The sequence below is a fragment of the Silvimonas sp. JCM 19000 genome, from assembly GCF_054652575.1.
The window spans coordinates 1-47301 of record NZ_BAAIHC010000030.1 but is presented as its reverse complement, the minus strand read 5'-3'; the positions used below and the strand labels follow the sequence as shown (position 1 = coordinate 47301).

The 47301-nt window shown below is 60.5% G+C and carries 40 protein-coding genes and 1 pseudogene; 19 read left to right on the top strand and 22 right to left on the bottom strand.

Features of this window, described 5'->3' with window-relative positions; genetic code table 11:
* From ACYQ1A_RS19355 to ACYQ1A_RS19345, 3 genes are all read left to right on the top strand, one after another.
* The coding region (locus tag ACYQ1A_RS19355; protein WP_499364777.1) for a hypothetical protein at positions 1-239 on the top strand (239 nt) is incomplete at its 5' end.
* Positions 236-499, top strand: coding sequence for a hypothetical protein (locus ACYQ1A_RS19350; protein WP_062224749.1), 264 nt, complete (start codon positions 236-238; stop codon positions 497-499). The genes ACYQ1A_RS19355 and ACYQ1A_RS19350, both read left to right, overlap by 4 nt.
* Positions 483-905: a type II toxin-antitoxin system VapC family toxin gene (locus tag ACYQ1A_RS19345; protein WP_499364775.1), complete on the top strand. Its 423-nt coding sequence runs from the start codon at positions 483-485 to the stop codon at positions 903-905. Before ACYQ1A_RS19350 ends, ACYQ1A_RS19345 begins: the two co-directional genes overlap by 17 nt.
* A 92-nt stretch (positions 906-997) precedes the next feature.
* On the opposite strand, the pseudogene ACYQ1A_RS19340 reads toward ACYQ1A_RS19345, so the two are convergent.
* From ACYQ1A_RS19340 to ACYQ1A_RS19290, 11 genes and pseudogenes are all read right to left on the bottom strand, one after another.
* Positions 998-2433 (bottom strand): annotated as a pseudogene (locus ACYQ1A_RS19340) (L-lactate MFS transporter).
* A 584-nt stretch (positions 2434-3017) separates the two neighbouring features.
* On the bottom strand, positions 3018-4178 hold the full coding sequence (gene galK, locus ACYQ1A_RS19335; protein ID WP_499364773.1) for a galactokinase: 1161 nt from the start codon (positions 4176-4178) through the stop codon (positions 3018-3020).
* Positions 4179-4194: 16 nt separating this feature from the next.
* Positions 4195-5253, bottom strand: coding sequence for a UDP-glucose--hexose-1-phosphate uridylyltransferase (locus ACYQ1A_RS19330; protein WP_499364772.1), 1059 nt, complete (start codon positions 5251-5253; stop codon positions 4195-4197).
* A 191-nt stretch (positions 5254-5444) separates the two neighbouring features.
* Positions 5445-5930, bottom strand: a complete 486-nt coding sequence (locus tag ACYQ1A_RS19325; RefSeq protein WP_499364770.1) for a Fur family transcriptional regulator — start codon at positions 5928-5930, stop codon at positions 5445-5447.
* 64 nt (positions 5931-5994) lie between these two features.
* A complete protein-coding gene (gene xylB / locus ACYQ1A_RS19320) occupies positions 5995-7464 on the bottom strand; it encodes a xylulokinase (protein WP_499364766.1) in 1470 nt (489 codons plus the stop codon).
* Positions 7465-7485: 21 nt separating this feature from the next.
* Positions 7486-8865 (bottom strand): D-arabinitol 4-dehydrogenase, encoded by a 1380-nt coding sequence (gene dalD, locus ACYQ1A_RS19315; RefSeq protein ID WP_499364762.1) that lies wholly within the window; start codon positions 8863-8865, stop codon positions 7486-7488.
* 153 nt (positions 8866-9018) lie between these two features.
* Positions 9019-10122, bottom strand: coding sequence for an ABC transporter ATP-binding protein (locus ACYQ1A_RS19310; RefSeq protein WP_499364758.1), 1104 nt, complete (start codon positions 10120-10122; stop codon positions 9019-9021).
* A gap of 199 nt (positions 10123-10321) precedes the next feature.
* A complete protein-coding gene (locus ACYQ1A_RS19305) occupies positions 10322-10993 on the bottom strand; it encodes an HAD family hydrolase (RefSeq protein ID WP_499364755.1) in 672 nt (223 codons plus the stop codon).
* Complete coding sequence (locus ACYQ1A_RS19300; RefSeq protein ID WP_499364752.1) at positions 10990-11799, bottom strand: carbohydrate ABC transporter permease; 810 nt, start codon at positions 11797-11799, stop codon at positions 10990-10992. The genes ACYQ1A_RS19305 and ACYQ1A_RS19300 overlap by 4 nt, the downstream gene beginning before the upstream one ends.
* Complete coding sequence (locus ACYQ1A_RS19295) at positions 11796-12746, bottom strand: carbohydrate ABC transporter permease (protein WP_499364748.1); 951 nt, start codon at positions 12744-12746, stop codon at positions 11796-11798. The genes ACYQ1A_RS19300 and ACYQ1A_RS19295 overlap by 4 nt, the downstream gene beginning before the upstream one ends.
* 83 nt (positions 12747-12829) lie before the next feature.
* Complete coding sequence (locus ACYQ1A_RS19290) at positions 12830-14137, bottom strand: ABC transporter substrate-binding protein (protein ID WP_499364745.1); 1308 nt, start codon at positions 14135-14137, stop codon at positions 12830-12832.
* A 410-nt stretch (positions 14138-14547) separates the two neighbouring features.
* On the opposite strand from ACYQ1A_RS19290, the gene ACYQ1A_RS19285 reads away from it, so the two are divergent.
* Complete coding sequence (locus tag ACYQ1A_RS19285) at positions 14548-15498, top strand: sugar-binding transcriptional regulator (RefSeq protein WP_499364743.1); 951 nt, start codon at positions 14548-14550, stop codon at positions 15496-15498.
* A 174-nt stretch (positions 15499-15672) separates the two neighbouring features.
* On the opposite strand, the gene ACYQ1A_RS19280 is transcribed toward ACYQ1A_RS19285, so the two are convergent.
* From ACYQ1A_RS19280 to argS, 3 genes are all read right to left on the bottom strand, one after another.
* Positions 15673-17079, bottom strand: a complete 1407-nt coding sequence (locus ACYQ1A_RS19280; RefSeq protein ID WP_499364739.1) for an exonuclease domain-containing protein — start codon at positions 17077-17079, stop codon at positions 15673-15675.
* 60 nt (positions 17080-17139) lie between these two features.
* Entirely contained in the window at positions 17140-18855 is a 1716-nt protein-coding gene (locus tag ACYQ1A_RS19275; protein WP_499364735.1) for a proline--tRNA ligase, read from the bottom strand.
* Positions 18856-18967: 112 nt separating this feature from the next.
* Positions 18968-20689: an arginine--tRNA ligase gene (argS, locus tag ACYQ1A_RS19270; protein ID WP_499364734.1), complete on the bottom strand. Its 1722-nt coding sequence runs from the start codon at positions 20687-20689 to the stop codon at positions 18968-18970.
* A 238-nt stretch (positions 20690-20927) separates the two neighbouring features.
* On the opposite strand from argS, the gene ACYQ1A_RS19265 reads away from it, so the two are divergent.
* Positions 20928-21218: a hypothetical protein gene (locus tag ACYQ1A_RS19265; RefSeq protein ID WP_499364732.1), complete on the top strand. Its 291-nt coding sequence runs from the start codon at positions 20928-20930 to the stop codon at positions 21216-21218.
* Between the two features lie 215 nt (positions 21219-21433).
* Here the strand turns inward: ACYQ1A_RS19265 and ACYQ1A_RS19260 are convergent, their stop codons facing one another.
* Both ACYQ1A_RS19260 and ACYQ1A_RS19255 read right to left on the bottom strand, forming a co-directional pair.
* A complete protein-coding gene (locus ACYQ1A_RS19260) occupies positions 21434-23839 on the bottom strand; it encodes a sensor histidine kinase (protein ID WP_499364730.1) in 2406 nt (801 codons plus the stop codon).
* Positions 23840-24012: 173 nt separating this feature from the next.
* Complete coding sequence (locus ACYQ1A_RS19255; protein ID WP_499364726.1) at positions 24013-25449, bottom strand: cryptochrome/photolyase family protein; 1437 nt, start codon at positions 25447-25449, stop codon at positions 24013-24015.
* Positions 25450-25544: 95 nt separating this feature from the next.
* Between ACYQ1A_RS19255 and ACYQ1A_RS19250 the strand changes: the two genes are divergently transcribed.
* The 6 genes from ACYQ1A_RS19250 to ACYQ1A_RS19225 all read left to right on the top strand — a co-directional run bounded on the left by ACYQ1A_RS19250 (position 25545) and on the right by ACYQ1A_RS19225 (position 32754).
* A complete protein-coding gene (locus ACYQ1A_RS19250; protein ID WP_499364722.1) occupies positions 25545-26102 on the top strand; it encodes a YqgE/AlgH family protein in 558 nt (185 codons plus the stop codon).
* Positions 26103-26192: 90 nt separating this feature from the next.
* Positions 26193-26624: a Holliday junction resolvase RuvX gene (ruvX, locus tag ACYQ1A_RS19245; RefSeq protein ID WP_062224302.1), complete on the top strand. Its 432-nt coding sequence runs from the start codon at positions 26193-26195 to the stop codon at positions 26622-26624.
* Positions 26625-26678: 54 nt separating this feature from the next.
* Positions 26679-27665 (top strand): aspartate carbamoyltransferase catalytic subunit, encoded by a 987-nt coding sequence (locus tag ACYQ1A_RS19240; protein ID WP_499364718.1) that lies wholly within the window; start codon positions 26679-26681, stop codon positions 27663-27665.
* Positions 27662-28936 carry a dihydroorotase gene (locus ACYQ1A_RS19235; RefSeq protein ID WP_499364715.1) on the top strand — a complete coding sequence of 425 codons (1275 nt, stop codon included), beginning with the start codon at positions 27662-27664 and terminating at the stop codon, positions 28934-28936. Before ACYQ1A_RS19240 ends, ACYQ1A_RS19235 begins: the two co-directional genes overlap by 4 nt.
* A gap of 198 nt (positions 28937-29134) precedes the next feature.
* Entirely contained in the window at positions 29135-30088 is a 954-nt protein-coding gene (locus ACYQ1A_RS19230; RefSeq protein ID WP_499364712.1) for a glycerophosphodiester phosphodiesterase family protein, read from the top strand.
* Positions 30089-30402: 314 nt separating this feature from the next.
* On the top strand, positions 30403-32754 hold the full coding sequence (locus ACYQ1A_RS19225) for a di-heme oxidoredictase family protein (RefSeq protein WP_499364708.1): 2352 nt from the start codon (positions 30403-30405) through the stop codon (positions 32752-32754).
* A 130-nt stretch (positions 32755-32884) separates the two neighbouring features.
* Here the strand turns inward: ACYQ1A_RS19225 and gatB are convergent, their stop codons facing one another.
* The 5 genes from gatB to gatC are packed head-to-tail and all read right to left on the bottom strand — an operon-like array spanning position 32885 to position 37439.
* The gene (gatB, locus tag ACYQ1A_RS19220) at positions 32885-34312 is read right to left on the bottom strand and encodes an Asp-tRNA(Asn)/Glu-tRNA(Gln) amidotransferase subunit GatB (RefSeq protein WP_499364705.1); all 1428 of its coding nucleotides are present in this window, start codon (positions 34310-34312) and stop codon (positions 32885-32887) included.
* 35 nt (positions 34313-34347) lie between these two features.
* Positions 34348-35100, bottom strand: coding sequence for a GNAT family N-acetyltransferase (locus ACYQ1A_RS19215; protein ID WP_499364703.1), 753 nt, complete (start codon positions 35098-35100; stop codon positions 34348-34350).
* Positions 35101-35104: 4 nt separating this feature from the next.
* Positions 35105-36556, bottom strand: coding sequence for an Asp-tRNA(Asn)/Glu-tRNA(Gln) amidotransferase subunit GatA (gatA, locus tag ACYQ1A_RS19210; protein WP_499364700.1), 1452 nt, complete (start codon positions 36554-36556; stop codon positions 35105-35107).
* A gap of 5 nt (positions 36557-36561) precedes the next feature.
* A complete protein-coding gene (gene lpcA / locus ACYQ1A_RS19205) occupies positions 36562-37155 on the bottom strand; it encodes a D-sedoheptulose 7-phosphate isomerase (protein WP_062223540.1) in 594 nt (197 codons plus the stop codon).
* A complete protein-coding gene (gatC, locus tag ACYQ1A_RS19200; protein ID WP_053937694.1) occupies positions 37152-37439 on the bottom strand; it encodes an Asp-tRNA(Asn)/Glu-tRNA(Gln) amidotransferase subunit GatC in 288 nt (95 codons plus the stop codon). The genes lpcA and gatC overlap by 4 nt, the downstream gene beginning before the upstream one ends.
* A gap of 253 nt (positions 37440-37692) precedes the next feature.
* Between gatC and ACYQ1A_RS19195 the strand changes: the two genes are divergently transcribed.
* The 7 genes from ACYQ1A_RS19195 to ACYQ1A_RS19165 all read left to right on the top strand — a co-directional run bounded on the left by ACYQ1A_RS19195 (position 37693) and on the right by ACYQ1A_RS19165 (position 45408).
* Positions 37693-38739 (top strand): rod shape-determining protein, encoded by a 1047-nt coding sequence (locus ACYQ1A_RS19195; RefSeq protein WP_053937630.1) that lies wholly within the window; start codon positions 37693-37695, stop codon positions 38737-38739.
* A gap of 151 nt (positions 38740-38890) precedes the next feature.
* Positions 38891-39784, top strand: a complete 894-nt coding sequence (gene mreC, locus ACYQ1A_RS19190) for a rod shape-determining protein MreC (RefSeq protein ID WP_499364691.1) — start codon at positions 38891-38893, stop codon at positions 39782-39784.
* A complete protein-coding gene (mreD, locus tag ACYQ1A_RS19185; RefSeq protein ID WP_499364689.1) occupies positions 39784-40290 on the top strand; it encodes a rod shape-determining protein MreD in 507 nt (168 codons plus the stop codon). The genes mreC and mreD overlap by 1 nt, the downstream gene beginning before the upstream one ends.
* Entirely contained in the window at positions 40287-42179 is a 1893-nt protein-coding gene (mrdA, locus tag ACYQ1A_RS19180) for a penicillin-binding protein 2 (RefSeq protein ID WP_499364687.1), read from the top strand. Before mreD ends, mrdA begins: the two co-directional genes overlap by 4 nt.
* On the top strand, positions 42172-43281 hold the full coding sequence (gene rodA, locus ACYQ1A_RS19175) for a rod shape-determining protein RodA (protein ID WP_499364684.1): 1110 nt from the start codon (positions 42172-42174) through the stop codon (positions 43279-43281). Before mrdA ends, rodA begins: the two co-directional genes overlap by 8 nt.
* 18 nt (positions 43282-43299) lie before the next feature.
* A complete protein-coding gene (locus ACYQ1A_RS19170; protein ID WP_499364681.1) occupies positions 43300-44385 on the top strand; it encodes a septal ring lytic transglycosylase RlpA family protein in 1086 nt (361 codons plus the stop codon).
* A gap of 114 nt (positions 44386-44499) precedes the next feature.
* Positions 44500-45408 carry a carbohydrate kinase family protein gene (locus ACYQ1A_RS19165; protein ID WP_499364679.1) on the top strand — a complete coding sequence of 303 codons (909 nt, stop codon included), beginning with the start codon at positions 44500-44502 and terminating at the stop codon, positions 45406-45408.
* On the opposite strand, the gene ACYQ1A_RS19160 is transcribed toward ACYQ1A_RS19165, so the two are convergent.
* Positions 45405-46139: an alpha/beta hydrolase gene (locus tag ACYQ1A_RS19160; protein WP_499364677.1), complete on the bottom strand. Its 735-nt coding sequence runs from the start codon at positions 46137-46139 to the stop codon at positions 45405-45407. The two genes, ACYQ1A_RS19165 and ACYQ1A_RS19160, sit on opposite strands and share 4 nt — an antisense overlap.
* Before the next feature lie 142 nt (positions 46140-46281).
* Between ACYQ1A_RS19160 and prmB the strand changes: the two genes are divergently transcribed.
* A complete protein-coding gene (gene prmB, locus ACYQ1A_RS19155; protein ID WP_499364675.1) occupies positions 46282-47190 on the top strand; it encodes a 50S ribosomal protein L3 N(5)-glutamine methyltransferase in 909 nt (302 codons plus the stop codon).
* Positions 47191-47301: the final 111 nt, after the last annotated feature.

Below are 47301 nucleotides of genomic sequence, written 5' to 3'. Positions count from 1 at the left end.
TTTGCTCGGGGCTGTTTTCTTTTCAGGCTTTCGTTGGGCGAGGCGCTACGCTGTCGCCTTCGCGGCTGTTGGGCGAGGCGCTGCGCGGGCGCCTTCTGCCTTCATCGGCGGCATTGTTCCAGGACATTTTATTTAGCGAGTTTTCTTATCCTCTGTTTTTCGAGCATTCCTTATGCTGGACTGTTGCTGAGAGGCACGCATCGGCGAATTTGCCTGGGTTTGCAAAGGAGTGTGTATGACTGAGTTGATCGACCAGAGCGCACAGAAAGCGCGTGATGTGCGCAAGCGTATGGAGAGTGCGCGGCGGGCGTTTTCGTATCGAGACCCGGATGCGGGACCATTTGATTTTGAGGCTTACAAGCAAGCGTGTGCACACCGTCACGGACCGCCCCGGCCCTTTATCGACGTTCTGTTTGCCATGCCCAATGTGGGTCTGGACGAGGATTTCGCGCGTGATAATGGCGGCGGCAGAGATATGCGCGATGGCCTGTTTGATTGATACCAACGTATTGAGCGAGCAGCATAAGGGCTCCTCCGCAGATCCAGGCGTTCAGCGCTTCGCGCTCCGCTGCGAGGAGGAAGGCGATCAACCGCAGATCTCGGCAATCAGTCTGGGTGAAATCAGATACGGCATCGAAAAATTGCGGCATCGCGGCGATCAGCCGCAAGCGGACGGATTGGAAAACTGGTTTGCCGAAGTACTGCTTGAATATCAAAACCGCGTTTTGCCGGTCGATGCCGAAGTGGCGCAGTTATGGGGTCATTTGAGAGTGCCACATCAGCAAGATCCGGTGGATAAACTGATTGCTGCGACAGCAATCGTGCATGGCTTGACCATGGTTACGCGCAACGTCCGGCACTTTCAGCAAACCAGCCTTGATACTGTGAATCCGTTTTCAAATTGATCCGCCAGGCTGACGCGCAGCGCTCAAAAGCTACCCAAAACAAAAACGCCCGACACAAAGTGCCGGGCGTCTTGGGCAAGCGGGTTCAGCGTTTAGCTGAACAGCGCCAGGGTCTTCTTGACGGTCTGGAACACGCCCCACACCAGCGGTGCGAGCACGGCGATCCAGAGGATGATGCCTTTGACTTTGTCGTCCATGTTGCTTAAGCCTCTTTGGTCAGGAAGCGGGCATGTACCGGCTTCACGAGAGAGTTGCAGATAAAGCCAACGATCAGCAGGCCAGCCATCACGTACATGGTGGTGCTATAGGCTTCGGCCTTGGCCACGCCGTGGGCGATCTGGTTTTCACGCATGTAGTTCACGATTACCGGGCCAGCAACACCAGCCACCGACCATGCGGTGAGCAGACGGCCGTGGATGGCGCCAACATAGCGTGTGCCAAACTTGTCCGACAGATAGGCCGGGATGGTGGCAAAGCCGCCGCCGTACATCGACAGGATGACTGCGTACAGGGCCACGAACAGCGCAACGCTACCGGCGCCTACGGTCGGCACCAGTGCATACAGCACCGCGCCCAGCAGCAGGAACACCAGGTAAGTGCCTTTACGACCCAGCACGTCCGACACGCTGGACCAGAAGAAGCGGCCGCCCATGTTAAACAGACTCAGCAAGCCCACGAAGCCCGCAGCCGCAGCCGGGGTGACGGAGCCTTTAAATACTTCCTGGATCATCAGCGAAGCCTGGCCCAGAACACCGATACCCGCGGTCACGTTCAGGCACAGCACGGCCCAGAGCAACCAGAATTGCGGTGTCTTGTGGGCGACATCAACGTGCACGTATTCGGTCGACGCCAGCTTGTCGGTGGAGACTTTTTCGACAAAGCCTTCCGGTTTCCAGCCCGCAGCCGGCAAACGCACGGTAAACGCACCTACCAGCATGTACAGTGTGTAGATCACGCCCATCACGACGAAGGTTTCGGCGATACCCGGGGTATCAGTGCCCTTGAAATGGTCCATCAGCGACACAGCCAGCGGCGCGCCGATCATGGCGCCACCGCCAAAGCCCATGATGGCCATGCCGGTTGCCATACCGCGGCGATCCGGGAACCACTTGATCAGCGTCGACACCGGCGACACATAACCCAGGCCCAGGCCGATACCACCCAGCACGCCGTAGCCGGCATACAGCAGCCACAGCTGCTGCAGCTTGATGCCCAGCGCTGAAATCAGAAAGCCGCCGCCAAAGCACAGTGCGGAGGTAAACATCGTGGCGCGCGGGCCCACGCGTTCCAGCCATTTGCCGCCGAAAGCAGCCGACAGGCCCAGGAACACGATGGCCAGCGAAAAGATCCAGCCCAGTGCCGGAATGCTCCAGCCGAAGGCTTTATTCAGCGGGGCATTGAACACGGAAAATGCGTAGGCCTGACCTATGCACAAGTGGATTGCGAGCGCGGCCGGCGGAATCAACCAGCGGTTGAAACCCGGTTTGGCAACGCTGTGTTGCTTATCGAGTAGCGATAACAGACTCATGAGAGCTTCCCTGTTTATAGTGCGGCCGGTTAACGGCTCGGCGTTTGAGTACGGGCGCCCTCTGCGGGGACCGCGTATCACCATACAAAAAACTGCGCTCTGATCCCCATCAAGGTTTCAGGCTGGGTGCATGATAATCCGCTTATATTCGTTTTGGGATAGTGCTGAGGCGCTTAAGCACAAACGGTGCGACTGGCCCGCTCTGCGGAGCGGCTAGTGAGAATCGGCCTACGTAATCAAGAAAAATCGTAAGCCTTTGATCTGACTACAAGAAAAGCGGCAGAAAGCGACGTTGTCAGACTGCAGGCGCGGCACGTGTCGCAGAGCACATTTCAGTGGGGTTACAGCAAAGCTGTTGCGTGATTGCAAAGTTTGCAATAAATGCCGAAGCAATTCGCTAAAAAAACAAAAGCCGTGCCTCTGATCAGAGACACGGCTTAAGAATGCGTACTCATAGGGTGGGACTCGGCGTCCCCGTCTAGACCCACCACCCAAAGTAGCGAAAGAGAAACGCACGTCGGCGCCTTTATCGCTGGCTTTGGAGGGTGGGTCTAGACGGGGGCGCCGAGTCCTACCCCATGCATTTAGAGGGCCTGCATTACGCCAGCGCCGGCGCTGGGATGGCACACATACGTGATCGCCTTTTCGCCAGCAGCATTCCGGTAATGCGCTTCGACCGCGGCAACGGCGGTATCGACCAGCGCGTGCGGCAGCAACGCCACCACGCAGCCGCCAAAGCCGCCACCGGTCATGCGCACGCCGCCCTGCTCGCCCACGGCGGCTTTGACGATCTCGACCAGTTCATCAATCAGCGGCACCGTAATCTCGAAATCGTCGCGCATGGAGTTATGCGACTGTTCCATCAGCACCGCCATGTGCTCGATATCGCCCTTGGTCAGCGCCTGGGTGGCCTCGAGCACACGCGCGTTCTCGGTGATGATGTGGCGGGCGCGGCGGAATACCACCGGGTCCAGCTTGCTTTCTTCGGCCAGCAACTGGCTCAGCGTCACATCGCGCAGTTTGCCGACGTGGAAATGCGCCGCAGCGGCTTCGCATTGTTCGCGGCGCGTGTTGTATTCGCTGCCGACCAGGCCACGCTGGATACGCGAATTGATGATCAGCACCGACAGCGTTTCCGGCATGGCCACGGCCAGCGTTTCCAGCGAACGGCAATCAATCAGCAGTGCATGGCCGACGCGACCGCACGCCGAAATCAGTTGGTCCATGATGCCGCAGCGCGTGCCAACAAATTCGTTTTCAGCATGTTGCGCGTTCAGCGCGTTGGCTTGCGCCGTCAGCACCAGACCGCAGGTGGTCTTGACCGCCTGGCCTACCGCCACCAGCAAAGACGCCGATGAACTCAGGCCAGTGCCTTGCGGGATATCGCCGCTGATCACCATATCAAGGCCGTCAAAGGTATGACCGGCGCCGAGCAGATCCTTGATCGCGCCACGTACATAGGTCGACCACAGTTGCGTCGGGTGATGCACGATGGACTCGTCCAGACTGAAGCTGTCTTCTTCTCCAGCGTAATCGGCGGCAATAACGCGTACGGTGCGATCCGCGCGCGGGCTGCAGGCAATGGCCGTGTGGAAATCGATGGCGCACGGCAGCACAAAACCATCGTTGTAATCAGTATGTTCACCGATCAGATTGACGCGGCCGGGTGCCTGGATAACGTGGCGCGGCGCTTGGCCAAAGGCCTGGGTGAACTGGGCAATGACACGGGCTTGAGGTTCAGACATCGTTATTGCTCCGCCATTAGCTGGCTGCGGGTTCGTTCGCCGAAGCGAGATAGTGTTGAGTGGCGCTGACCTGGCGCAGTTGCGCGGCAGCCTGCTCCGGGGTGATATCGCGTTGTGTCTCGGCCATCATTTCATAGCCGACCATAAATTTCTTGACCGAGGCCGAACGCAACAGCGGCGGATAAAAATGCGCGTGCAATTGCCAGTGTGGCTGAGCTTCGTCGGTGTGGGTGGCGCGGCCATGCCAGCCCATCGAATACGGAAACGAGCACTGGAACAGATTGTCGTAGCGCGTGGTCAGTTGCTTGATTGCAATGGCCAGATCGGCACGTTGCGCCGCACTCAACTGGTCCAGATGCGACACCTGCGCTTTGGGCAGCAGCAGGGTTTCAAACGGCCATGCCGCCCAGTACGGCACCACGGCAATCCAGTGTTCGGTATCCACCACCACGCGTTCGGTACCGGCTTCGCGCTGGGCATAATCCACCAGCAGCGCACGGCCGTGCTGCGCGTAGTAAGCGCGCTGATGTTCGTCTTCGGCTTCGACTTCGGTCGGCAGAAAATTGCTGGCCCAGAGCTGGCCGTGCGGGTGCGGATTGGAACACCCCATCACCGCGCCTTTGTTTTCAAAGACCTGGACCCAGCGGTATTTCTGCCCCAGCTCGGCCACCTGTTCTACCCAGACATCCACCACGCGCTCCAGCGCATCCAGCGGCAGCTCGGGCAGGGTTTTGGCGTGGTCGGGCGAAAAGCAGATCACGCGCGCTTCACCCTGGGCTTGCGAGGCCTGGAATAGCGGATCGTCATTAGCGGGCGGCGCCGGAGTGTCTTCCAACAGCGCGGCAAAGTCATTGGCAAACACAAAGGTATGCGTATAAGCCGGGTTGACCGCGCCATTGGCACGCGTATTACCGGCGCATAAGTAGCAGGTGGCATCGTGAGATGGACGGATCGCGCGTTCCGGCGCGTCTTGCTGGCCTTGCCATGGACGACGGGCACGATGCGGTGAAACCAGTACCCAACGTCCAACCAGCGGGTTGTAACGGCGGTGTGGGTGATCGGCGGGGTTGAACATCCGGGATTCCTTTGCGGCGTTGATGCTACGTATTAGCTGCTGCGAGCGGGTGAGCCGTATTATTACTAATAATTAGCGATAACTCCAGCGGGCTTTGTATCCGGGCGCCCACCATCCCACAGCGTGTTGCTGCCGCATATGGACAAAACGCGTGGGAATATGAATTCGCCACGCGTTTTGTCGGGATCAGCTCAGGAATGGGTGTGATGCATATGGCTGTGTCGGGCGGCGCAACTGCCGCCCTGTTGCTGGCAGGCACCGCAGAGCGCCTTGACCTCAAGATACGGCGGCGCTTCGCCAAAATCGTTATCCGCCAATAGCTTGCGAAAGAAAAAACCACTGTCGTCCGACTTGGCCTCGGCCACTTTGCCGCAGCATGGGCATATCAGAAACAGGGTTTGCGCATCGTGATCGTGCTGCTGGCAGGCCACGTAGCCGTTAACCACATCAAGCCGATGCACCAGGCCTTCGGTTTCCAGAAATTCGAGCGCGCGATAAATGGTGGGCGCGGTCAGCGAGGCAATCTCGGGCCGCAATTGCTCCAGCAGGTCATACGCTTTGCAATATCCGGGCTGGTCCGCCACGCGCTGCAGAACCTGGCGCCGGATGGGCGTCAGCCGCGTACCGTGCTCGCGACAGCGTTGGGCGGCGTAATCAAGAAATTGCTCGGTATTCATGGTGGCTTCCAGCGGGCGGTGGCGACGATTCTACAAGCCACCGCCACCCCCGCATAGACGCCGGCTAGCCCTGCACCAGATGGGCGAGCGGGCGCTGCTTATAGATCGTCCGATAGAAATCAAGCCGGTGCGCCAACACATCGGCGCGTGCGGTTTGCGGCAGATACTCAGCGCGCACCGGCGGCTTGCGGCAAATCTCGGCTTCATCTCCGCCGCTGCACAACCAGCCCAGCCGCGCCGCGCCCAGCGCCCCGCCCGACTCGCCGCCTTGATGCGTGACGATGCGGGTATTCAGCACATCGGCAATCAATTGCGCCCAATACGGACTGCGCGCGCCGCCGCCCATTAACGACAGGGTATCGACGCGGGTACCGGCGGCACTGAGCGCATCCAGTCCATCCTTGAGCGCGAAGGCCACCCCTTCCAACACGGCATAGCCGAGCATGGCGCGGTCAGTGGCCAAGGTCATGCCGTGGAAAACGCCCTGCGCATACGGATCGTTATGCGGTGTGCGTTCGCCCGACAGATAAGGCAGGAATACCGGCGACTGGTCCAGCATGGTGGCCGACAGCGCCGCCACTTCGGGCAGCAAGGTTGCTTCATCGGTGCTGGTCAGCTTGCACAGCCAGCGCAAGCAACTGGCGGCGGACAGCACCACGCTCATCTGGTGCCAGCGTCCGGGCAAGGCGTGGCAAAAGGCGTGGACGGCGCTGGCCGGATTGGGGCGGAATTGATCGTTCACCACAAACATCACGCCCGATGTACCCAGCGAAATAAAGCCATCACCGGGCACCGTCGCGCCGATGCCAACCGCGCTGGCGGCGTTATCGCCGCCCCCACCAGCCACGACCACATTGGCCGACAAGCCCCACTGCTGCGCCAGGGCGGGCAACAAGGTGCCCGAGACCGCATCGCCTTCCACCAGCCGCGGCATATGGCTGCGGTTGAGGCCGGTGGCGGCCAGCAGCTCATCCGACCAGTCGCGTTTGGCCACATCCAGCCACAAGGTGCCGGCGGCGTCGGACGGTTCACTGGCTTTTTCACCCGTCAGTTGCAGGCGCAACCAGTCCTTGGGCAGCAGCACGGTGCGGATGGCTTTAAAGACATTGGGTTCATGTTTTTGCAGCCACAGCAGCTTGGGCGCAGTAAAGCCGGGCATGGCCAGATTGCCGGCGATGCTATGCAGATCGGGTGCACGTTCGGTCAGCTCGGCGCATTCGTCGGCGCTACGCATGTCGTTCCACAGGATGGCCGGGCGTAATACGCGATCCGCCGCATCCAGCACTACCGCGCCATGCATCTGGCCGCTTAAACCAATCGCGCGCACCTCGGCAAATTGCGCCGGATGCCCCGCACGCAATTGTTCGATCGCTTGTTGCGTGGCGCTCCACCACATCGCCGGATCTTGCTCGGACCAGCGCGGATGCGGGCGGCTGACGGTGAGCGCGGTGCCTGCCGTGGCCACCAGATGATTGCGGTTGTCGAGCAGCACAACCTTGACTTCAGACGTGCCCAGATCGATGCCCAGATACATTGCGAGATGTCCTTGTGGTGTTTATGCCGCGGCCAGCCAGGCGTCGACTTTGCCCAGCGCTTCACGCAGCACGTTTTCCAGTTCTGGCGTACCGGCGCTCTTGCCCCACAGCATCGGGTCGGCGGCGTAACGTTTGACCGGATCCGCGTCGGCCAGCATGGCGCGGGTGGCGGCCTCGTCCAGAATGCCGTCCTGATACTGATACGGCAACTCACCCGCCGCCCAGCGCTGCAGAAAACGCAAGAACAGGGCGGGCAAGATGGCCGTGGCGTGCGGCGTCTTGCCACGGGCAAAACATTCGTTAATGGTCGGGGCAATAAAGCCGGGCAGCTTGCTGAAGCCATCGGCGGCCACGCGCTGGTTGCTGTCCTGGATATGCGGATTGCTAAAGCGGTCCAGCACCACATCGCGGTACTTGCCCAGGTCCAGCGGGCTGGGGCTCAGGCACGGGATGACGTCTTCGGTCACGTAGTCATACGCCATCTGCCGGATCGCCGGTACCACGGTGCCTTCGTGGATATAGTCCAGCCCGGTCAGCGTTCCGGCCCAGGCGATGCAACTGTGGGTGGCGTTCAGGATGCGGATTTTGGCTTCTTCGTACGGCAGAACTGATTCGACCATTTCAACGCCGACGTTTTCCAGCGCGGGGCGGCCCGCAATAAAGTGATCTTCGATCACCCACTGGATAAAGCTTTCGCCCATTACGGCGGCTTCGTCTGTAACGCCGGTGCTGGCCAGCACGCGCTCGGCCACGGCGGGCACCGGGCGCGGCGTAATGCGGTCCACCATGCAATTGGGGCTGGCGGTGTGGGTGGCGGCCCAGTCGCGCAGTTCTGTTTCACCGCGCAACGCCAGAAACTGCAGCAAGCCGTCGCGGAAACGCTCGCCGTTATGGCGCAGATTGTCGCAGTTCAGCAGCGTCACCGCGCCCGCGTCATTGGCCTGGCGCGCTTTCAGAATGGCGGTGATCGCGCCGTAGATGGTGCGCTTGCTGTCGCCTTTTAAATCTGCCGCCAGGTCCGGGTTGGACTGGTCCAGCTTGAAATGATGGTCGAGGTAATACCCGGCTTCCGTCACGGTAAACGAGATAATGCGGGTGGACGCTTCCGCCCCCGCCGCCGTCAGCGCAGCCAGATCGGCATCCCAATCCACAATGCGGCTTACCGATTTGATGCGCTCGTATTCACGCACGCCCGCCGGATCGACAGTTTCCAGCGTGTATTCGCCGTTCTGGCGTTGCAGCGCTTGCAGCAGCGGCGTCATATCGTCGCGGATATTACCCAGCGCCAGCGTCCAGCTATGGTCACCGCTTTGCAGCAGTCGATGCAGATACCAGGCTTGATGCGCGCGGTGAAACGAGCCGGCTCCAATATGCAGCCAGGTGGCTTGCGAACTATTCATGCTGCTTGCTCCTATATATATAAAGCGTTTGTTACGGCAAGCCGGGCCCCTGCTGGCGTCGCGGCGACGTCGGCCTGGCTTTCCGGCAAACCGGGGACGATGCAAGAACGGAGAGGATGCGCCCGGCGGTTGCCGCGCCGGGCCAGCGTCAAATCAGGCGGCCTGCAGCAATTTGATGCGGCGTGCCGCCTGGCCATTGGCGTCAAACAGATGGCAGCGTTCCGGATCTGCGCTCAGGGCAATCTGTGCGCCATGCGCGTATTCCTGTTCTTCTGGCACGCGCAAAATCAGGCCATCCGGTGCGGCGGCGCAGTCGGCGTAGACATATGCAAAATCGCCCAGCGATTCTTGCGCCGTTACCCGGGCGGCAAAGGCGCCGCTGGCGTTGACATGCAGATGTTCGGGGCGCACGCCCAACGTCACCTTGTCACCCACCTTGAGCGCGGCCGACTCCACCGCGGCCGCTTGTGCGCCGCCGCCCACCAGGCTTACGTGCACCAGCCCATCGGCAATGGCGCTGATCTGTCCGTCAAAGAAATTCATTTTGGGTGAGCCGATAAAGCCCGCCACAAAGCGGTTGGCCGGATGGTGATACAGCGTATGCGGCGAGCCGACTTGTTCCACGCGCCCGGCCGACAGCACCACAATCTTGTCGGCCAGCGTCATGGCTTCGACTTGATCGTGCGTCACGTAAATCATGGTGGTTTTCAGTTGATCGTGCAGGCGGCTGAATTCCAGGCGCATTTTGACGCGCAGCGCGGCGTCCAGGTTAGACAGCGGCTCGTCAAACAAAAACACTTTGGGCTCACGCGTGATGGCGCGGCCGATGGCCACCCGCTGGCGCTGGCCGCCCGAGAGGGCACGCGGCTTGCGGTCCAGCAAATGATCGATGTGCAATATCTTTGCGGCCTTTTGCACGGCCACATCAATTTCTTCTTTCGATTTGCCAGCCAGCTTCAGGCCAAACGCCATATTGGCGTACAGCGTCATATGCGGGTACAGCGCGTAGCTCTGAAACACCATGGCGATGCCGCGTTTGGCGGCCGGTACTTCATTCATGCGCGCGTCGCCGATTTTCAGCTCGCCTGCGGTGATTTCTTCCAGACCGGCAATCATGCGCAGCAAGGTCGATTTGCCGCAGCCGGACGGCCCGACAAACACCACAAATTCGCCGTCCTCGATGTCGAGGTTGATATCGCGCATGACTTCTACTTCGTCGTAGCGCTTTTGAATGTTACGCAGAGTCAATCCAGCCATTGCTTTTGTCCTTGAGTGCCTACGCGTGCAAGCCGCGTCGCGTGAGGGATAAAAAAGAACTGCGTTTTATCGCGTTGCTATCCATTTATTGACTGCCACCAGGTGGCCCGTAACGCCGACCTATCTAGCCATCAAGCGTGCTATCCATACAGCGACTAAACCTGCAAAAACATAGATTTAGTCGGCATCCCGGCCCGGCTTAGACTGCGGCCCATTGCGCCACGCGCGTGGGCAACTCAGTCATGTCATCAAACACGGCGTGGGCGCCAGCGGCCAACAAGCGACGGCTGGCGCCGATCTCGCCATGGCGCGCGCCGACAAACCCCAGCACGGCCAACCCGGCGGCCCGCGCCGCCGTCACGCCGGCCACGCTGTCTTCAATCACCAGCGTGCTGGCGGACTGGCCACCCAGACCATTACAGGCCGCACGGTATAAATCGGGCGCGGGTTTGGGTCGCAGCGCCACATCCGGCGTGTACACCTGGCCACCAAACAAATCGCGCAAGCCCGCACTACTGAGCCCGGCTTCAACGCGCGGGCGGCTGCTATTGCTGGCCACCGCCAACGGTCGTTGCAGTGCGGACAACGCTTGCAGCACGCCGGGGATGGCCTGCGCCTCGGCGATACAGCGCGCCTCGACTGCGGCTTCCAGCGCCAGCGTTTCGGTCATGCTGAGCCGTAGTTCCAGCTCGATCGCCATGTCAGCGGCGATGGCGGGCAATGTCATGCCCAGGCGCGGCCGCAAGAAGGCGTCGAGTACCGGGCGTGGCGCCCGGCCATCCAGCCCGTCAAGGATGGCGGCCAGCGCAACGCTTTCGCTATCGAGCAACACGCCGTCGCAATCACAGATGACATGGGTGATGCCTGTCATTTGACCGCCCCGAACGTCATGCCCCGCACCAGTTGCTTTTGTGCCAGCCAGCCCAGGACCAGGATGGGCGCCACCGCCAGCAAGGACGCCGCTGACAATTTGGCCCAGAACAAACCTTCCGGATTGCTGTACGAGGCGATAAACACGGTAAGCGGTGCGGCGTTGACGCTGGACAGGTTCAGGCTCCAGAACGCCTCGTTCCATGAAAAAATCACCAGCAACAGCGCCGTTGAGGCCAGGCCCGGCAGCGCGGTCGGCAGCAACAGATGCAGCATTTCCTGCCAGGCGTTGGCGCCATCGATGCGCGCGGCTTCAAGGATTTCTTTGGGCACTTCATTGAAGTAGGTGAATGCCATCCACACCGCAATCGGCAGATTGATCAGCGTGTAGATGATGATCAGCCCGGTAATGCTATCCAGCAGCAGCGTGGTCTTGGCCAGCAGATAGATCGGGATCAACACGCCCACGGCCGGCATCATCTTGGTAGACAGCATCCACAACAGGATTTTTTGCGCCCGCTTGCCCGGGAAGAACGCCAGCGAATACGCCGCGGGCACCGCCAACGCCAGGGACACGATGGTCGAGCCGATCGAGACATAGATCGAGTTGCTGACAAAGCCCAGGTAATGGCTGCGTTCAAATACTTCGTTAAAGCTTTGCAGCGTGGGCTTGAACAGCAGCGACAGCGAGTACGCGTCCTGTTCGGTCTTGAAGGCGGTGACGGCGATGATCAGGATGGGCAGAAAGATGACAAATGCCGTCCCCCACCCCAACACGCCCACCCACCATGGGGCTTTATCGTTCATTTTTCGTACTCCCCTTTCAGGTTCTTCGACAGCATGCGCACAAGGAAGAACGACACCACATTGGCCAGCACCACCGCGATCACGCCACCGGCCGAAGCGATGCCGATATCAAACTGTTGCAAGCCGATCGAATAAATCAGCCACGTTAGCGTGGTGGTTTCGGTGCCGGGGCCGCCGGCGGTGGAGGTAAAGATTTCGGCAAAGATCGACAGCAAAAAGATGGTCTCGATCATCACCACCACGGCAATGGCGCGCGACAGATGCGGCAGCGTGATGTAGATAAAGATGCGGATCGGGCCCGCGCCATCCAGCTGCGCGGCTTCTTTCTGTTCCTGGTCCAGCGATTGCAATGCGGTCAGCAAAATCAGAAACGCAAACGGCAGCCATTGCCACGACACCATCACAATCACCGACCACATCGGGTACTGCGCCAGCCAGTCAATCGGCTGCAGGCCCAGGGCGCGGAAGATGTTGGCCCACAGGCCATACACCGGGTGCAGGATCATGTTTTTCCAGATCAGCGCGCTGACCGTGGGCATTACAAAAAAGGGCGCGATAACGAGGAGTCGCGCGATACCCCGCCCTGCAAACGGTTGGTCAAACAGCACGCCCAGCAGCAAACCACCCACTACCGAAATCCCCAGCACCGAGCCGATCAGGGTCAGGGTGTGGCCAATGGCGGGCCAGAAGGCCGGGTCATCCAGCAGGTAGCGATAGTTATCAAGGCCGACAAAGCCGGTCTGGTCCGGGTTGAGCAGGTTGTAACGGATGGCGGAGAAATACAGCGTCATCAGCAACGGCACCAGCATCCACAAAAACAGCACCGCTACCGACGGCGTCAGCATCAGGCTGGCCAGCGGCAATTTGCTGCGCGGCTGCACGGCCGGGGTGAGGGTTTCACCGGGCGGCAGGGGGGCTACCGTCGCATTGAGAACTTGTTGAGTCATGGGGGACACCTGTGCGGGTCAGTCAGGGGACCACCGGAAACCGCCTGGCAGCGCGGCTTCCGGTGACGACGTACCAGCGCGGATTACTTGAGATAACCCGCTTGTTTCATGGCGCGCTCAGTCGAGGCTTGCGAGTTCTTCAGCGCCTGGTCGATGGTCAGCTTGCCGGTCAGCGCGCCTGCCACGTTCTGGCCCACCACGGTGCCGATGGACTGGAACTCAGGGATGGTGGCGAACTGCACGCCGATGTACGGCACTTTCTGCACGGTGGCATCGGTCGGGTTGGCGGTGTTGATGGCGCTCAGCACAAAGCTGGCAAACGGCGCGGCTTTTTGATATTCCGGATTGGCGTAAGTGGATTCACGCGTACCGGACGGCACCGAAGCCCAGCCCTTGTCTTTGGCGACCAGCGCGATGTATTCCTTCGAGGTAGCCCATGCCGCAAATTTCTGTGCGGCGGCCTGGTTCTTGGACGACTTCGGCACGGCCAGCGACCACATCCACAGCCAGTGCGCGCCCTTCGGCGAAGTACCTTGCGGTGCAGCGGCGAAGGCCACCTTATCGGCTACTTTGGATTCCTTGCCGTTGTACAACATGCCGGCGGCGACAGTGGCGTCGACCCACATGGCACACTTGCCGCTACCAAACAGCACCAGGTTTTCGTTAAAGCCATTGGCGCTGGCGCCCGGAGGGCCATATTTGCCGAGGATGTCGACGTAAGTGGTGACGGCCTTCTTCCATTCCGGCGTATCGATGGTCGGCTTCCAGCTTTGATCAAACCAGCGGCCGCCGTAGGTATTCACCATGGTGCCTACCAGTGCCATGTTTTCGCCCCAACCGGCCTGGCCGCGCAAGCAGATGCCGTAAACGCCGGCGGCTTTGTCGGTCAGTTTTTCAGCAAAACCCTGAATATCGGTCCAGGTCGGCTGATCCGGCATCTTCAGACCCTTGGCATCAAACAGGTCTTTGCGATAGTAGGTCATGGAGCTTTCGGCATAGAACGGCACCGCATACAGCTTGCCTTTGAGCGACAGGCCATCGCGTACGGTCTTGATCACATCGTTAAGGTCATAGCTGGCGGGCAGATCCAACGGGCTCAGCCAGTTTTTGCCCGCCCAGATCGGGGCCTCGTAAGCGCCGATGGTCATCAGGTCAAACTGGCCCGAACCGGTGGCGATATCTGTAGTAACACGTTGACGCAGTACGTTTTCTTCCAGCGTTACCCAACGCAACTGGATGTCCGGATTAGCTTGTTCAAACGTCTTGGAGAGCTTTTGCAGCTCGATCATGTCGGGGTTGTTGATGGTGGCAATGGTGACGGTGGCGGCGCTGGCTACACCAGCCAGTCCAACAAACGCGGCAGCGATTGCGGTAGTCAGGGTCTTGTTCACGTTGATCTCTCCATACTTTTCGTTGAGTGGCCGGTGCAGAGCAAACCCGGCTGTTACAGCCACGCAAGGGCGCGGCCTTTGTTATTGCGTTGGGTAAAACACGATCAGTGAGCGTAGCGACCAGGTGCTGCGGCACAACACGCGAAGCAACCCGGCGATCAGCACCCCAGCTCAAACTGTGGCACTATTTACGTAGTGAGCATTTATTCACTACGCGGGCAAATATTCGCTTCACGTTTGATCCTTGTCAAGCATTTGCTCGCGCGCTGAGCAAATGCACTGCAACATACCGGGCTGTCTTTTGCTGCCGCCCGGTGGTAAAACAGCCGCAAGCCGCAGGGGCACGGTTACAATCCGGCGCAGCCCCACGGCCGCTCAACCCAGGCGCTACGGGGCTTTACAGGAAAATCATGTCGAGACAACAAGAGAAACTGGACCAGGCTGCGCGCGCCGCGTGGATGTATTACGTGGCCAACAACACGCAACATGAAATCGCAGAGCATCTCGGCATCAGCCGACAGATGGCGCAGCGTCTGGTGGCGTACGCGGTAGAAGAAGGCCTGGTGCGCGTACGCATCGACCATGACGTCAGCGATTGCCTGGCGCTGGCCGAGGCGATGAAAACGCGCTTTGGCCTGAGCCTGTGTCGCGTGGTCCCGGCCGGCAACGCCGAAGGCGACGTGCTGCGCCGCATGTTGGCGGTAGCGGGCGCGCAGGTGATGGACCAGTTTTTGCAGTCAGATAAACCGCTGGTGGTGAATCTGGGTTCGGGCCGGACCCTGAAGGCGGTGATTGATGAACTGAGCGAAATCGAGCGGCCGCAGCATCGCATCGTCTCGATGGTGGGGGCGATTGCCAGCGATGGCGCCTCCAATCGCTACGACGTGGCGCTACGCACCGCCGAAAAGACGCGTAGCAAATACTTTATGCTGCCCGCGCCGCTGATTGCCGACAGCGCGGAAGACTGCCGCCAATGGTGTAGCCACCGCGTGTATCGCGTGGTGAGCGAGCTATCGGCGCATGCGGACGTCACTTTCCTCGGCATCGGTTCAATCGGACCGGGCTGCCCGCTGCAGGAAGACGGTTTTTTAAGCGCGGATGATATTTCGCAATTGATGGGCCTGGGCGCGGCGGGCGAGATGATAGGCCACGTACTCGATCACAACGGCCAGGCACTGGATTCGCCGCTGGCGCAGCGCGTCACCAGCTTGCGCCTGCCGATGTCCGCCGCGCAGCCTGTGATCGGCTTTGGCGGCGGCAAGGCGAAGTACACAGCGCTGAACGCCGCATTGCGCGGCCGCGCCCTCAGCGGGCTGGTGACCGATGAAGCCAGCGCACGGCAAGCGCTGGCGCAGGCGTAACAAACAGCAGCGGAAAGCGTCTCGGTAATGTGTTGCCCTGGAGAGGTTTTGTCCTGGCTGGGGGCAACGTGCATTTGGCTATGCCGTGGACGCGGGCTGGCCCCGAAATGTGCGTTGTCCCCGCAAGCGAGGACAAGTCCCCGCAAGCGAGGACAAGCCCGGGGGTAACGCATCCTACGTGAGCTTTTTGATCATCAAGCGGCCACGTTTCAGTTCGGCCTGGATCAGCTTGAACATATCCAGATCAAACGCCGGGCGTGGCGCGGACAGCAATTCGGCCAGTTGTTCATCATCGCGCGCCGAGCCCAGATAATTCCAGTTCTCCAGCACATGCAGCACCGCCGCATCGCCCTGCCCTTCAGCCAGCGCCACCGGCCCGGCATACGGCCACGCGGGCATTTTCAGCTTCGATAACGCCGCCAGAACGCGCGCGTTATGCAATCCGACCGGTTCTTTGCCCATGCAAGCGCCGCGGCATTTCTGCGCCAGATGGCTGCTGCACGGCGTGACCGTTTCGAAACCCAACAAAGTGCGGCACAGATTATGCGCGTCGGCCAGCCGGGTTAACGCCGTCTTCGCCTCGCGCTCGCTGCGGAACGGGCCAAACCAGAATTCATCTGGTCCGGCTTCAGCCAGGTTTTCCAGCGGCACCAGGGCAATTTCCAGCGGCGCGTCGGGCTGCGGCATTAAGCGCCATGCCACCAGTTCGCGCGTTTTACGCAGACGCGGGCTGTATTGCGGCGACAAACTGCGCAGCAGGCTGGCTTCGTGCAGCAACGAGCCAAACTCGCCCGCAGTCTCCGCCCAGTCCACGCGCTTGAGCAGTCCCAGCATCTGCGCCTCGCGCGCTTTTTTGCGGTCCTTCAGGTCAACCGAGAAATGCGTCAGCACGCGCTTGCGCACATTGCTGCTGCGGCCGATAAACAGCGGTTCGTCACCGTCGCCGTAAAACACATAGACGCCGTGGCTTTCCGGCAGATCGTCCACGATGGCGGGGTCGACACCGGCTGGCACCACCGGCTGGCGCGTCAGATCCTGAATCGCGGCGTGGATGGCGGTGACGGGATGATCGCGCTGGGCGGCATCCAGAAACTGCTGCAGCAACAGCGCATCGGTGAGCGCACGGTGGCGTTCGCCGGGCACGCTCAAGCCGTGGCGCGCCACCAGCGTATCCAGACTGTGTTTGTGTTCGTGCGGATAAAGCTTGCGCGACAGTTTGACCGTACACAGCACGCGCGCGCTAAAACGCAGCCCCAGCCGCTTGAATTCCTGCTTTAAAAAACCGTAGTCAAAGCGCGCGTTGTGCGCGACAAACACACGGCCTTCCAGCTTTTGCAGCAAGGTGGGCGCCAGTTCGGCAAAGGTGGGCGCGTCGGCCACCATGGCATCGTTAATGCCGGTCAGTTGCTGAATAAACGGGGGGATGGGTCGCTGCGGGTTGACCAGACTTTGCCAGCTGCGAATGCCGTCGGCGTCGATCTGCACCAGTCCGACTTCGGTAATGCGATCGGTGGCTGGCGTGGCGCCTGTGGTTTCCAGATCGATCAGCACCAGCGGCGCATCAAAGTACGGATTATTCATGGGGATTCCAGGGCGACGGCGGGCCGCCGCCCCTGTAACAACTACTCAATCAATAAACGCTCAAGCCGCCAGACGTTGGCGCACAAACGTCGCCGCATCGGCCAGACCGACTTTCTGCATTTCGCCACCGGCACGTGCCACGTATTCGACATTGCCTTCCGCCAGACCCTTGTCGCCGATGGTAATGCGGTGCGGAATGCCCAGCAGTTCCATATCGGCAAACATCGAGCCCGGCCGCTCGTTACGGTCGTCCAGCAGCGCATCGACACCGGCCGCGATCAGGCTGTTGTACAGCGCATCGGCGGCCGCCTTGACGGCTTCGGAGCGATGGTAGCCCACTGCCACCACGGCCACGGCAAACGGCGCCATCGCCGCACTGAAGATGATGCCGCGCTCGTCATGGTTCTGCTCGATGGCCGCAGCCACAATGCGCGACACGCCAATACCGTAGCAGCCCATTTCAAAGTGCTTCTGGCTGCCGTCTTCGGCCACATAAGTGGCGTTGAGCGCGGCGGAATACTTGGTGCGCAGCTGGAAGATATGGCCGACTTCGATACCGCGGCAGATATCCAGCGTGCCTTTGCCATCCGGTGCCTTGTCGCCCACCACCACGTTGCGGATATCGGCCACCACGGTCGGTTCCGGCAGATCGCGGCCAAAGTTGACGCCCGCGAGGTGGAACTTGGGCTTGTTGGCGCCGACCACAAAGTCGCTCATGGCATTCACCGTCAGATCGGCGATCACGGTGATATCGCTGGCGATACCGACCGGGCCAAGGAAGCCCGGCGGGCAGTTAAAGCGCGCGCGGATTTCTTCTTCGGTGGCAAAGCGGAATTCGCCCACGCCGGCCACTTTGCCCAGCTTCACTTCATTCAGCGAATGATCGCCACGCAACAGCGCAACGATAAACTGGCCTTCACCGCCCACCAGCGCGATCAGCTTGACCGTGCGATCAATGCCGATGCCCAGCAACTGCGCCACAGCTTCGCAGGTGGTTTGCTTGGGGGTATCCACATCACGCATTTGCTCAGCCGGGGCGGCGCGCGGGGTGTCCGGAGCAAAAGCCGGCGCCAGCTCAACGTTGGCGGCGTAATCCGAATCGGGGTTGTAGGCCAGCAGATCTTCACCGGCATCCGCCAGCACCTGGAATTCATGGCTGCCCGAACCGCCAATTGCGCCGGTGTCGGCGGCAACGGCGCGGAACTTCAGGCCCAGACGGGTACAGACATTGGAATACGCCGTGTACATCTTGCCGTAGGCCACTTCCAGACCGGCGAAGTCGGCATCAAACGAGTAGGAATCTTTCATCACGAATTCACGCGCGCGCATCACGCCAAAACGCGGGCGGATTTCGTCGCGGAACTTGGCCTGAATCTGATACCAGTTTTGCGGCAATTGCTTGTACGAACGCAGCTCGGAACGCGCGATGTCGGTAATGACTTCTTCGTGCGTGGGGCCATAACAGAAATCGCGATCATGCCGATCTTTGATCTTGAGCATTTGCGGGCCAAACACGGCCCAGCGGCCCGATTCCTGCCACAGCTCGGCGGGCTGGATGGTGGGCATCAGCATTTCTTGCGCGCCCGCCTTGTTCATCTCGTCGCGCACAATGGTTTCGATCTTGCGCAGCACGCGCAGACCCAATGGCATCCAGGTATACAAACCGGAACCCAGCTTTTTGATCAGCCCGGCCCGCACCATCAGCTTGTGCGAAATCAGCTCCGCTTCGGAGGGGGCTTCTTTGAGGGTATTCAGGAACAGCTCGGAGGTACGCATATTGGGGCGCTGCAATCTGGTATTTGGAATCCGCGATTGTAGCAAGGAAGCCCGTGCGTGGGGACGGCGCGGGGCGCGCGACCGCATCGGCGGCGCGCCCCGGCAAACTGCTTTACATTTCTTCGAGTACCGCAATGCCGAGCAGACCGAGGCCGGTCTTCAGCGTATTGGCGGTGGCGGCGCACAAGCGCAGACGGCTGGCGCGGGTGGCGGCATCGTCGGCCTTCAGCACCGGGCAGGCATCGTAGAAGCGCGAGAACTTCTGTGCCAGACCATACAGATAGGCGCACAAGAAATGCGGCGCAGTTTCCGCCGCCACTTGTTGCAGCAGATCGGGCAATTGCGCCAGCGCCAGCGCCAGCGCGTGTTCGGCTGGCTCCACCAGCAGCAGCGGCGCGTGTTCATCCACGGTGCCGGCTTGACGGAAGATGCTGGCGACGCGCGTATAGGCATATTGCAGATACGGCGCGGTGTTGCCTTCAAAGCTGAGCATGCTGTCCCAGTCAAACACGTAGTCGCTGGTGCGATGCTTGGCCAGATCGGCGTATTTGACGGCGCCGATACCCACCGCCTTGGCGATCTCGCGGCGTGTGGCTTCCGGCATATCGGGGTTCTTGCTGGTGACCAGATCAAACGCGCGCACTTCGGCTTCGTCGAGCAATTCCACCAGTTTGACAGTGCCACCGCTGCGCGTTTTGAACGGCTTGTTGTCCTTGCCCATCATGGTGCCAAAGGCCACGTGTTCCAGCACCAGCTCGGGCCGCACAAAACCCGCCTTGCGCGAGACGGCAAATACTTGCTGGAAGTGCAGACCCTGGCGCGCATCCACCACATACAGCACGCGGTCGGCGTGCAGGGTGTGGTCGCGATAACGCGCGCAGGCCAGATCGGTGGTGCTGTACAGATAGCCACCGTCCTGTTTTTGCACGATATAGGCTGCGGCCTCGCCTTCTTTATTGCGGAATTCGTCGAGGAACACCACCTGCGCGCCCTGGCTTTCCACCAGCAGGCCCTGGGCTTTCAGGTCGGCCACGACCTTGGGCAGATCGTCGTTATAAGCCGATTCGCCCATCACATCGTCCGGGGTCAGCTTGACGCCCAGTTGCGCGTACACGGCGTGGCAATGCGCCAGCGAAATTTCGCGGAAGCGTTCCCACAGCGCCAGGACCCGGGTATCACCGGCTTGCAAACGCACCACGTAATCACGCGCGGTATCGGCAAAAGCCGGGTCGGCGTCAAAGCGCGCTTTGGCGGCACGGTAGAACTCTTCCAGATCGTGCAGCGCCAGCTCGGCCGGTTGGGTGGATTCTTGCTCAAACAGATAGGCCGTCAGCATGCCGAACTGGGTGCCCCAGTCGCCAACGTGGTTCTGCCGGATGACCTTGTGGCCAATAAATTCAAAGACGCGCGCCAGGGCGTCGCCAATGATGGTGGAGCGCAAATGGCCCACGTGCATTTCTTTGGCCAGGTTGGGCGACGAGATATCAATGACCACGGTTTCCACGTGGCCGGTGCCCGCGCCCAGGCGCACATCGTCTTGTTGCTGCAGCACGCGGCTGGCCAGAAATTCATCGCTGAGCGTGACGTTGATAAAGCCGGGGCCGGCGATTTCCAGCTTGCTGGCGATGCCATCCAGTTCCAGATCGGCCAGCACGCGCGTGGCCAGTTCACGCGGATTGGTTTTGAGCGCTTTGGCTGCGCCCATCACGCCGTTGATTTGATAGTCGCCAAATTCCGCCTTGGAAGCGGCCTGGACCAGCGGGGCAGCGTCGGGCGCACCGGCTTTGGCAAAGGCGGCGGCGGCGCGTTGGGTGAGCAGTTGCAACAGAGTCATGTGCGGATAGCCAGAAAAACAGTTTCGCGAAGGGGGCCATTGTAAAGCAAAGCGCCGGGCAAAGCCTGCGGCCCGGGTAAGCGTCCTCTTGCAGCGTCAGCAGGGATTGTCCTGCGCCAGCGGCAATGGCCCCGGGCGCGTTTGGCTGACGCGCGTTGCCGGGCCTGACTGATGTTGATGAACACGGCTGCGGCAGAAGATGGGATCACACCATTAAACCAACAACGGAGAGACTCTGATGAAACCCATCGTAACCCTGCTTCTGGCCGCCGCGCTGAGCGCCGGCGGCGTCGCCATGGCTGCGGACAGCACCACCGCCCCGCCTGACACCAACACCGACAATATGACCAAACACGTCAAGCCCGATGATTCGACCCAACCCAAGGTGACAAAAGACGCCACCAAAAAGAAGGCCAGCAATCATAGCCAGGGCAAAGACCAGGGCGGCACCAAGACTGATCGCGGCACCGGTGGCGATGCCACCGGCGGCACCACCGCGCCCGGCGGTACTGGCGGCAGCGGCGGTTAATCCGCACGCTGGATTAGCCCGATAAAAAACACCGTCCGCTCACCCTAGCGGCGGTGTTTTTATAGGGTGGGACTAGTCCCACCGACCAAAGCTAATAGACACAGCAGGGAACCTGGCATACCGCCTCGGACCGTGGTCCGTTGCGAAACTTCAAAGCCGCATGTCAGGTGCGGTGCGCTTGACACATCACTTTACACGGTGGGTCCAGACCCACCCTATGGGACTCTGGTGATCGGCAGCGTGAAGTTAAAGCACACGCCGCCGGTGTCCAGATTGCTGGCGTGGATGATGCCGCCGTGGGCGGTGATGATTTCACGGCAGATCGCCAGCCCCAGCCCCGATCCGCCTGCAGGCGAGGTCGCCGTGCCTTGCACAAAGCTCTCGAAAATACGCGCCAGTTCATCATCAGGGATGGCCGGGCCGTCGTTGCACACCCCTACATGCAGCATTGCGCCGTCGCTGTGCATCAGCACGCGGATTTCACCCGGTGACGGGCTGAACTTGAGCGAGTTGGACAGCAGATTGCGGATCACCTGAGCAATGCGGAAGCTGTCGCAATGCACGGTGTCGCTGTCGCAGCCGCGTACCGTCATCGTCACATGCCGCCGTGCCGCCAGCGGCTCCAGTTCTTCTACCACCGTGTTGACGATGTGGCACAGCTGGGTATCGACAAAGTGATAATCCATCTTGCCCGCTTCCAGCTTGGCGATATCCAGCAAATCATTCACCGTGGCCAGCATGCGTTCGCCCGATTTGGCGATGTTTTCAAAATAGCGGCGCAGTTTGTCCGGTTCGGCCTGTGCCGCCTTTTCGATGCCGATGCGGGCAAAGCTGAGGATGGCGTGCATCGGCGTGCGCAATTCATGCGAAATATTCGAGACAAATTGCGTCTTGGCCCGGTTTGCCGCATCGGCCTTGTCCCGTGCCGCGCGTAGATCGGCGGTTTGTGCCGCCACAATGTCCTGCAGATGGTCGCGCGCCAGCCGGGTTTCTTCGGCAGCTTGCTTCAGCTCGGTGATATCGCGCACCAACCACAGCACGCTCCAGTGATAGGTGGACGAACTGGGCAGCGGCATTAACCGTGCCTCAAACCAGCGTGCCGGCAAGGGCGTATTCACCGGATAAACCAGCCGGTGCGGCGCGCCGCGCATCAAGGCATCTTGCAATGCCGTGCGGGCCAGATCGTGATAGTCCTCCGGCAGCGTGCTGAACACATTCTGTGCCACCGGGTTGCCCGCAAACAAAGCAGCCGTCTTGCCAAAGGCCTCGCGCACCACGCCATGCTGATCAATCAGAAACACCGGGTCCGGTAGGATTTGCGACAGCGCCTCCAGCCGCGCTGCGGTTTGCCCTGCCAGCTCGGCCTCGCGCGCCAGTTGCTTGGCCGCATGCAGCAACTGCCCATCGCGCTCGCCCACCCGCTCGGCCATCCCGGCGAGGGCACGCGCCAGTTCGCCCAACTCATCGTCCAGCCGCGCGCTTTTGAGGTCGAGCGCATATTCGCCATCGCGGATGCGCTCAGCGGCAATCACCATTTCCTGTAAGGGCTCGGCCACATGCCGTTGCAACACCAGCCACATAATCAGCAATTCCAGCAGCAACGAAGCCGCGCCCAGCAACAGCACATAGCTGGCATTGGCCCGCGCGATGCTGGCCAGCAGGCTGCCCGGATACACCACCACCAACTTCCATTGCGGCCCGGCGATGGTGGACACCGCCACCAGATAGTCACCGCGCGGCGTGGTGGCAGAACCATGGCCGTCCGGCACACTGAGCGCGGCTTGCACGATGTTTTCCAGGGTTTTGTCGTGCAACTGGCGTACGTCCAGATTGCCGCCGGCTTTGGCAATTTCTTTGGCCAGCGTGGGATGCGCAATCAACTGGCCGTCGCTGCGCACAATCAGGTTCCATGTGCCGGGCAAGTGCGTGTTCTGCGTGCGCCGCACCAGATCGTCTATCGCAATATCCTGCCCCAGGCTGCCCACCCAACGCCCGTCCAGATCGGCCAGCGACACGTGCGAAATCATCCATTTGCGTGCGCCCTCGTCAAAATAAACCGAGGTCCAGAACGACTTGCGCGCCGGATTGGCTTTGGGCGCCGAGCGCCATACGGTTTCATATTCAAAGATATTGGTGCTGGGTGTGGCACTCAGACTCCAGTCCACAAATGGCGCGTAATTGATCGACAGCTGCTCCGGCATATTCATGAAGCTATCGAGAAAACGATTGGTGGTCAGCGGCCCCCATTCGCTCAGCAACTGGTAGCCGGTGAGCACGCGACGGCGCAGATCGGGGGTAATGGGCACGTCATTGCGGATAAACAGCGTGGCTTTGTGTCGGAAGTCGCTGATCTCGGGCCGCACCCGGATCAGCCCGTCAGGCGAGCGGCCAAAGTGCGCGTCGAATTCGGCTTGCGGATCAGTCTGGCCCAGCGCCTTCAGGCGGCGCAGATATTCGTCGGCCAGCATGCGGGTCTGCGTTTGCGCCAGCAGAAAATCTTGCGATTCGTGATTGGCGCGCGCCTCGGCGTAATTGGCCAGGCCGGTGGTCAGCATGTGTTGCAGACTGTTGTACAGATGCCAGTAGCTGCCCAGCGTGACCAACACAATAACGACGGCCACGCGCAGCCCCATGCGTGTGAGCGCGCGGCGTGTCAGCGTTAGACGAGGGCGTGGCAACACCGGCATCAGAAGGTCCTGCGGATTCGCGTTTATGGGGCAAGCGGCTTACGGCGTAGCGACACGATTGCGCCATCCCTGAAAGATAGGTGTTTAAGCGCGCGCCCGCCATACGCTCATCTTTCCGGCCTGGCCTTTTTGAAGAGCGCCAACGCCCGATCGCGCTGCGTGCCATGGTCCACCACGGGTTCGGGGTAATCATGCCCCAGCCGGATACCGGCTTTTTCCAGCACACCGGGTTTGGCCAGCCACGGCGCATGCAAGGCTTTGCCGCTCAGGCCCGTCAGCTCCGGACAATAACGCAAAATAAAGCGGCCCTCCGCGTCGAATTTTTCTGACTGCATTACGGGATTAAAGATACGGAAATACGGTTGCGCATCGCAGCCGGTGCTGGCCGCCCATTGCCAGCCGCCGTTGTTGGACGCCAGATCAAAATCAATCAGCTTCTCGGCAAAATAGCGCTCACCCCAGCGCCAGTCGACCAGCAGATCCTTGACCAGAAAACTGGCCGTCACCATGCGCAACCGGTTGTGCATATAACCGGTCTGATTGAGCTGGCGCATGGCGGCATCCACCAGCGGGTAGCCGGTGCGGCCTTCACACCAGGCGACAAACAAGGTCTCGTCATTAGCAAAAGCCAGGTGCTGGTATTCCGGCTTGAAGGCCTGCTCAGCCACGTCGGGCCGATGCCACAGGATTTGCGCATAAAAATCACGCCATACCAGTTCGCTCAGCCAGGTATTGGCGCCCTCGCCGCCGCGATGATGCGCATAAGCGGCCAGTTCGCGTAGCGACACCGTGCCAAAGCGCAGATGTACCGATAGATAAGACGGGCCTTTAATCGCCGGAAAATCGCGCGTTTCGTGATAGCGGTTGATCCGGTGCTTGAAGTCTTCAAACAACGCCTCGCCCCCCTCCACGCCCGGCGTCACGCGCAAGCCGTCCAGCGCGTCGGCGGCAAAACCCAGTTGCTTCAGCGTTGGTATGACTTGCGGCGGCAGCGGCGCCAGTTGCGCCAGGTATTGCCGCACCGGATAGGCTTTCAGATAAAAGGCATTCAGCTTTTGCATCCACGCCCGCTTGTACGGCGTAAACACACTGAACATGCCACCCGCCTGAGTGAGCACTTCGTCGCGCTCAAAGATCACCTGATCCTTGAAGGTCAGCAATTCGACGCCAGTTTGTTCCAGTGCATGGCGCACCTGTTCATCGCGCGCACGGGCGGCGGGTTCATAGTCGTGGTTGGTATACACCGCAGTCAGGTCATGTTGCCGGGCCAGGTTGACGATGGCAGCGACGGCGTGATCGTGTACTGTGATCAGGTCGCTGCCCGCCTTGCGCAGTTCGGCTTGCAGTGCATGCATGCTGGCGTGGATAAACGCCACCCGCCGGTCGGACTGCGGCAAACCGTCCAGAATATCGCGGTCGAAGACAAACACGGGCACTACCTCGGCGCCCGATTTAAGCGCATGGTACAGAGCGGCGTTGTCATGCAGACGCAGGTCGCGCCGAAACCAGAACAACGCTTTCTGCTTTACTGAAGTTTTAGCCATTGTGAATCTGGGTCATCGATGGGCGTTCAGTATACGAAGGGAACGCCCCGGTTGAGTTAACCGCGCACCGCAGTGCTTGTGCAATAATTGGACCCATGGATATGAATCTGACGCGACAATTTCTGATCGCAATGCCGAATCTGGTAGACCCGATCTTTGAACGCACCCTGGCCTATATCTGCGATCACAACGAGCGCGGTGCCATGGGCGTGATTGTTAACCGCCCGCTCGGGATGGCGCTGTCATCGCTGTTCGAGCAGATCGACGTTGAGTTGCATCGACCCGATGTGGTTGATTTGCCGGTGCATTTTGGCGGCCCGGTGCAAACCGATCGCGGCTTTGTGCTGCATCAGCCCCTGGGCGAATGGCAATCGACCCTGGCAGTCAGCGAAGAAATCGGCCTGACCACGTCCAAAGATATTCTGCTGGCGGTCGGCGAAGGCGCGGGCCCCGAGCATCTGTTTGTGACGCTGGGCTACGCCGGTTGGGAAGCCGGCCAGCTGGAAAACGAAATCGCGCAGAACGCGTGGATCTCGGTCGATGCCGATCCGGACATTATTTTCAGCCTGCCGCCCGAAGGCCGTTACGAAGCCGCCCTCGCGCTGATGGGCATCGATATGGCCATGTTGTCTAAAGAAGCTGGCCATGCCTGATGTGCCGCGCGCTAACCCCGCAAAGTCGCCCCCCTGCTGGTCAGGGGGGTGTTTGTATCCGCAGCCGTCGCGGCTGAATTCTGGTGGCGCATGAGTACCCTTCTTGCATTTGATTTTGGCGAAGCACGCATCGGTGTGGCGGTTGGCTCCACCGAGCTGGGCATCCCACACCCGGTCTGCACCATTGCCGCCATCGACAATGACACGCGCTTTGCCCGTATCACCGCGCTGATCGCCGAATGGCAACCGCAACAACTGGTGGTGGGCATGCCGCTGTCGCTGGACGGCGAACCCACCGCCATGAGCAAGCTGGCGCGCAAATTTGGGCAGCGTCTGTACGGCCGCTTTAATCTGCCGGTCGATTATGTGGATGAACGCCTTAGCTCCGCCGCCGCCAGCAATGCGCTTGATGAAAGCGGCGTGCGCGGCCGCAAACAGAAAACCGCGCTCGACCAGGTGGCGGCCATGCAGATCCTGCAAGGCTGGTTTGATGGCGCCATCATGAGTGCGCCGCCCGATTGATGCTACGCCGCAGCCCGCCCTACCCCGATTCGTAAGACTCTGCTGGAAACCCATATGAAAAATCCACAACTGGATGCCAACAAGGCGCTTATCCATCTGTTGAGCACCGAAGGCCTGCCGCGCACGGTGCTGGAACAGATCCTGGACCGCGCCGCCGAATACGTGACCGAGATGGAACAGGGCCACAAGAAATTTCCGGTGCTCACCGGCAAGTCGGTCTTCAACCTGTTTTTTGAGAACTCGACCCGCACCCGCACCACCTTCGAGATTGCCGCCAAGCGTCTTAGCGCCGATGTCATCAACCTGAACATCAACGCATCGTCCACCGCCAAGGGCGAAACGCTGCTCGACACCATCCACAATCTGGAAGCGATGGGCGCTGATCTGTTTGTGGTGCGGCATGCGCAATCGGGCGCGGCGCATCTGATTTCGCAACACGTCAAACCCGGCATTGCCGTGGTTAACGCTGGCGATGGCCGCCACGCGCATCCCACGCAGGCACTGCTGGACATGTACACCATCCGCCATTTCAAAGGCGATTTCACCGGTCTGCGTGTGGCTATCGTCGGCGATATTCTGCATTCCCGCGTGGCCCGTTCGCAGATTCATGCGCTCAGCACGCTGGGCTGCCCGGAAATCCGTGTGATCGCGCCCAAGACCTTGCTGCCGATCGGGGTCGAGCAACTGGGCGTGCATGTTTATCACGATATGGCCGCAGGTCTGAAAGACGTCGATGTGGTGGCGATGCTGCGCCTGCAGAACGAGCGCATGAGCGGCGCCTATCTGCCGTCCACTCAGGAATTCTTTAAATACTACGGCCTGACCGCGGAAAAACTGGCGCTGGCCCGGCCCGATGCCATCGTGATGCACCCCGGCCCGATGAACCGTGGCGTCGAAATCGACTCCGCCGTGGCCGATGGCCACCAGGCCGTGATCCTGCCACAAGTGACGTTCGGCATCGCCGTGCGCATGGCAGTGATGGCACTCGTCGCAGAAAACCAGGCCCACGCCCTGGCCCACCACAAAGGTCACGCCGCATGAAACCCACTGTAATCCGCAACGGCCGGCTGCTGTGCCCGGCGCATGGGCTGGACCAGATCGCCGATCTGTACCTGGCCGAAGGCAATATCGTGGCCATAGGCGCTGCGCCCGACGGCTTTGTGTCTGAACGCGACATCGACGCAACTGGCTTGTTGGTGCTACCGGGACTGGTGGATTTGTCCGCGCGCCTGCGCGAGCCCGGCTTTGAATACAAAGCAACGCTGGCCTCCGAAATGGCCGCCGCCGTCGCCGGCGGCGTTACCAGCGTGGTCTGCCCCCCCGACACCGATCCGCCGCTGGACGAGCCCGGTCTGGTCACCATGCTGCGCCAACGCGCGCGCAATCTGGATCTGGCCCGCGTCTATCCGGTCGGCGCCTTGACGCGCGGTCTGAACGGCGAAGATCTGACCGAGTTGGCCGAATTGCGCGACGCCGGGTGTGTGGCCTTCAGCCAGGCCAATCATCCGATCCAGAATCTGCAAGTGCTGTACCGCGCCATGCAATACGCCGCCACCTTTGATATCGAGCTGCGCCTGCGCGCGCAAGAGCCCACGCTGGCGGGCGATGGCGTGGCGCACGATGGCGAATACGCCTCGCGCCTGGGTTTGACCGGTATTCCGGTGATTGCTGAAACGGTGGCCATCAATACCATCACCGAACTGATGCGTGCTACGGGCGCCCGCGTGCATCTGCGTCTGGTTTCCAGTGCGGCCGGGCTGGCGCTGGTACGCCAGGCCAAACGCGACGGCTTGCCGCTAACCTGCGATGTATCGATCAATCATCTGCATCTGGCCGATATTGATATTGGCTACTTCGACAGCCTGTTCCGTTTTGACCCACCGCTGCGCAGCGTGCGCGACCGCGATGCCATCCATACCGCCTTGCTTGATGGCACCATCGATGCCATCTGCTCGGACCACACGCCGGTGGATGACGATGCCAAGCTGGTGCCGTTTGCCGAGGCTGAGGCAGGCGCCACCGGGCTGGAATTGCTGCTGCCGCTCACCCTGGCCTGGGCCGAACAATACAAAGTGCCGCTGCCGCTGGCACTCGGCCGCATCACCAGCGCGCCGGCCGCCATGCTCGGCTTTGAAGCCAGCCTGCGCCCCGGTTGCCGCGCCGACCTGACGCTGGTCGACCTTGATGATTACTGGATGGTCACGCCGCAGGCCCTTAAAAGCCAGGGCAAGAACACGCCATTCAACGGCCGCGAAGTGCGTGGCAAGGTCAAATACACGCTGGTCAAAGGCAAAGTCGTCTACAGCGCATGAACCAGGGTGCGTTACCCCCAGGCGGGGTAACGCACCCCACCCGGCATCCGCCTCTCCGCGTTATTTCTGGCGATTTCAGCCGGCCTCTTCGCCCCGGCCTTCTTGTAAACACCACCTGATGGTGCGACTGCATATTGCCGTTTCTTCCCCCCGCGGCCCCACCTAAGCTAAGGCCCGACTTCTGTGGGGGACATCGAAATGCGCTACCAGACCAATCTACTGCTTTGTTTAACCACGCTTGCACTAGGTGGTTGCGTCGGGCTTGCTGACGACGCCACGCGGCCGCCAACCGCGCCGCAGCAACACTGGCCCACCTTGATCGCGCATCGCGCAGGCACCGCCGATGCACCCGAGAACACACTCCCCGCCATCGCCACCGCCTTGTCGAACGGGGCAGAGGCAATCTGGCTGACGGTGCAACTGAGTCGCGACGGCGTGCCGGTGCTGTATCGCCCGGCGGACCTCAGCGCGCTGACCAACGGCCAGGGCAAAGTGGCCGAGCACACGCTGGCCGAATTGCAGCAGCTCAACGCCGGTTGGCAGTTCAAGCAAACCGCTGGCGTAACAACCTATCCGTGGCGGACCCGCAGTGTGCCGGTGCCCACCTTGCTGGATGCGCTCAATGCCATCCCGCCCGAGATCCCGGTCATTCTGGATATGAAAGCCCTGCCCGCCGCGCCGCAAGCTGCCGCAGTGGCGCAGGTGCTCGATGGCGCACGCGCGTGGCAACGGGTGACCTTGTATTCGACCGAGGCCGACTATCAACAAGCGTTTGCGCCGTATCGCCAGGCGCAGATGTATGAGAGCCGCGATGCCACGCGTTTGCGGCTGGCGCAGGTCGATCTGGCCGGGCAGTGCCTGCCCCCGGAAGCGGGGACGCGGGCGGCATTTGAAATCAGCCGCAAAGTCGATCTGGTGGAGACGTTTACCTTGGGCGAAGGCCGCAGCAGCGTCAACGCGCGCTTGTGGACGCCGGCAGCAGTGCAGTGTTTCCGCCAACGCGGCCCGGCCTGGCTGACGGCAATTGCCGTCAACAGCGCGGACGACCTGAAGGCCGCCACGTGCCTGGGCATGAATGCGGTATTGGTTGATTCGCCAGCAAAAATGCGGGCGCTACGCAGCGGGCTGAAGCTGCCTTTGGCATGCCCGTAAAGCGGTCGATACACGTCTGATTATTTCGGGGTATTGCGCGGTGTTCCGCTTTGCAGCAACACCGCGCAAACCCGCGCCAATACTGACGTTTTGCGGCATGTCCGCCCAAAAAGGTCAGTGTCGCGGCAAGGCATTTTTCTACGTTTTTTGCGACGTTTGTCTGCGCATTTCTGCCTTCAGTACCGCTCTGTATCAATCACGCTTGTGCGCTGGCTCACAGCAGTGCAATTCTCGCCCCGGTTCTGTTTTACCCCCTCAGATCAATACGCCGCCGCGACCATCCCGCGGACGGCGACACAGACACCGGACAGGCTATGACTACAAGCGCAAAGCGATTAACTGGGCTGCTGTTGACTTCGAGTTTGATATTGGCGGCCTGTGGCGGCGGCGGAAGCGGCGGCGACAACGCCGCGCAAATCAATCCCACCCCTACGCCCACCCCCAGCAGCACTCCCACCGCCACCCCCACGCCGGTGCCCGCACCGACCGCCAGTGGCGACGCCTATACCCCGCTCAGCTTTGACGAGCAGCAACCAGCCACGCAATACACCCTGGCCGACGGCACGCTGGTGACCCAAATCGGTGGCCGCACGCGCGACCGGCATGCGCGTGAGCAAAGCGATCCGCCCGGCAGTGGCGATCTTTATGGTTTGTTTGCCGCGCATTATTTTGAGCGCCGTACGCACCAGCTCACCATTTACGAAAACGTGTCACCCACCGACCCGACCGCACGCGTGCTGACCATCGTGATGCAGCCGCAGTGGTGGTTGTATGGCACCAACTTTCGCGAAGGCTATATCGGCCGCCGCGACGGCGACGATCCCGGCCCGACCGCCGTCGCCTTGTATGCCGACAATGGCGGCATGAAGCTGCTGCCGGGCGGGGTGGTAAGCAAAACCCCGATCGCCAATTACGCGGCGCTGGGGCAAGACCCAACCAGCAATAACATCAATCAGGATTTGAATGTGCCGCCCAAGCCGGGCGAATTTGTGCTGGTCAAGCAGATCGACCGCAACGCGGTCAAAGGCCGGGCGCTCAAGCCGGGTGATCTGGTGGAATTTGAGCTGGGCATCTTCTTGTCCGGCGATGACCAGATCATGGGCCGCTTTAATTACTACTCGGATGTGCTGGTGTACAAGGTGGGCACGCCGGGCGTACAGCCGTGGTATCGCGGGCCGAGCACCGCTGCCATTCCGTGGGACACGCAACTGCTACCGGCCACGGCGCTGAGCGGCGGCAGCATGACGCTGCAGGAAGACACCTCAGGCCAGCCGGAAATGAGTCTGCAGCAGGCGGGCACCAATATCGCCGGCATCAATATGCAGCCCTGGATCGAAGGCCGCCGTTTGTTCCACACCTCATTCCTGACCGGCCAACACAGCGAGACCGGCAATCCGGACTTCACCGCGCAGGCGGGCAAAGCCGGACCGATGTTCCAGCAATCGTCATGTATCGCCTGCCATACCGCCAACGGCAAAAGCTCGCCCAGCCTGAACAGTGCGCTGAGCAATATGGTGGTCATGACGGGCGCGCTGGATGCCAATGGCAAGAACATCGTGGACAGCCGCTTTGGCCCGCGCATGTCCATGGGTCTGGTGACGGAGAACGGCAAGACCTTTGATGGCCGCCAGGCGATCCTGAAAATTGATAGCTACACGCAAACCAGCGGCAGTTATCCCGATGGCACGGCATACACCTTGCAACAGCCGCATTACGCGCTGACCGACACCAGTGGCAAAGCGCTGAGTTTGCCAACGCGCTTTTCGGTGCGCGCTGCACCGCATCTGGCCGGGATGGGCCTGCTGGAGGCGGTGCCGGAAACCGAACTGGCCGCACTGGCCAGCGCCAGCCAGAGCGATGCAGATGGTGCGGTCGGTCGTTTGCAGATTGTGGCGGACGCGCTTAACCCGGCCACCAGACGGGTCGGCCGGTTTGGCTGGCGCGGTAGCTCGGCCACGGTGTTGCAGCAAACGGCCGCAGCGCTGAACGCCGATATGGGCGTCACCACTTCGGTGTTGCCAACACGCTATTGCGGCCTGGCCGATAACGGTACGGCGTGTCGGGCAGCGGATGTCAGCGCGCCGAAGCTGAGCGATAGCGATCTGGATTTGCTGGTGCGCTATACCAGTTTGCTGGCGGTGCCTGCGCAGCGTCACTTTGCCGGTGAAGCGCCGCTGGGCATCAGCGCCACCACGCTGGTGGCCCAGGCGGTGGCCAATTCGCCGCTGACGCAGCAACAGATCGACGCGGAAAATGCCACGCAAACCCGTATCGCGCGTGGGGCTGGTCTGTTTGCCGCCGCCCGTTGCACCGCGTGCCATGTGGCGACCTTGACCACGGGTGCCAACCATCGCTTTGCCGAATTACGCAATCAAACCATCCGGCCCTATTCCGATTTGCTACTGCACGATATGGGCGCAGCGCTGGCGGATAGCTATGCCGAAGGCGTGGCCAGCAATCAGGAATGGCGCACCGCGCCGTTGTGGGGTCTGGGGTTGCAAGTGTCGATCAATCCGAATGTGCGCTATCTGCACGACGGCCGCGCCCGCACGGTGGAGGAAGCGATTTTGTGGCACGGCGGCCAAGGCACGGCAGCGCGGGATCGCTTCAAGAAACTGCCCGCCGCGGACCGGGCGCAGCTGATCGAGTTTGTGAACTCGCTGTAAATGCATAGGGTGGGACTCGGCGTCCCCGTCAGACCCACCATCCAAAGCCGTATTTTGATGCTGCAATGTGCGCATCATCGGCTTTGAGTGGTGGGTCTGACGGGGACGCCGAGTCCCACCCTATGTTTGCTTAGCCTAGCTTTTGCTTGAGGATTTCGTTCACTACCGCCGGGTTGGCTTTGCCCTTGCTGGCCTTCATGCATTGGCCTACCAGCGCATTGAAGGCTTTTTCCTTACCGGCGCGGAATTCCTCAACCATGCCCGCATTGGCAGCCAACACGCCATCGATGATGGCTTCGATGGCGCCGGTGTCGGTTTCCTGCTTCAGGCCGTCGCGTTCGATGATGGCATCGGCGGCATCGCCGGTTTCCCACATCTTGCGCAGCACGTCTTTGGCCGTCTTGTTGTTGATGGTGTTGTCCTGCACCCGCTTGATCAGCGCCGCCAGCGCAACTGCCGAAACCGGGCACGCGCTGATGTCTTTTTCCTCGCGGTTCAGCGTGGCCGACACGTCACCCATAATCCAGTTGGCGCTGAGCTTGGCGTCGGCACCGGCCGCAACGGTGGCTTCATAGTAAGCGGCCAGCGCCTTGCTGGCGGTCAGCGTGCCGGCGTCATAGGCCGGAATGCTGTACTGGCTCTCGAAGCGCGCTTTCATGGCGCCCGGCAGCTCCGGCAGTTCGCTGCGCACACGCTCGATCCATTCTTCGCTGATCACCAACGGTGGCAAATCCGGATCGGGGAAATAACGGTAATCGTGCGCGTCTTCCTTGCTGCGCATCATGCGGGTCTCGCCAGTGTCCGGGTCGAACAGCACGGTGGCTTGCTGGATGGTGCCGCCGTCTTCAATGGTTTCGATCTGCCAGCGCACTTCCGATTTCACCGCTTGTTCAATAAAGCGGAAGCTGTTCAGGTTCTTGATTTCGCGCCGCGTGCCAAATTCTTTCTGGCCTTCCGGGCGCACCGACACGTTGACGTCGCAGCGGAAGCTGCCTTCCTGCATATTGCCGTCGCAAATGCCGATCCACGTTACCAGCGAATACAGCGCCTTGGCATAGGCCACGGCCTCGGCGGCGGAACGCATTTCGGGCTCGGAGACAATCTCCAGCAGCGGCGTACCCGCGCGGTTCAGGTCGATGCCGGTCATGCCGACCATGCCTTCGTGCACCGATTTGCCAGCATCTTCTTCCAGATGCGCGCGCGTCAGATTGATGGTTTTTTCCACGCCATCGACGTTGATGGTAATGGCGCCGCCTTCCACCACCGGCAGCTCAAACTGGCTGATCTGGTAGCCCTTGGGCAGATCGGGATAAAAGTAATTCTTGCGCGCAAAGACCGAACGGCGCCGCACATTGGCGCCAATGGCCAGGCCAAACTGGATGGCTTTATCCACCACCGCTTTGTTCATGACCGGCAAAGCGCCCGGCAAGGCGATATCAACCACGGCGGTTTGCGTGTTGGGGGCCGCGCCAAAGGCGGTGCTGGCGGGCGAAAAAATCTTCGACTTCGTCGTGAGCTGGGTATGTACTTCCAGCCCGATTACCACTTCCCATTTCATGGTCAGTCTCTCTTCTGTGAACGCCAGAGCGTGGCTTAGAGCCGAACGCGCTTCCGGCGATACCAATAGCGATATTGCTCGGTGAATCCGAAATCTTCGTAAAGCTGGATGGCGGGCTCGTTATCCGCCACCACCTGCAGCAAGGCCAGCACAGTGCCGCCTTCCTGGCCCCAGCGCAGCAAAGTGCTGACCACGCGCCGGGCATAGCCTTTACGCCGATGCTCCGGGTGGGTGCAGATATCAAACAGCACCAGATGGTCCATGATGGCCACCGCCATCCCCACCGCCACCACGGTGCGTCCTTCTTTCAGCACTGCAAATGCGGCGGGGCCGGGCATGCTGGCAAACATGTCTTCGATCAACGGCTTTTTGCTGTAGCTGACTTTGCTGAAGCGGCAGAACGCGTTCAGCCATTCCTCGGTCGGGCCGCCGTACAAATGCACGTCGGTGTCGTAGAAATGCAGAAAACTGGCCAGCTCCACCATCTGCACGCTGGATAAATCCAGCTTTTCGTAACCACGCAATGCCAGCACGGCGTCGAGCTCTTCGTGGGCTGAGGTCAGCTTGAAGATGCTCGGCAAATCGTGCATGGCATACGTGCGTTCGCAGATCGCCAGCTTGTGCTCCAGATGCATGATGCCGTCGTTGAGCGGCGTCACTGAATTGGCGCGCTTGGTGTAACCCTCGGCCATGCGCAACCACCAGCCATCAATCATCAGCGACTGCAGCGCAGGCCAGGCACTTTGTGCCAGGCCTTCCAGCAAGGCGATCTGCGGCTCACCGATCATGGGCTTACAATGCCGGCGCGCGGGTGTGCCAGTCGGTCACTTGCTGGTACTGGTGGGCCGCATTCAGCAAGCGCGCTTCGGCAAAGTAATTACCAATCAGCTGCATGCCGATCGGGCGGCCGTTGCCGGCAAAACCGATCGGATGGCTCAGGCCGGGCAAGCCCGCCAGGTTGACGCCCAGCGTGTAGATGTCGGCCAGGTACATGGCCATGGGGTCATCGGCTTTTTCGCCGATATTCCACGCCGCCGTCGGCGCAACCGGCGCAGCGATCACGTCGCATTGCGCCAGGCCTGCCGCAAAGTCATTAGCCAGCAACTGGCGTACGCGCTGCGCTTGCAGGTAGTAGGCGTCGTAATAGCCGTGGCTGAGCACATAGGTGCCGGTCAGAATGCGGCGTTTGACTTCCCAACCGAACCCTTCAGCACGCGTCTTTTCGTACATCTCGGTCAGGCCGTCGTATTGCGCGGCGCGATGACCGTAACGCACGCCATCAAAGCGGCTAAGGTTGCTCGACGCTTCGGCCGGTGCAATCACGTAATAAGACGGGATGGCCATACGCGTGTTGGGCAGCGAAATCTCGACGATGGTCGCACCCAGCTTTTTGTATTCTTCGATAGCGGCGTCAATTGCACGCGCCACTTCGGCATCGAGGCCTTCCGCAAAATATTCTTTGGGCAGACCAATGCGCAGGCCAGACAGCGGTTGCGCCAGATCACGCGTGTAATCTTCGGTGGCGCGTTCCACGCTGGTGGCGTCGCGCTCATCAAAGCCCGCCATCACATTGAGCAGCAGCGCGCAGTCTTCCGCGCTTTTGCCAATCGGGCCGCCCTGATCCAGCGAGCTGGCAAACGCGATCATGCCAAAGCGGCTGACCACGCCATAGGTGGGTTTGATGCCGGTGACGCCACAAAACGCCGCAGGCTGGCGAATCGAACCGCCAGTGTCGGTGGCGGTAGCCACCGGGGCCAGGCGCGCGGCAACGGCTGCGGCCGAACCGCCCGAGGAACCACCCGGCACCGCGTTCAGATCCCACGGGTTTTTAACCGCGCCAAAATAGCTGTTTTCGTTGGACGAACCCATGGCGAACTCGTCCATATTGGTTCGGCCCAGCGTGACCATACCGGCGCGGGCGATGTTCTCCACCACGTGTGCCGAGTAGGGCGACACAAAGTTTTCCAGCATCTTTGAGCCGCAGGTGGTGCGCCAGCCTTCCTGGCAAAAGATATCTTTATGCGCCAGCGGCACGCCGGTCAGCGCGCCCGCGTTGCCCGCAGCACGGGTGGCGTCGGCTGCGCGTGCTTGCGCCAGCGTCAGGTCTTCATTGAGCGTGATATATGCATTGAGCTGGCCATTGAGGGCCTTGGCACGTTGCAGGTATTCGGTGGCCAGTTCTACGGCCGAAAACTCCGCTGCCGCCAACCCGGCGGACAATTGCTTGATGCTTTTTTCGAACATGCCGGTCATTCCTTCTCATCGACGTAGCCGAGGCCACGTTCGATCAGGTCGATCAGGGTATGAATGATCTTGATATGGATTTCTTGCGTGCGATCGGCATAGCCGAAATGCGGCACGATGATCTCGACATCGGCGGCATCCTTGAGCTTGCCGCCGTCTTTGCCCATCAACAGGATCACGCGCATATTGCGTTTGCGCGCTTCTTCCACCGCGCGGATCACATTGGCCGAATTGCCACTGGTGGTAATGCCCAGCAGCACATCGCCGGGCTGACCGAACGCGGCGACGGCACGGGCAAAAATCTCGTTAAAGCCGTAATCGTTGGCCACACACGTAATGTGCGAGGGGTCAGATACCGCCATCGCCGGCAGGGCCGGACGATCGCCGCGATACCGGCCGGACAGTTCCTCGGCAAAGTGCATGGCGTCGCAATGCGAGCCGCCGTTGCCGCAAGACAATGCCTTGTGGCCGGAACGGAAGGCATCCACCAGCAAATCGGCAGCGGCGTCGATGGAACTTAACAGCGCATGATCGGCCAGTACTTTGGCCAGCACCTGGGCTGCTTCTTCAAAATGCGCTTGTACGCGTTGCACGCTCATTCGATCACCTTGGGCACCAGATAAAGACCGTCCTGTACAGCCGGGGCCACGGCCTGAAAAGCGTCGCGACGGTCGGGTGCAGTGGCCGCGTCTTCACGCAGGCGCAACTGGCTGGCGCTGACGTGCGCCATGGGCTCGATACCTTTGGTATCAATGGATTGCATCTCTTCGATGAGGCCGAACAGCCCGTTCAACTGGGCCTGGCTGGCCGCCACTTCCTCATCGGTGACGGCAATGCGCGCGAGGCGCGCGATGCGCTTCACATCATCAAGCGAAAGGGACATGGTTTTGCCTTCATTAACATCAACGGGATAGGGTATCATACCGCCCTTGATTCGCCGAAGCCCCGGCGGCATCCGCAACAGATGCCGACGACAGCCACGGCGGGCCCGGCGGGCCTTGTACGCCATGCCAGTCCCACTGGGTATCTGCGGTGTTTCTACAGGACCAGATTGCGGATTTGCATCATTCATTTCGAGGCACAGGCCCGCTGCCTGTGCCGTTTTGTCAGAACCCGAATCCGACTGTGAGTAAACGATGTTTGGTCTTCTCTCCGGCTATTTTGCCAACGACATTGCCATCGATCTTGGCACTGCCAACACCCTGATCTACATGCAAGGCAAAGGTATTGTGCTGGATGAACCTTCGGTGGTTGCCATTCAACAAGAAGGCGGACCGTCCGGCAAAAAGACCATCCTGGCCGTAGGTGCCGAAGCCAAGAAAATGCTGGGCCGCACGCCGGGCAGCATTACCGCCATCCGCCCGATGAAAGACGGCGTGATTGCCGATTTCACCATCACCGAACAGATGCTCAAGCAGTTCATCAAAAAGGTGAACCCCAGCCGTTTGTTCAGCAGCCCGCCGCGCATCGTGATTTGCGTGCCGTGTGGCTCTACCCAGGTAGAACGCCGCGCCATCAAGGAATCCGCCCTCGGCGCCGGTGCGCGCAAGGTCGAGCTGATCGAAGAACCAATGGCCGCGGCCATTGGTGCGGACTTGCCGGTAGAAGAAGCCACTGGCTCGATGGTGGTGGATATCGGTGGCGGCACCACCGAAGTGGGCGTGATTTCGCTGGGCGGCATTGTGTATGCCAGCAGCGTGCGCGTGGGCGGCGACAAGTTTGACGAATCCATCATCAACTACATCCGGCGTAACTACGGCATGTTGATTGGTGAAACCACCGCTGAAGAAATCAAGAAGCGCATCGGCTCGGCGTTTCCGGGCGCTGAAGTGCGCGAGATGGAAGTCAAAGGCCGCAACCTGGCCGAAGGCATTCCGCGTTCGTTCACCATTTCTTCCAACGAAATCCTGGAAGCACTGACCGAACCGCTGAACCAGATCGTGTCCGCGGTTAAACAAGCACTGGAACAAACGCCGCCGGAACTGGGCGCCGACATTGCCGAAAAAGGCATGGTCCTGACCGGTGGCGGCGCGCTGCTGCGCGATCTGGACCGTCTGCTGATGGAAGAAACCGGCCTGCCCGTCATCGTGGCCGAAGACCCGTTGACCTGCGTGGTACGCGGTTCGGGCAAGGCGCTCGAAAAGCTGGACAAGGGCGGCGTGGCGATTTTCACCAACGACTGATCTCCGGCGCCATCCGCCATGGTGCGCGTGCTTTGCACCGTCTTGCAGCCTGTAACCGGCCGCCCGCTGTGGCGGCCGTCTAGCTGTCAGTTTGCGGCACGTCCTATAGCGCGGATCGGTTAACAGTGGCGTCCACAGCCCCAGGTGAACCATGCAAGCGACGCAACCCGCCTTTTTCAGGCAAGGCCCCAAGCCGCTGACGCGGCTTTTGATATTTTCAGTGATCTCGCTGGCGATGATCGTGGGCGACGCACATTTCAAGATGCTCGACCGGGTGCGCGAGAAAGTCTCGGTGGTGCTGTACCCGCTGCAATGGCTGGCCACCGAACCGTTCGAGATTGCCCGTACCACCACCCAGTTCTTTAGCCGCCAAGCCGATCTGCTGGCCGAAAACCGACGTCTGAACGATGCGCAACTGGTGGCCCAGGCGCAAGCGATGAAGATGAAGGCGCTAGAAGCCGAAAACCTGCGTCTGCGTCAGCTCGACGCACGCCAGGCTTCGTTTGGCTCGCCTTCGCAACTGGTTGAAATCCTCTACAACGGGCGTGATCCGTTTACCGCGCGTTTGATCGTTGATCGGGGCGAACGCGCCGGCATCGCGCCGGGCCAGGCCGTTATCGACACCGTGGGCGTAGTGGGCCAGATCATCCGCATCCAGCCGCTGACGTCCGAAGTCCGCATGATTACCGACCGCGACCAGATGGTGCCGGTGATGGTAGAGCGCAATCAGTTGCGCACCGTCATTTATGGCATGGGCCGCAACCAGCCGCTGGAAGTGCGCAATATGGCGCCCAATGTCGATATCAAAGAAGGCGATCGTCTGGTCACCTCCGGCATAGACGGCATTTACCCGGCGGGTCTGGCGGTGGCGCGCGTGCTACGCATCGATCGTTCCGCCAGCAGCGCCTTTGCCCGCATTATTTGTGCGCCGCTTGCTGATGTGGATCAGCACCGCTTTCTGCTGGTGTTAAACACCGCACGCGAGCTGCCGCCCTACCCTGTTACCCCGACGCCCATCCCCGACAAGAAGAAACGAGGCCGTTAATGCCGGTATCCAGCCAGCTACTGCGTCCCGTTGGGGGCGCGTTTATCACATTTACTTTTATTGTCGCGCTGGTGATCAACCTGCTGCCGTGGCAAGCCGAAGTCGCCAACTTCACGCCTGACTTTGTTGCGCTGTTTATCGTGTACTGGACGCTCAACCAGCCGCGACGGGTGGGCGTAGGTGTGGCCTTCATGCTGGGCGTGCTGATGGATGTGGGCGACGGCAACGTGCTGGGCCAACATGCCTTTGCCTATGCCGTGATCGCCTATCTGACGCTGTCGCGGCAACGCCTGCTCAATGTGTTTCCGTTCTGGCAACAGGCCCTGGTGGCACTGGGCATGCTGTGGCTGTCGCAGGCGCTGATGGTCATCATCCGTCTGCTGCTGGGCGCCTCTTTTGTCGGCTGGGGCTATTTTGCTGGCAGCGTATTGGCCGCCATCATCTGGACGCCGCTTTCCAATTTGTTGCTGATGTACCAGCGCAAGCCGAAATCTGAAGCGCTATGAGTCGTAACGAGCTTAAAAATCAACAATCTGAGCGCTATGCGTTCCAGATCCGTATCGCCGCAGCCGCCTTGCTGGTGCTGGTGTTGTTTGGCTTGCTGGCCGCGCGCTTTAGCTGGCTGCAGGTGATGCAGCACGACAAATACCAGACCATGGCCGAGCAGAACCGCATCTCGCTGGTTCCGATCGCGCCACCGCGCGGCATTATCTATGACCGTAACGGCGTGGTGCTGGCGCATAACTTTTCGGCTTATACGCTGGAAATCACGCCGTCGCGCGTGGGCGTGCTGGAAGACTGTATTGATCGGCTCAACAAGATTATCGAGATCACGCCCAAGGATCGCCGTCGCTTTAAAAAGCTGATGGAAGATACCAAGGACTTTGAATCGCTGCCGATCAAAACCCGGCTGACCGATGAAGAAGTCGCCCGATTTGCCGCCAACAGTTATCAATTTCCTGGCGTCGAAGTCAAAGCACGTTTATTCCGCCAATATCCACTGGGCGAAGTCGCGTCCCATCTGATTGGTTATATCGGCCGCATCAACGAAAAAGATCTGGATGATCTGGACGATAAAGGCGAGCTGGCCAATTACCGTGGCACCGACCATATCGGTAAGGTCGGTATTGAAGAAAGTTACGAACAATATCTGCACGGCACCACCGGGTTTGAAGAAGTCGAAATCGATGCCGGTGGTCGCGCCATTCGTACTTTGCGCCGCACGCCGCCGCAGCCGGGTAAAAACCTGATTCTGTCGGTCGATATCAAGCTGCAGCAAATTGCGGAAAACGCATTTGGTGATCGCAAAGGCGCTTTGGTGGCCATAGACCCCAAGAATGGCGGGGTATTGGCGTTTGTGTCCAAACCCGGTTTTGATCCGAATCTGTTTGTCGATGGCATTGATCCGCAAAGCTGGAATGATCTGAATACCAGCCCGGATAAACCGCTGAATAACCGGGCCTTGCGCGGCACGTATCCGCCGGGTTCCACCTTCAAGCCGTTTATGGCCCTGGGCGCGCTGGAAGGTAATTTCCGCTCGCCCAATCAGGTGATTGCCGATACCGGGGTGTTCAATTTTGGCGGCCATACCTTCCACGACGACAAGGTGGGCGGCCACGGCATGGTGGATATGTATCGTTCCATCGTGGTGTCTTGCGACGTGTATTACTACTCGCTGGCCAATGTGATGGGTATCGATGCAATCTCGCGCTTTATGGGCAGCATGGATTTCGGCAAGCCCACCGGCGTGGATATCAATGGCGAGCAGCCCGGCGTACTGCCGTCGCAAGAATGGAAGAAAAAACGCTTCCGCAATCCGGCGCAGCAAAAATGGTTTGCTGGCGAAACCATCTCCATCGGCATTGGCCAGGGCTACAACGCCTATACCCCGCTGCAAATGGCGCATGCTACCGCCACGCTGGCCAATGACGGCAGAGAATATCGTCCGCATATGGTGGCCTATTTGGTCGACGGTAAAACCGGCGCCCGCACGGTGGTGGAACCCACACCCGAAAAGATCATGAACTGGAAGCAATCCAATGTGGACGTGGTCAAGCGGGCAATGGCGGGGGTAATCCGCGAGGGCACCGGCGCCAAAGCCTTTGCTGGCGCCACGTACACCGCGGCGGGCAAAACCGGTACCGCCCAGGTTTATAGCCTGAAAGGCGCCAAATACAGCGAAAGCGGCACCAAAGCGCATTTGCGCGACCACGCCTGGTTTATTGCCTATGCCCCGGCGGAAGACCCGAAAATTGCGCTGGCCGTATTGGTTGAAAACGGCGGTTGGGGTGCGGCGGCAGCGGCGCCGATTGCGCGGCAGGTGCTGGATTATTATCTGACCGGCAAAGAACCCGCCCAACCGGCTTCTGAGGTGGAGAGCAGCGACAGTGATTAAAGTGCTCTGGGATCGCTTTGTGCGGCCAATTGATCCGTGGCTGCTGCTGTTTTTGTTCTTGCTGTTTATTTTGTCGTCGATTGTGCTGTTTTCCGCATCCAACCAGGATATGGGCAAGCTCAACGATAAATTCACCTTTATGGGCGTGGCTTTGTGCGTGCTGTGGGTGATGGCGAATATGCCGCAGCAAGTCTTGATGCGGCTGGCCCTGCCGGTTTATGTGGTCGGCGTGGTGCTGTTGATTTGCGTGGCGTTATTTGGCTCGGTCAGCCATGGCGCACGGCGTTGGCTCAATATCGGCGTCACCATTCAGCCGTCTGAATTAATGAAGCTGGGCTTGCCGATGATGCTGGCCTGGTATTTTCATCATTACGAAGCCACGCTCAACTGGAAGCACTTTCTGGTGGCGATGATCTTGCTGGTTATTCCGATGGGGCTGATTCTTAAACAGCCTGATCTGGGTACGGCCTTGCTGATTGCCTCATCTGGTTTTTATGTGATGTTTTTTGCCGGGCTCTCCTGGTATCTGATAGGCGCTTTGGTCGTGGCGGGCGGCGGCCTGGCGTATGTGGTAACGCACTGGAACTTGTGTATTCATATCCTGCGCGAATACCAATGCCAACGCGTCGCCACCATGCTTGATCCGATGCAGGATCCGCTCGGCGCTGGCTATCACATTATTCAGGGCACCATTGCCATCGGCTCCGGCGGGCCATTTGGCAAAGGCTGGCTGAACGGCACCCAGACTCACCTCGACTTTATTCCGGAACGCACCACCGACTTTATCTTTGCCGTATTCGGCGAGGAATTCGGCCTGGCCGGCAATATCGTGTTGTTGTTGCTGTATTTGATGTTGATTGGCCGTGGACTGCATATCGCCAATAACGGCTCGACCTTGTTTGGCCGCTTGCTGGCTGGCGCGTTGACGCTGACTTTCTTTACCTATGCCTTCGTCAATATGGGCATGGTGTCCGGCATTCTGCCGGTGGTGGGCGTGCCGTTGCCGCTGGTGTCTTATGGCGGCACCTCGATGGTGTCGTTGATGGCGGCGTTCGGCATTCTGATGAGCGTGCAGAAAGATCGCAAACTGATGAAGAACTGAAAAAGAGGGCGAGTGGGCGTGGCGAAGACATGGACTGAGATCATCACCTGGCGCCGCTGCGCCAGCGTTGCATTGACCACGCTGCTGGTCGCCTGCGGTAGCGCGCCGCGCCAGCCCGTCCCTGCCACCCCCGCCTCACCCGCCACCGGCGCCCCGCCCACGCAAGGGCTGAATCAGCCACCCACGACGCTGGCCAATAGCCCGTCGCCGTATCACTGCGCTTATACCGCAGGCGCCAAAGGCACCGGCAACTTCTACCTGGATGATGGTCCGCAAGACAACTTGCCGGAATGGTTGGACTTTGTGCCCGAGCCGACGCCCAAGGCCGAGCCGCTGCATCGCTTTGCCAATAATCCCTACACCGTACTCGGGCAGAATTTCACTCCGCTGCGCAGCGCGGGCAAGCTGAACCAACAAGGCATGGCGTCATGGTATGGCCGCAAGTTCAACGGCCAGAAAACCTCGACCGGCGAAATTTACGACATGTACACCATGACCGCCGCCTCACCCATCCTGCCGCTGCCCAGCTACGCCCGTGTCACCAACGTCAAAAACGGCCGCAGTGTGATTGTGCGTGTGAATGATCGCGGCCCGTTCAAGCGTGGCCGGGTGATGGATTTGTCGTTTCTGGCCGCCTGCCGCCTTGGTTACGCCATGAATGGCAGCGCCGAAGTCGTGGTGGAAAGCCTGGCCCCGGGCGAAATTCCGCCGCCGGTGGATGTCGCCCAGGCCGCCGCTCACCCCTTGCCGCCTGATGCCCCGGTCGCCACTTTGCCCGTCAGTAGCAGCGGCGTTATCGCCGCTGTGCCCGGCGCCACCGCTGCCCCCGCGGCCGACAGCAAACCCGAACGCGTGCCGGTTTCGGTGGCCAGCAGCGGCAGCGTTTATCTGCAACTGGGCGCATTTGGCTCGCTCACTAACGCCGAAAACTTCCGCGACCATATGGCGCGCGATCTGAACGGCGATGGCGCAGCGGTGACCATCCAGTCCAGCGGCAATCTGCATCGGGTCAAACTGGGGCCGTTTGCCGATCGCAAAGCGGCGCTGGCTGCGGCAGAGCGCATCAGCGGCAGCCACAATATGCAAGTGGTGGTCGCGCAATAAGCCGGGACGGCGCCGGTCGACGGTTGGCGCGCTGATACATTAAAAGCCCGATGCATTTGCACACGTGTTCACTGCATAATCCTGCAACTCAACTGCTATGGATGACCGCGCACCATGAACCCGCAATTTGTCGTATTTGGCGAAGCCCTGACTGACTTTATTGCCGAAGGCGACGGCTTGTGGCGCGCGGTGCCCGGCGGCTCGTGCTGGAGCGTGGCGCGCGTGGCCTCCAGGCTGGGCCTGCCCACCGGCTACGCCGGGGCGGTCAGTACCGACAATTTCGGCAACGACCTGGCCCGGCTGGCACTGGAAGCCGGATTGGACGAACGCTTTCTGCAGCGCGTGGATAAAGCACCCTTCCTGGCCATGGTGCCGTCGAAAAATCCGCCGCAGTATTTCTTTATTGGTGACGACAGCGCCGACCTGCATTTTGATCACACCCAACTGCCCGCAGGCTGGATGGACGATGTGCAGATCGCCCACTTCGGGTGTATCAGCCTGGTGCGCGAGCCGCTGGCCAGCCGCCTGGTCGCGCTGGCCGGGCAGATCAAGGCTGCGGGCAAACGCATCTGTTTTGACCCCAACTACCGCAAGATCATGGCCGACCCGGCCTATGCCGCCACGCTGCAACGCATGAGCGAGCTGGCTGATTTCATCAAGGTATCGGACGAAGACCTCACCCATCTCTTCCCCGGCCAGACGCTGGAACAAGGCATTGCCATCCTGCGCGGCTGGGCGCCCAGCGCCGATATTCTGCTGACGCAGGGCGGTGCCGGTATGACCTTGATGACGCCGACTGAAACGCTGCATCGGCCGGTGTTCAAGGTAGAAGTGGCCGATACCGTGGGCGCGGGCGACGCCAGCATGGGCGGCTGGATGTGTTCGGTGCTGACCCAGCCCGCAGCCGGTCTGCAAGCGCATCTGGACTTTGCCTGCGCCGCCGCAGCAACGGTGTGCCGCCAGCATGGTGCCTACGCCCCCACCACCGCCGAAGTGCGCGCCCTGATGGCAGGCGCGGCTTAAGCGCGTTTTTCCACCCAGTCTGCAATGGCGGCGGCCAGTTGCCGCCGATGGGCAATCCGGGCAAAGACGTGGTCAGCCCCCGCAAAGCCGCGATAACGTCCGCCCGGAATCTGCGCCGCCACAGCCTCGCCGATTCGCGCGGGCACCACCACGTCGTCCATCCCATGCAGCACCAGCGTGGGCAAGCGCAATTGACTGGCCGCAGCGCCCAGATCAAAGGTTTCGGCTTCTTTCAATAATGCGTCGCTGATGGTCAGCCCCAGATAGTCGTAGCCCCCCGCCACGGGCGGCTGCAACGCCAGCGCTTTGAGCACGCTATCGATATTGCCGGCAGGCGCCAACAGCATCAGCGAGGCCAGTTCCGGCCGCATCGGCGCCACCAGCGTCGCCGCCAACGCGCCCATGCTGAAACCCAACACGTGCCACTGCAGCTCCGGGTAATTCGCCTGAACCTGATCAAGCATGGCTGCGGTTTGTGCCGCCTGGTCGGCCATCGAGAGCTCGGCAAAGTCACCGTCACTTTCGCCACACCCGGCAAAATCAAAGCGGAATACCGCAATGCCACGCGCCGTCAGCAAGCGCGCCAGATGCACAAACAAATAAGTGAATTCGGTACGCGAGCCAGTAAAGCCATGCAGCAGCAACAGCCCGGCGCGCGCCGGGCCGACGGGCAAGTCGGCGCTGCCGATAAGATGGCGACCGCGATGCTGCACAGTCAGTTGAACGGGCATGGGTTTTTCCTCTGCGTAGACGCACAAGCGTTCACGATAACCCGATCGCGATACGCAAGGTTTTGCCACGATTGCGCAACCTGAGGGGCTTGACGAGCCTGCTACACTATCGGGCATTCACGGTTTCAGAAGGTTGGCCCCCATGTACGACGTTGCCCGCACCCATTTCACCACTCTGCGCGACTGCTTGCGCTTTGCCGTCACCCGCTTTGACGACGCCAAACTGTTTTACGGCCACGGCACCGACAACGCCTATGACGAGGCGGTGTATCTGATGCTGGCCACGCTGGGCCTGCCACGCGACCGGCTGGAGCCGTTTCTGGATGCGACCTTGCTGCCTGCCGAAATCGACAAGGTGCTGACGGTGATCCAGCGCCGCGCCGAAGAACGGATTCCGGCGGCGTATCTGACCAAAGAAGCCTTCCTGGGCGAATACCGGTTTTATGTGGATGAGCGCACCATCGTGCCGCGTTCGTTTATCGCCGAACTGCTGCGCGAAGACGCGTTGGAACCGTGGATCGAGCATCCGGAACTGGTGCATCGGGCGCTGGATTTGTGTACCGGTAGCGGCTGCCTGGCGATTTTGATGGCGGATTATTTTCCTGATGCCGAGATTGATGCGGTTGATTTGTCGTCCGATGCGCTGGATGTGGCTGAAATCAACGTGCTGGAATACGACCTCGGCGGGCGTATCCATCTGATCGATTCCGATCTGTTTACCGAACTGGCGGGCGAAACTTATGACTTGATCATCTCGAACCCGCCGTATGTGGATGCGCACTCGATGGAAGAGCTGCCGCATGAATATACGCATGAGCCCGAGATGGCGCTGGGGAGCGGCGAAGATGGTCTGGATATCACGCGGCGCATTATCGAAGCCGGCACGACCATGCTGACCTCGCATGGCGTGATGGTGGTGGAGATTGGCCACAATCGCGATGTGCTGGAAGAGGCCTATCCGGAGCTGCCCTTTGTGTGGCTGGATACCAGCAGCGGCGATGGGTTTGTGTTTTTGCTGACGCGGCAGATGTTGGTGGATGCGGGGTATTGAGGGAGACGGCTTGCGGGGCTGGTGCGGATTGAGGGATTGCTGGACGTGAACGCATTTGCTTGCGGCGCATTTTTGATGTTCGCTTGCGCTGAACAAACCCTTAACTGCTGA

What these genes read in the sequence shown, in the direction of transcription:
- ACYQ1A_RS19350 (WP_062224749.1), top strand. Translation starts at nt 236, where the DNA reads ATGACTGAGTTGATCGACCAGAGCGCACAGAAAGCGCGTGATGTGCGC.
- ACYQ1A_RS19345 (WP_499364775.1), top strand. Translation starts at nt 483, where the DNA reads ATGGCCTGTTTGATTGATACCAACGTATTGAGCGAGCAGCATAAGGGC.
- galK (WP_499364773.1), bottom strand. Translation starts at nt 4,178, where the DNA reads ATGTCTGAACCTCAAGCCCGTGTCATTGCCCAGTTCACCCAGGCCTTT.
- ACYQ1A_RS19330 (WP_499364772.1), bottom strand. Translation starts at nt 5,253, where the DNA reads ATGTTCAACCCCGCCGATCACCCACACCGCCGTTACAACCCGCTGGTT.
- ACYQ1A_RS19325 (WP_499364770.1), bottom strand. Translation starts at nt 5,930, where the DNA reads ATGAATACCGAGCAATTTCTTGATTACGCCGCCCAACGCTGTCGCGAG.
- xylB (WP_499364766.1), bottom strand. Translation starts at nt 7,464, where the DNA reads ATGTATCTGGGCATCGATCTGGGCACGTCTGAAGTCAAGGTTGTGCTG.
- dalD (WP_499364762.1), bottom strand. Translation starts at nt 8,865, where the DNA reads ATGAATAGTTCGCAAGCCACCTGGCTGCATATTGGAGCCGGCTCGTTT.
- ACYQ1A_RS19310 (WP_499364758.1), bottom strand. Translation starts at nt 10,122, where the DNA reads ATGGCTGGATTGACTCTGCGTAACATTCAAAAGCGCTACGACGAAGTA.
- ACYQ1A_RS19305 (WP_499364755.1), bottom strand. Translation starts at nt 10,993, where the DNA reads ATGACAGGCATCACCCATGTCATCTGTGATTGCGACGGCGTGTTGCTC.
- ACYQ1A_RS19300 (WP_499364752.1), bottom strand. Translation starts at nt 11,799, where the DNA reads ATGAACGATAAAGCCCCATGGTGGGTGGGCGTGTTGGGGTGGGGGACG.
- ACYQ1A_RS19295 (WP_499364748.1), bottom strand. Translation starts at nt 12,746, where the DNA reads ATGACTCAACAAGTTCTCAATGCGACGGTAGCCCCCCTGCCGCCCGGT.
- ACYQ1A_RS19285 (WP_499364743.1), top strand. Translation starts at nt 14,548, where the DNA reads ATGTCGAGACAACAAGAGAAACTGGACCAGGCTGCGCGCGCCGCGTGG.
- ACYQ1A_RS19280 (WP_499364739.1), bottom strand. Translation starts at nt 17,079, where the DNA reads ATGAATAATCCGTACTTTGATGCGCCGCTGGTGCTGATCGATCTGGAA.
- ACYQ1A_RS19275 (WP_499364735.1), bottom strand. Translation starts at nt 18,855, where the DNA reads ATGCGTACCTCCGAGCTGTTCCTGAATACCCTCAAAGAAGCCCCCTCC.
- argS (WP_499364734.1), bottom strand. Translation starts at nt 20,689, where the DNA reads ATGACTCTGTTGCAACTGCTCACCCAACGCGCCGCCGCCGCCTTTGCC.
- ACYQ1A_RS19265 (WP_499364732.1), top strand. Translation starts at nt 20,928, where the DNA reads ATGAAACCCATCGTAACCCTGCTTCTGGCCGCCGCGCTGAGCGCCGGC.
- ACYQ1A_RS19255 (WP_499364726.1), bottom strand. Translation starts at nt 25,449, where the DNA reads ATGGCTAAAACTTCAGTAAAGCAGAAAGCGTTGTTCTGGTTTCGGCGC.
- ACYQ1A_RS19250 (WP_499364722.1), top strand. Translation starts at nt 25,545, where the DNA reads ATGGATATGAATCTGACGCGACAATTTCTGATCGCAATGCCGAATCTG.
- ruvX (WP_062224302.1), top strand. Translation starts at nt 26,193, where the DNA reads ATGAGTACCCTTCTTGCATTTGATTTTGGCGAAGCACGCATCGGTGTG.
- ACYQ1A_RS19240 (WP_499364718.1), top strand. Translation starts at nt 26,679, where the DNA reads ATGAAAAATCCACAACTGGATGCCAACAAGGCGCTTATCCATCTGTTG.
- ACYQ1A_RS19235 (WP_499364715.1), top strand. Translation starts at nt 27,662, where the DNA reads ATGAAACCCACTGTAATCCGCAACGGCCGGCTGCTGTGCCCGGCGCAT.
- ACYQ1A_RS19230 (WP_499364712.1), top strand. Translation starts at nt 29,135, where the DNA reads ATGCGCTACCAGACCAATCTACTGCTTTGTTTAACCACGCTTGCACTA.
- ACYQ1A_RS19225 (WP_499364708.1), top strand. Translation starts at nt 30,403, where the DNA reads ATGACTACAAGCGCAAAGCGATTAACTGGGCTGCTGTTGACTTCGAGT.
- gatB (WP_499364705.1), bottom strand. Translation starts at nt 34,312, where the DNA reads ATGAAATGGGAAGTGGTAATCGGGCTGGAAGTACATACCCAGCTCACG.
- ACYQ1A_RS19215 (WP_499364703.1), bottom strand. Translation starts at nt 35,100, where the DNA reads ATGATCGGTGAGCCGCAGATCGCCTTGCTGGAAGGCCTGGCACAAAGT.
- gatA (WP_499364700.1), bottom strand. Translation starts at nt 36,556, where the DNA reads ATGTTCGAAAAAAGCATCAAGCAATTGTCCGCCGGGTTGGCGGCAGCG.
- lpcA (WP_062223540.1), bottom strand. Translation starts at nt 37,155, where the DNA reads ATGAGCGTGCAACGCGTACAAGCGCATTTTGAAGAAGCAGCCCAGGTG.
- gatC (WP_053937694.1), bottom strand. Translation starts at nt 37,439, where the DNA reads ATGTCCCTTTCGCTTGATGATGTGAAGCGCATCGCGCGCCTCGCGCGC.
- ACYQ1A_RS19195 (WP_053937630.1), top strand. Translation starts at nt 37,693, where the DNA reads ATGTTTGGTCTTCTCTCCGGCTATTTTGCCAACGACATTGCCATCGAT.
- mreC (WP_499364691.1), top strand. Translation starts at nt 38,891, where the DNA reads ATGCAAGCGACGCAACCCGCCTTTTTCAGGCAAGGCCCCAAGCCGCTG.
- mreD (WP_499364689.1), top strand. Translation starts at nt 39,784, where the DNA reads ATGCCGGTATCCAGCCAGCTACTGCGTCCCGTTGGGGGCGCGTTTATC.
- mrdA (WP_499364687.1), top strand. Translation starts at nt 40,287, where the DNA reads ATGAGTCGTAACGAGCTTAAAAATCAACAATCTGAGCGCTATGCGTTC.
- ACYQ1A_RS19165 (WP_499364679.1), top strand. Translation starts at nt 44,500, where the DNA reads ATGAACCCGCAATTTGTCGTATTTGGCGAAGCCCTGACTGACTTTATT.
- ACYQ1A_RS19160 (WP_499364677.1), bottom strand. Translation starts at nt 46,139, where the DNA reads ATGCCCGTTCAACTGACTGTGCAGCATCGCGGTCGCCATCTTATCGGC.
- prmB (WP_499364675.1), top strand. Translation starts at nt 46,282, where the DNA reads ATGTACGACGTTGCCCGCACCCATTTCACCACTCTGCGCGACTGCTTG.